The organism is Pseudomonas sp. CFII64 (genome assembly GCF_000416235.1).
GTDB lineage: Bacteria > Pseudomonadota > Gammaproteobacteria > Pseudomonadales > Pseudomonadaceae > Aquipseudomonas.
Window position 1 is genome coordinate 1 of sequence record NZ_ATLO01000043.1, and the last position, 57,671, is coordinate 57,671.

The 57,671-nt window shown below is 59.6% G+C and carries 45 protein-coding genes and 1 pseudogene (1 of these 46 running past the window's edge); 20 read left to right on the forward strand and 26 right to left on the reverse strand.

The genetic code is table 11. From position 1 onward, the window contains the following. Nucleotides 1–33: 33 nt before the first annotated feature. From urtD to CFII64_RS20175, 10 genes are all read right to left on the reverse strand, one after another. Nucleotides 34–894 carry an urea ABC transporter ATP-binding protein UrtD gene (gene urtD, locus CFII64_RS20130; protein ID WP_020292677.1) on the reverse strand — a complete coding sequence of 287 codons (861 nt, stop codon included), beginning with the start codon at nucleotides 892–894 and terminating at the stop codon, nucleotides 34–36. Further along, the gene (urtC, locus tag CFII64_RS20135) at nucleotides 891–1,970 is read right to left on the reverse strand and encodes an urea ABC transporter permease subunit UrtC (RefSeq protein WP_020292678.1); all 1,080 of its coding nucleotides are present in this window, start codon (nucleotides 1,968–1,970) and stop codon (nucleotides 891–893) included. Before urtC ends, urtD begins: the two co-directional genes overlap by 4 nt. Then, the gene (urtB, locus tag CFII64_RS20140) at nucleotides 1,970–3,550 is read right to left on the reverse strand and encodes an urea ABC transporter permease subunit UrtB (protein ID WP_020292679.1); all 1,581 of its coding nucleotides are present in this window, start codon (nucleotides 3,548–3,550) and stop codon (nucleotides 1,970–1,972) included. The genes urtC and urtB overlap by 1 nt, the downstream gene beginning before the upstream one ends. Nucleotides 3,551–3,748: 198 nt before the next feature. Continuing rightward, nucleotides 3,749–5,014 (reverse strand): urea ABC transporter substrate-binding protein, encoded by a 1,266-nt coding sequence (gene urtA / locus CFII64_RS20145; RefSeq protein WP_020292680.1) that lies wholly within the window; start codon nucleotides 5,012–5,014, stop codon nucleotides 3,749–3,751. A gap of 324 nt (nucleotides 5,015–5,338) precedes the next feature. Next, entirely contained in the window at nucleotides 5,339–6,739 is a 1,401-nt protein-coding gene (locus CFII64_RS20150) for a PepSY domain-containing protein (RefSeq protein WP_020292681.1), read from the reverse strand. A gap of 96 nt (nucleotides 6,740–6,835) precedes the next feature. Continuing rightward, entirely contained in the window at nucleotides 6,836–7,234 is a 399-nt protein-coding gene (locus CFII64_RS20155) for a DUF2946 domain-containing protein (protein WP_044901587.1), read from the reverse strand. A gap of 48 nt (nucleotides 7,235–7,282) precedes the next feature. Then, the gene (locus CFII64_RS20160; RefSeq protein WP_020292683.1) at nucleotides 7,283–7,771 is read right to left on the reverse strand and encodes a copper chaperone PCu(A)C; all 489 of its coding nucleotides are present in this window, start codon (nucleotides 7,769–7,771) and stop codon (nucleotides 7,283–7,285) included. A 155-nt stretch (nucleotides 7,772–7,926) separates the two neighbouring features. After that, nucleotides 7,927–8,685 carry a cobalt-precorrin-6A reductase gene (locus tag CFII64_RS20165; protein ID WP_020292684.1) on the reverse strand — a complete coding sequence of 253 codons (759 nt, stop codon included), beginning with the start codon at nucleotides 8,683–8,685 and terminating at the stop codon, nucleotides 7,927–7,929. Beyond that, nucleotides 8,685–9,779 (reverse strand): cobalt-precorrin-5B (C(1))-methyltransferase, encoded by a 1,095-nt coding sequence (locus CFII64_RS20170; RefSeq protein ID WP_020292685.1) that lies wholly within the window; start codon nucleotides 9,777–9,779, stop codon nucleotides 8,685–8,687. Before CFII64_RS20170 ends, CFII64_RS20165 begins: the two co-directional genes overlap by 1 nt. Further along, nucleotides 9,779–10,981, reverse strand: a complete 1,203-nt coding sequence (locus tag CFII64_RS20175; protein ID WP_020292686.1) for a bifunctional cobalt-precorrin-7 (C(5))-methyltransferase/cobalt-precorrin-6B (C(15))-methyltransferase — start codon at nucleotides 10,979–10,981, stop codon at nucleotides 9,779–9,781. The genes CFII64_RS20170 and CFII64_RS20175 overlap by 1 nt, the downstream gene beginning before the upstream one ends. A gap of 130 nt (nucleotides 10,982–11,111) precedes the next feature. Between CFII64_RS20175 and cobG the strand changes: the two genes are divergently transcribed. From cobG to CFII64_RS20210, 7 genes are all read left to right on the forward strand, one after another. Beyond that, a complete protein-coding gene (cobG, locus tag CFII64_RS20180; RefSeq protein ID WP_084488290.1) occupies nucleotides 11,112–12,464 on the forward strand; it encodes a precorrin-3B synthase in 1,353 nt (450 codons plus the stop codon). Continuing rightward, nucleotides 12,457–13,083 (forward strand): precorrin-8X methylmutase, encoded by a 627-nt coding sequence (locus tag CFII64_RS20185; RefSeq protein ID WP_020292688.1) that lies wholly within the window; start codon nucleotides 12,457–12,459, stop codon nucleotides 13,081–13,083. Before cobG ends, CFII64_RS20185 begins: the two co-directional genes overlap by 8 nt. After that, a complete protein-coding gene (locus tag CFII64_RS20190) occupies nucleotides 13,080–13,814 on the forward strand; it encodes a precorrin-2 C(20)-methyltransferase (RefSeq protein ID WP_371106458.1) in 735 nt (244 codons plus the stop codon). The genes CFII64_RS20185 and CFII64_RS20190 overlap by 4 nt, the downstream gene beginning before the upstream one ends. Next, nucleotides 13,814–15,526 (forward strand): precorrin-3B C(17)-methyltransferase, encoded by a 1,713-nt coding sequence (cobJ, locus tag CFII64_RS20195; protein WP_020292690.1) that lies wholly within the window; start codon nucleotides 13,814–13,816, stop codon nucleotides 15,524–15,526. The genes CFII64_RS20190 and cobJ overlap by 1 nt, the downstream gene beginning before the upstream one ends. Before the next feature lie 387 nt (nucleotides 15,527–15,913). Further along, nucleotides 15,914–16,714, forward strand: a complete 801-nt coding sequence (locus CFII64_RS20200) for a hypothetical protein (protein WP_020292691.1) — start codon at nucleotides 15,914–15,916, stop codon at nucleotides 16,712–16,714. 65 nt (nucleotides 16,715–16,779) lie between these two features. Continuing rightward, nucleotides 16,780–17,487, forward strand: a complete 708-nt coding sequence (locus CFII64_RS20205; protein ID WP_020292692.1) for a hypothetical protein — start codon at nucleotides 16,780–16,782, stop codon at nucleotides 17,485–17,487. Then, complete coding sequence (locus tag CFII64_RS20210; protein WP_020292693.1) at nucleotides 17,480–18,121, forward strand: hypothetical protein; 642 nt, start codon at nucleotides 17,480–17,482, stop codon at nucleotides 18,119–18,121. Before CFII64_RS20205 ends, CFII64_RS20210 begins: the two co-directional genes overlap by 8 nt. A gap of 46 nt (nucleotides 18,122–18,167) precedes the next feature. Here the strand turns inward: CFII64_RS20210 and CFII64_RS20215 are convergent, their stop codons facing one another. The 13 genes from CFII64_RS20215 to CFII64_RS20275 all read right to left on the reverse strand — a co-directional run bounded on the left by CFII64_RS20215 (nucleotide 18,168) and on the right by CFII64_RS20275 (nucleotide 35,001). Next, the gene (locus tag CFII64_RS20215) at nucleotides 18,168–18,764 is read right to left on the reverse strand and encodes a MarC family protein (RefSeq protein WP_020292694.1); all 597 of its coding nucleotides are present in this window, start codon (nucleotides 18,762–18,764) and stop codon (nucleotides 18,168–18,170) included. A 74-nt stretch (nucleotides 18,765–18,838) separates the two neighbouring features. Beyond that, on the reverse strand, nucleotides 18,839–21,628 hold the full coding sequence (locus CFII64_RS20220; protein WP_020292695.1) for a hybrid sensor histidine kinase/response regulator: 2,790 nt from the start codon (nucleotides 21,626–21,628) through the stop codon (nucleotides 18,839–18,841). A gap of 143 nt (nucleotides 21,629–21,771) precedes the next feature. After that, complete coding sequence (purD, locus tag CFII64_RS20225) at nucleotides 21,772–23,067, reverse strand: phosphoribosylamine--glycine ligase (RefSeq protein ID WP_020292696.1); 1,296 nt, start codon at nucleotides 23,065–23,067, stop codon at nucleotides 21,772–21,774. Nucleotides 23,068–23,200: 133 nt separating this feature from the next. Then, nucleotides 23,201–24,808, reverse strand: a complete 1,608-nt coding sequence (gene purH, locus CFII64_RS20230) for a bifunctional phosphoribosylaminoimidazolecarboxamide formyltransferase/IMP cyclohydrolase (protein ID WP_020292697.1) — start codon at nucleotides 24,806–24,808, stop codon at nucleotides 23,201–23,203. A gap of 80 nt (nucleotides 24,809–24,888) precedes the next feature. Continuing rightward, nucleotides 24,889–25,209 (reverse strand): DNA-binding transcriptional regulator Fis, encoded by a 321-nt coding sequence (gene fis / locus CFII64_RS20235; RefSeq protein ID WP_020292698.1) that lies wholly within the window; start codon nucleotides 25,207–25,209, stop codon nucleotides 24,889–24,891. Next, on the reverse strand, nucleotides 25,206–26,219 hold the full coding sequence (gene dusB, locus CFII64_RS20240) for a tRNA dihydrouridine synthase DusB (RefSeq protein ID WP_020292699.1): 1,014 nt from the start codon (nucleotides 26,217–26,219) through the stop codon (nucleotides 25,206–25,208). Before dusB ends, fis begins: the two co-directional genes overlap by 4 nt. A 318-nt stretch (nucleotides 26,220–26,537) precedes the next feature. After that, complete coding sequence (locus CFII64_RS20245) at nucleotides 26,538–27,911, reverse strand: DUF3426 domain-containing protein (protein WP_020292700.1); 1,374 nt, start codon at nucleotides 27,909–27,911, stop codon at nucleotides 26,538–26,540. 24 nt (nucleotides 27,912–27,935) lie between these two features. Beyond that, complete coding sequence (gene prmA, locus CFII64_RS20250) at nucleotides 27,936–28,814, reverse strand: 50S ribosomal protein L11 methyltransferase (protein ID WP_020292701.1); 879 nt, start codon at nucleotides 28,812–28,814, stop codon at nucleotides 27,936–27,938. A 128-nt stretch (nucleotides 28,815–28,942) separates the two neighbouring features. After that, nucleotides 28,943–30,286: an acetyl-CoA carboxylase biotin carboxylase subunit gene (gene accC, locus CFII64_RS20255; RefSeq protein ID WP_020292702.1), complete on the reverse strand. Its 1,344-nt coding sequence runs from the start codon at nucleotides 30,284–30,286 to the stop codon at nucleotides 28,943–28,945. Between the two features lie 17 nt (nucleotides 30,287–30,303). Next, nucleotides 30,304–30,756 carry an acetyl-CoA carboxylase biotin carboxyl carrier protein gene (accB, locus tag CFII64_RS20260; RefSeq protein ID WP_020292703.1) on the reverse strand — a complete coding sequence of 151 codons (453 nt, stop codon included), beginning with the start codon at nucleotides 30,754–30,756 and terminating at the stop codon, nucleotides 30,304–30,306. Nucleotides 30,757–30,837: 81 nt separating this feature from the next. Beyond that, the gene (aroQ, locus tag CFII64_RS20265; protein ID WP_020292704.1) at nucleotides 30,838–31,290 is read right to left on the reverse strand and encodes a type II 3-dehydroquinate dehydratase; all 453 of its coding nucleotides are present in this window, start codon (nucleotides 31,288–31,290) and stop codon (nucleotides 30,838–30,840) included. Between the two features lie 129 nt (nucleotides 31,291–31,419). Then, on the reverse strand, nucleotides 31,420–33,204 hold the full coding sequence (locus CFII64_RS20270) for a protein-disulfide reductase DsbD (protein ID WP_020292705.1): 1,785 nt from the start codon (nucleotides 33,202–33,204) through the stop codon (nucleotides 31,420–31,422). A 147-nt stretch (nucleotides 33,205–33,351) separates the two neighbouring features. Next, nucleotides 33,352–35,001, reverse strand: coding sequence for a PleD family two-component system response regulator (locus tag CFII64_RS20275; RefSeq protein ID WP_044901584.1), 1,650 nt, complete (start codon nucleotides 34,999–35,001; stop codon nucleotides 33,352–33,354). Between the two features lie 307 nt (nucleotides 35,002–35,308). On the opposite strand from CFII64_RS20275, the gene CFII64_RS20280 reads away from it, so the two are divergent. The 5 genes from CFII64_RS20280 to CFII64_RS20300 all read left to right on the forward strand — a co-directional run bounded on the left by CFII64_RS20280 (nucleotide 35,309) and on the right by CFII64_RS20300 (nucleotide 38,743). Next, entirely contained in the window at nucleotides 35,309–35,815 is a 507-nt protein-coding gene (locus CFII64_RS20280; protein WP_020292708.1) for an Hcp family type VI secretion system effector, read from the forward strand. Continuing rightward, a complete protein-coding gene (locus CFII64_RS30315; protein ID WP_256208136.1) occupies nucleotides 35,812–37,053 on the forward strand; it encodes a peptidoglycan recognition family protein in 1,242 nt (413 codons plus the stop codon). Before CFII64_RS20280 ends, CFII64_RS30315 begins: the two co-directional genes overlap by 4 nt. Nucleotides 37,054–37,452: 399 nt before the next feature. Continuing rightward, the gene (locus CFII64_RS20290; protein WP_044901585.1) at nucleotides 37,453–37,812 is read left to right on the forward strand and encodes a hypothetical protein; all 360 of its coding nucleotides are present in this window, start codon (nucleotides 37,453–37,455) and stop codon (nucleotides 37,810–37,812) included. 224 nt (nucleotides 37,813–38,036) lie between these two features. Continuing rightward, the gene (locus tag CFII64_RS20295) at nucleotides 38,037–38,318 is read left to right on the forward strand and encodes a hypothetical protein (protein ID WP_020292711.1); all 282 of its coding nucleotides are present in this window, start codon (nucleotides 38,037–38,039) and stop codon (nucleotides 38,316–38,318) included. Nucleotides 38,319–38,416: 98 nt separating this feature from the next. Next, on the forward strand, nucleotides 38,417–38,743 hold the full coding sequence (locus CFII64_RS20300; RefSeq protein ID WP_020292712.1) for a hypothetical protein: 327 nt from the start codon (nucleotides 38,417–38,419) through the stop codon (nucleotides 38,741–38,743). Between the two features lie 539 nt (nucleotides 38,744–39,282). Here CFII64_RS20300 and CFII64_RS20310 read toward each other — a convergent pair. Further along, on the reverse strand, nucleotides 39,283–39,819 hold the full coding sequence (locus CFII64_RS20310; RefSeq protein ID WP_020292714.1) for a Bro-N domain-containing protein: 537 nt from the start codon (nucleotides 39,817–39,819) through the stop codon (nucleotides 39,283–39,285). A gap of 426 nt (nucleotides 39,820–40,245) precedes the next feature. Between CFII64_RS20310 and CFII64_RS20315 the strand changes: the two genes are divergently transcribed. The 5 genes from CFII64_RS20315 (at nucleotide 40,246) to CFII64_RS20335 (ending at nucleotide 46,117) form a co-directional block, all read left to right on the forward strand. Beyond that, the gene (locus tag CFII64_RS20315; protein WP_020292715.1) at nucleotides 40,246–41,325 is read left to right on the forward strand and encodes a DUF2333 family protein; all 1,080 of its coding nucleotides are present in this window, start codon (nucleotides 40,246–40,248) and stop codon (nucleotides 41,323–41,325) included. Between the two features lie 3 nt (nucleotides 41,326–41,328). Further along, nucleotides 41,329–41,874 carry an NUDIX hydrolase gene (locus CFII64_RS20320; RefSeq protein WP_020292716.1) on the forward strand — a complete coding sequence of 182 codons (546 nt, stop codon included), beginning with the start codon at nucleotides 41,329–41,331 and terminating at the stop codon, nucleotides 41,872–41,874. A 175-nt stretch (nucleotides 41,875–42,049) separates the two neighbouring features. Beyond that, the gene (locus tag CFII64_RS20325; RefSeq protein ID WP_020292717.1) at nucleotides 42,050–42,421 is read left to right on the forward strand and encodes a translation initiation factor Sui1; all 372 of its coding nucleotides are present in this window, start codon (nucleotides 42,050–42,052) and stop codon (nucleotides 42,419–42,421) included. Between the two features lie 138 nt (nucleotides 42,422–42,559). Continuing rightward, nucleotides 42,560–44,473, forward strand: coding sequence for an arginine decarboxylase (speA, locus tag CFII64_RS20330; RefSeq protein WP_020292718.1), 1,914 nt, complete (start codon nucleotides 42,560–42,562; stop codon nucleotides 44,471–44,473). Between the two features lie 252 nt (nucleotides 44,474–44,725). After that, entirely contained in the window at nucleotides 44,726–46,117 is a 1,392-nt protein-coding gene (locus CFII64_RS20335; protein ID WP_020292719.1) for a contractile injection system protein, VgrG/Pvc8 family, read from the forward strand. A gap of 212 nt (nucleotides 46,118–46,329) precedes the next feature. On the opposite strand, the gene CFII64_RS20340 is transcribed toward CFII64_RS20335, so the two are convergent. Beyond that, nucleotides 46,330–47,679 (reverse strand): MATE family efflux transporter, encoded by a 1,350-nt coding sequence (locus CFII64_RS20340; protein ID WP_020292720.1) that lies wholly within the window; start codon nucleotides 47,677–47,679, stop codon nucleotides 46,330–46,332. Between the two features lie 342 nt (nucleotides 47,680–48,021). Here CFII64_RS20340 and CFII64_RS20345 point away from each other — a divergent pair. After that, a pseudogene (locus CFII64_RS20345) lies at nucleotides 48,022–52,952 on the forward strand (alpha-2-macroglobulin). 139 nt (nucleotides 52,953–53,091) lie between these two features. Here the strand turns inward: CFII64_RS20345 and CFII64_RS20350 are convergent. Further along, a complete protein-coding gene (locus tag CFII64_RS20350; RefSeq protein WP_020292721.1) occupies nucleotides 53,092–53,385 on the reverse strand; it encodes a hypothetical protein in 294 nt (97 codons plus the stop codon). Between the two features lie 95 nt (nucleotides 53,386–53,480). On the opposite strand from CFII64_RS20350, the gene pbpC reads away from it, so the two are divergent. After that, nucleotides 53,481–55,847, forward strand: coding sequence for a peptidoglycan glycosyltransferase PbpC (gene pbpC, locus CFII64_RS20355; RefSeq protein WP_371106459.1), 2,367 nt, complete (start codon nucleotides 53,481–53,483; stop codon nucleotides 55,845–55,847). A 259-nt stretch (nucleotides 55,848–56,106) separates the two neighbouring features. After that, a protein-coding gene (locus tag CFII64_RS20360) for a collagen-like triple helix repeat-containing protein (RefSeq protein WP_020292723.1) crosses the window boundary here: on the forward strand, nucleotides 56,107–57,671 show its 5' portion. 208 nt of this gene lie beyond the right edge of the window; only the first 1,565 of its 1,773 coding nucleotides appear in the window; it begins with the start codon at nucleotides 56,107–56,109; its stop codon lies off the right edge, out of view.

The following is a 57,671-nucleotide window of genomic DNA, read 5'->3' on the forward strand; positions in this document are numbered from 1 at the left end:
CGGCTTGGGCGAGTCCATCCAATTACGGGATACTCATCTTCCCAAATAAACTTCAATCACCCGCTCATCCGCCTGCACATCGTTCAGCGAGCCTTCGGCCAGGACGCTGCCCTGATGCAAAACGGTGACGTGATCGGCGATCGAGCCGACGAAGCCCATGTCGTGTTCCACCACCATCAATGAATGCTTGCCCGCCAGACTCTTGAACAGCTCGGCGGTGAATTCGGTTTCGGCGTCGGTCATGCCCGCCACCGGTTCGTCCAGCAGCAGCAATTGCGGGTCCTGGACCAACAGCATGCCGATCTCCAGAAACTGCTTCTGGCCGTGGGACAACAAACCGGCCGGACGCTGCATGGAGCTGGTCAGGCGAATGGTTTCCAGCACTTCGTCGATGCGGTCGCGCTGCTCGCCATTGAGTTTCGCCCGCAGGCTGGCCCACACCGACTTGTCGGTCTTCTGCGCCAGTTCGAGGTTTTCGAACACACTTAAGGCTTCGAATACCGTGGGTTTCTGGAATTTGCGGCCAATCCCGGCCTGGGCGATCTGCACTTCGCTCATCTGCGTCAGGTCCAGGGTTTCACCGAACCACGCCTTGCCATGGCTCGGGCGGGTCTTGCCGGTGATCACGTCCATCAGCGTGGTCTTGCCCGCGCCATTGGGGCCGATGATGCAGCGCAGCTCGCCGACGCTGATGTACAGATTCAGGTCATTGAGCGCCTTGAAACCGTCGAAGCTGACGCTGATGTCTTCCAGGGTCAGGATCGTGCCGTGCCGGGTGTTCAGGCCTTCGCCAGCCGCTTGCCCGAGGCCGATGGCGTCGCGGCTGGTGCCGATGTCGGAATTGGGGTTGAGGATCGGTTCGAGCATGAATGCGGGCGTCGGTGTGGTTTTCATTGCTCGCTCCTTTTCTTGAGCAGGCCGATCACGCCTTTGGGCAAGTACAGCGTGACGATGATGAACAGCGCGCCGAGGAAGAACAGCCAGTATTCCGGGAAGGCCACGGTGAACCAGCTCTTCATGCCATTGACCAGACCTGCGCCCAGCAGCGGGCCGATTAATGTGCCGCGTCCGCCCAACGCCACCCAGACGGCAGCCTCGATGGAGTTGGTCGGCGACATTTCGCTGGGGTTGATGATGCCCACTTGTGGCACATACAACGCGCCAGCCAGGCCGCACAACACGGCGCTCAAGACCCATACGAACAGCTTGAAGCCACGCGGGTCGTAGCCGCAGAACATCAGGCGGTTTTCCGCGTCACGCAGCGCGGTCAAGACTCGACCGAACTTGCTTTGCGCCAGACGCCAGCCGACATACAGGCTCGCCACCAGCAACAGCACTGTGGCCAGGAACAACGTCGCCCGCGTGCCCTGGGAGCTGATGCTGAAGCCCAGGATGCTGCGGAAGTTGGTGAAGCCGTTGTTGCCGCCGAAGCCGGTTTCGTTGCGAAAGAACAGCAGCATGCCGGCGAAAGTCAGCGCCTGGGTCATGATCGAGAAATACACGCCCTTGATCCGCGAACGGAAGGCGAAGAAGCCGAACACCAGCGCCAGCAAGCCGGGCGCCAGGACCACCAGACACATGGCCCAGAGGAAATTGTCGGTGCCGGTCCAGTACCACGGCAGCTCGGTCCACGACAAAAAGGTCATGAACGCGGGCAAACCATCGCCCGCCGCTTCACGCATCAGGTACATGCCCATGGCGTAACCGCCGAGGGCGAAGAACAGGCCGTGGCCCAATGACAACAGCCCGGCATAACCCCAGACCAGATCCAGCGCCAGGGCGACGATGGCGTAGCAAAGAATCTTGCCCACCAGCGTCAGCGTGTAGGCCGATACCTGCAAACCGTTGTCGGCGGGCAGCAGCGAAAGCAGCGGCAGCGCCAGCAGCACGGCCAGCACCAACACGCCCACGGCGACCGTACTTTTCGTGCCGATTTTTTGTGCAGCAGTGACCATCAGTGGTTGATTCATCAGTCGATCACCCGTCCTTTGAGCGCGAAGAGGCCTTGCGGACGTTTCTGGATAAACAGAATGATCAGCGCCAGGATCAGGATCTTGCCCAGCACGGCGCCGATTTGCGGTTCGAGAATCTTGTTGGCGATGCCCAGCCCGAAGGCCGCCATCACGCTGCCGGCCAGTTGCCCGACACCGCCGAGCACCACCACCAGGAATGAATCGATGATGTAGCTCTGGCCCAGGTCCGGGCCGACGTTGCCGATCTGACTCAAGGCCACGCCGCCCAGCCCGGCAATGCCGGAGCCAAGCCCGAAAGCCATCATGTCGATGCGCCCGGTAGGCACGCCGCAGCAGGCGGCCATGTTGCGGTTCTGGGTCACGGCCCGCACGTTCAGGCCCAGCCGCGTCTTGTTCAGCAGCAGCCAGGTCAGCACCACCACGAACAGCGCGAAAGCGATGATCACGATGCGGTTGTACGGCAACACCAGATTGGGCAGCACTTGAATGCCGCCGGACAACCATTCCGGGTTGGCGACTTCAACGTTCTGCGCGCCGAATGCCAGGCGCACCGCCTGAATCAGCATCAGGCTGATGCCCCAGGTGGCGAGCAGGGTTTCCAGCGGCCGGCCATAAAGATGGCGAATGACTGTGCGCTCCAGCGCCATGCCGATCACTGCTGTGACAAAAAACGCCACGGGCAACGCGATCAACGGGTAGTACTCGATGGCGCCGGGCGCGTATCGCTGGAACATCAACTGCACGACATACGTGGAATACGCACCGAGCATCAGCATTTCGCCGTGGGCCATATTGATCACGCCGAGCAGACCGAAGGTGATCGCCAGGCCCAGCGCCGCCAGCAGCAGAATCGAACCCAGCGACATGCCGCTGAAGGCCTGACCGAGAATCTCGCCGATCAGCAGTTTGCGGTTCACTTGCGCCAGACTGGTTTGCGCCGCCATGCTCACGCTGGCGTCGGTTTCGACGCCGGGTGTCAGCAGTGTTTCAAGGCGCGTGCGCGCCAATGGATCGCCGGTTTCACCCAGCAGGCGCACGGCCGCCAGACGCACGGTCGGGCTGGAATCCACCAGTTGCAGATTGGCCAGCGCCAGCGTCAGCGCGCTGTGTACGGCGTCGTCCTGTTCGGCGGCGACTTGCTGGCTGATAAAGGCCAGTTGCGCCGGACGCGCGCTTTTTTGCAGTTGCAGTGCAGCGGCCAGGCGCAGTTTTGCATCGGCGGCCAGCAGTTGGTGACTGGCCAGCGCGGTATCGACCAGGCCGCGCAGGCGATTGTTCAGGCGCAATTTGCGCGGTTCATCAGGGGTTGCCGCATCGGCGGCGGGCGTATCGACGGCCACGTATTTGTCGCCGGTTTCAATGTAGGCACGCTTGCTGCTGTCGGCCGCGACACGGCCTTCCTGCAAGGCGCTGATCAGCTCGATGCGTTCCGGCACAGGCTTGGCGGCCCAGGCTTCGAGCAGCTCGGCTTGTTGCGTGGAACCGGCCGCGACGAAATCACCGGCATCGCTGGCGTGCGCGGCCATCGGCAGCAGCAGGGCCAGGGTGAACATCAAGCGGTAGAAAGCGTTGGGCATGTCAGGTGTCCTGAAAAGCGTCCGCATGAATTGCGCGGAAACTGTAGGCGGGACCGGAGCGGTGATCCGTAGGAGCGGCTTTAGCCGCGAGAGCCGCGAGAGTGCTCCCGGCTAAAGCCGGTCCTACGGATCGCCAACAAGGCTACGCGCCCCGGGCGTTCCTACAGGGGATGTCAGGCCTAAGGCCCGACGCTTTACTTAATTGCTCTTCACCGCATGATCCGGCTTCTTGTCGTTGCCAGGGATGTACGGGCTCCATGGCTGGGCGCGGATCGGTTCCTTGGTCTGCCAGACGACGTTGAACTGACCGTCATCCTGGATTTCGCCGATCATCACTGGCTTGTGCAGGTGGTGGTTGGTCTTGTCCATGGTCAGGGTGTAGCCCGACGGCGCGGCATAAGTCTGGCCGGCCATGGCTTCGCGGACTTTATCCACATCGGTGGACTTGGCCTTCTCGACCGCTTGCGCCCACATGTGGATGCCGACGTAAGTGGCTTCCATCGGGTCGTTGGTCACAGCCTTGTCGGCGCCCGGCAGGTTTTTCTTCTTGGCGTAGGCTTTCCAGTCAGCGACGAACTTCTTGTTGACCGGGTTCTCAACGGACTGGAAGTAGTTCCAGGCGGCGAGGTTGCCGACCAATGGCTTGGTGTCGATGCCACGCAGTTCTTCTTCGCCCACCGAGAACGCCACGACCGGTACGTCAGTGGCTTTCAGGCCCTGGTTGGCCAGCTCTTTATAGAAAGGCACGTTGGAGTCGCCGTTGACCGTGGAGATCACCGCCGTCTTGCCGCCCGCCGAGAACTTCTTGATGTTGGCCACAATGGTTTGATAGTCAGCATGGCCGAACGGGGTGTAGACCTCTTCGATGTCCTTGTCCGCTACGCCTTTGGAGTGCAGGAAGGAACGCAGAATCTTGTTGGTGGTGCGCGGGTAAACGTAGTCGGTGCCCAGCAGGAAGAAACGCTTGGCGGCGCCGCCGTCATCGCTCATCAGGTATTCAACCGCAGGAATTGCCTGCTGGTTAGGCGCCGCACCGGTGTAGAACACGTTTGGCGACATTTCTTCGCCTTCGTATTGCACCGGGTAAAACAGCAGGCCGTTGAGTTCTTCGAACACCGGCAACACCGATTTGCGCGACACCGAAGTCCAGCAGCCGAACACGACGGCGACTTTGTCCTGGGTCAGCAACTGACGACCTTTTTCCGCGAACAGCGGCCAGTTGGACGCCGGATCGACGACCACTGCCTCGAGCATTTTGCCGTTGACGCCGCCCTTGGCGTTGATTTCGTCGATGGTCATCAACGCCATGTCTTTCAGTGAAGTCTCGGAGATCGCCATCGTCCCGGACAGCGAGTGCAGGATGCCGACCTTGATCGTCTCGGCGGCCTGAACGGTCCATGTCATGCCCATGGCGGCGATTGATGCGGACAGGGTGAAAGCTTTGATCAAACTGCGACGCTTCATTGGGCTAGCTCCATTCACTTGGTTTTTTTAGGTGGGCGAGTCAGTTGCCTGAAAGCTTCTAAGCAAAGGCTATGCCCAGCCCGCCAAGTGGAGCCAATTAGCGACCCAGAGCGGTGGGTGAACGAGTGCAGCGCACCGCGATGGCGCTTTTAAAAAGCCGTGGTGCGCCCGACGACCGGAATTGGTGCGTCGGCCGGCTGCCGATCGGTAGGAGGGGACTTGTCCCCGAATGCGATTGGCCGGGCAACAAGGAAACTCAGCTGTTTACGTTGCCTGTGCTGACCGCTTCGGGGACAAGTCCCCTCCTACAGGATTTGCACCGGCTCAGGCCGGCACGGATTCCTTGCCAAACCGCGCCAACACCAGCCGATCCAGCAGATAGACCACCACCAGCGAAACGCCCACCAGCGGGAAGGCCACGGCCAGGACGAACATGATGACCATGGCCGACTTCCAGCGCGGCAAGTCGTGGCGCAGCGGCGGGACGCCCAATTTGCCCTGGGGACGACGTTTCCACCAGATCACCAGACCGCTGACCGACCCCAGCAAAATCATCAGGCACACCAGCAGGATCAACATCTGGTTGATCCAGCCGAAAAACTTGCCTTCATGCAGCATCACGCCCAGCTCGGTGGCTTTGGAGACAGTGCTGTAATCGGCCCAGCGCACGTCGGCGAGCACCTTGCCGCTGTATTGATCGATATGCAGCGTCGCGTCATTGCGCGGGTCGTCGGCGAATACCGAAACGGTGAACACGCCATCGGCGGTTTTCGGTTGCGTGATGCTGTAACCCGGCTCGATGCCGCGCTCGGTGGCGATATCCACCACCTGCTGCAGCGACACATTCGGCGCGGCGGGCCCGGCGGACATGCCCGCGTGGTTCATGTGTTCGGCATGCTCGCCGGTCGGCATGGGCATCGACTGGGGCATCGGCGTGTTTTCCAGTGCCCAGGGCACGGTCTGTCCGCTGGCGGTATTGAGTTCGCCCGCCTGTTTGTCGGACTTGGGCACGTCATTCCACATCGCCGCCGGAAAGGTGTTCCACAAATCGGCGTACTGCTTGCCCCACATGCCGGTCCAGGTCATGCCGCTGATCAGCATGAACAGCAAAAACGCCGAGCCCCAGAAACCCGTCACGGCGTGCAGGTCACGCCACATCACTCGACCGCGCTTGCTCAGGCGCGGCCACAGCACGCCAGCCCCGGAACTGCCGCGCGGCCACCACAGATAAAGCCCGGACACCACCAGCATGATCCCCCAGCCAGCCGCCAGTTCGACCAGCCGGTCGCCAATCGTGCCGATCATCAGTTCGCCATGCAGCGCGCGGGCGATGGCTTGCAGGTTGTCCTTGGCATCCTGAGTGCCAAGGATTTCGCCGCCGTAGGGGTTGATGAACACGTTCACTTCACGACCTGCCTGCTGAACGACAAATTGCGCACTGCCCTGGGCACTCAACGGCGGCAGGTATTTGCTGATTTTCGCCTGTGGGAAATCGCTCAGGACGCGCTGCTGCAACTGGTCGGCGCTGAGTTGATGATGGCTCGGCGTGACGTTCAGCAAGTCGCTGTACATCAGGTTGTCCAGCTGCGGCTTGAACAGGTAGATGATGCCGGTCAGCGACAGCAGGATCATGAACGGCGCGACGAACAAACCGGCATAGAAATGCCAGCGCCAGGCGAGGTTATAAAAAGACACATTCGGTTTGGAGGCAGTCTGTATGGACATTTTGCAGCGCTCTTGTCAGGCACAACACACGACCCAACCCGCCCAGAACCAGCATGAGTGTTCATGCGCCTGAGCGGGTGCGTAATCGAATAGGATTTATCGCGTGACGAAGAGCGGCGGGGCGCGGCTGCGGGCGTTGGGGAAGATGCTGCGCTGGGCGTGGCCCGATTGAATGGACGCGTGGTAAAAGTCAGCCGGATTGGGCGGCGCCAGGGCCGTGACTGCGAGCGCGCTGGTGATCGCCGGGCAGCTGAACAACAAGGTGCAGTAGCCGCATTTGGCCCACAGCACATGATCGACACTGGCTTGTTCAGCTGTGGGATCGGCTTGATGGTGAGCCCCGTGCTCGGCCGGCATGTCCATGGACGCCGGCATCGACATGCTCATGCCCGCGTGCTGATCCATCGGCACCGCTTGGGAAACCAGCGGGCCGATGAAGATCATCAGCATGGCAAACAGACTCAGCCAGGCGCCCCGGGATTTCCGAGGCTGCAAGGTGACGCTGTTGCGAAGCGGGCACGGGTGGCTCAAATCAGATAGGCATCAATGGTTATGCGTTGCAGGTGTTGGCGCTTGTTTGAGCACCGCGACTTCGACAGTCACGTCGCCGGATTTTTCGAAGTGTAGTGTCAGCGGAAAGTGCGCGCCGTCGGTGAGCTTCGATTTGTCCTTCAGGTCCAGCAGCATGACGTGATAACCCATGGGCGCGAAAGTCGCATCGCCACCGGCGGGAATCTCGACGAGCTGGACTTGCTGCATTTTCATCAGGCCGTTGGCATGCACGTGCTCGTGAAGCTGCGCGGTGGCGGCAATCGGCGTGTCGACGCTGAGCAAACGATCAGGCTGCTGGCCGCCATTGTGGATGACGAAATAAGCGGCCACGGTTGGCGCATTGGGCGGCAGTTCCATGGACCACGGCTGGGAAATTCTCAACTCGCCTGCCTTGCTTTCATCGGCATTGGCGAAGCTGGCGGGCAGCAGGCTCAGCAGTGCTGCCAGGCAAGCGATCCAGATCGTCCGTGGTTGAGACATGGTGGGTTCCGTTCCTGTAGGGAGTGAGTGCGGCTATTTAGCCTCATTGGCCTGCAGATGTAAAAAGCCCAAAGCGCGGCGCGCTGTCGCATGGCACGGTCTTGCCGTAGGACCGGCTTCAGCCGGGAGCGCATTCCTCGCGGCTGAAGCCGCTCCTACGGGCGGGTCGAAATGCTGGCGGTTTGCCCCTCATCAAGAGCGTTCAGCAACGCCTCCACCGACCCAAACTCCCGATCCACCTCCGGCAACTGTGGCCGCTTCAATATCACTACCGGCACCTTCAACTCCCGCGCCACTTCAAGCTTGGCTTCGGTGGCGCTGCCGCCACTGTTCTTGCTGATCAGCACGTCGATACTGCGTTGCATGAAAAGAGCACGCTCGTCATCCAGCAGAAACGGCCCGCGCGCGCCGAGCACTTCGCAGCGCGGGTGGTCAGGCAAGTCGCGCAAGGTGTTTTCCAGCGCGCGCAGGGTCCAGAACTGGTGTGCCGGGATTTCATCCAGATGCTGCAACGGCTCGCGACCCAGGGTAAATAAAGGTCGATGAAAGGGTGCCAGCGCCCGAATCAATCCGGCCCAGTCGCTGACTTCGCGCCAGTCATCGTCCGGCCCGGCTTGCCACGCAGGTCGGCGCAGGGCCCAACAAGGGATGCCGCTCAGTTGTGCGGCCTTGGCGGCGTTATGACTGATTTGCGCGGCGTAGGGGTGGGTCGCATCCAGCAACAGATCAATGCTCTGGTCGGCTATGAAGCGCGCCAGACCTTCAGCCCCGCCATAACCGCCGACGCGCACCTCGCAGGTCAGGTCGGTCGGCACTCGGCCGACACCCGCCAGGCTGTAAATGTGTTGCGGCCCCAGCGTGCGGGCAATCGTCATGGCATCGGCAACGCCGCCAAGCAATAACAAACGTTGCATTAGATAACTCCCGCCTGACCGACGATGCCGCCCTGGCGGTCGATGGCAAAAACTTCGACCTGAACCTGCGCAGGCACCACGCTGCGGGCGAAATCCAGCGCGTGCTGACAGACCACATCGCCCAACCTGATGCCGAGCGCGGCGCTGATGGCCAGCGCCTGTTGGCTGGTATTGCACTCGCGGATCGCCTGTTGCAGCGCATCATCGGCCCCGGCATCGGCGGCCCAGCGCGCCAGTTGTGGCAGGTCGATGCTGGAGTGGCGGCTGTGCAAATCCATATGCCCGGCGGCGAGTTTGCTGATCTTGCCGAAGCCGCCGCAGATGCTCAGTTTGTTCACGGGCACCTTGCGCAGGTGCTTGAGCACCGCGCCGATGAAATCGCCCATCTCGATCAAGGCGATGTCCGGCATCTGATAGTAGCGGCGCATGGTGTCTTCGCTGGCGTTGCCGGTGCAGGCCGCGATATGCAGATAGCCGTTGGTCTTGGCGACGTCGATGCCCTGATGGATCGAGGCGATGTAGGCCGCGCAGGAAAACGGCCGGACGATGCCGCTGGTGCCCAGAATCGACAGCCCGCCAAGAATGCCCAGCCGCGGATTCATGGTTTTGAGCGCCAGTGCTTCGCCGCCTTCGACACTGACGGTGATTTCAAAGCCGCCGCCGTAATTCATTTCGTTGGCCAGCATTTGCAGGTGCTCGATCATCATCCGTCGCGGCACTGGATTGATCGCCGGTTCGCCGACTTTCAGCACCAGGCCGGGACGCGTTACCGTGCCGACGCCTGGGCCGGCGATAAACGTCACGGTGGGAATCTCCAGCAGGCGCACGCGGGAGTACACCAATGCGCCATGCGTCACGTCCGGGTCGTCACCTGCGTCCTTGATGGTGCCGGCTTCGGCGCCGTCAGCGCACAGGCGACAGAACTCCAGACGCATCTGCACCTGCTTGCCTTTGGGCAGGACAATGTGCACGGCGTCGTTTGCCTGACCAGCAAGCAACAGGCGCGCCGCCGCGAGACTGGTGGCCGTGGCGCAACTGCCAGTCGTCAAACCGCTGCGCAGCGGGGCAGGTTGTTCGGCGGTCTCGTCGCGCATCAGGGTTTGACCACATCCAGCAGGGTGATCGGCAGCGCCTGGCGCCAGGTATCGAAATCACCCAAGGGTTTGGCGTGAGCAATGTGAATGCGGGTCAGCTCGCCGCCATGCAGCTCGCGCCAGGCCATCAACGTGGCTTCGCTTTGCAGAGTGACTGCATTGGCCACCAGCCGCCCGCCGGAACGCAGCTGCTGCCAGCACGTGTCGAGTACGCCGGGACGCGTGACGCCGCCGCCGATGAAGATCGCATCGGGACGCTCCAGCCCAGCCAGAACAGCCGGCGCCGCGCCGCGCACCAATTGCAGGCCCGGCACGCCCAGCGCATCGCGGTTGAATTCAATCAATTGCTGCCGACCTTCATCCGCTTCAATCGCCAGGGTGCGGCAGCTCGGATGCGCGCGCATCCACTCGATGCCGATGGAACCGCAACCGGCGCCGACATCCCACAGCAACTCACCGGGCACCGGCGCCAGCCGCGCCAAAGTAATCGCCCGCACGTCGCGCTTGGTCAGCTGGCCATCATGTTCGAAAGCAGCATCCGGCAAACCGGCCAGCGGCGAAAGGCGCAAGGCGTGCGCATCGGCGCGACAGTCGATGGCCACCACGTTGAGCGCAGCGATTTCCGGGTTGGCCCATTCGCTGGCCAGTCCGTCGATGCATCGCTCGGCGGTTCCGCCCAGATGTTCCAGCACCGTCATGCGGCTGGGGCCAAAGCCGCGCTCGCGGAGCAAACCGGCAATGGCGGCGGGGCTGCTGCCATCATTGCTGAGGACCAGCAAGCGTACGCCGTTATGAAATTGCGCATTGAGTGCGGCCAATGGACGCGCCACCACCGACAGCGTGACAACTTCCTGCAACGGCCAGCCCAGGCGCGCGGCGGCCAGGGAATACGAAGAGGGCGCGGGCAGGATCAGCATTTCGTTGATATCGACTACCCGCGCCAGACTCGCGCCGACGCCGAACAGCATCGGATCGCCGCTGGCCAGCACGCAAACCTCGGCGCCGCGCTGCTCCAGCACCGGACTCAGGGAAAACGGACTCGGCCAGGCACGACGTTCGGCTTGTATGCACGGCGGCAGCAAATCCAGCTGACGCGGGCCGCCAAACACCTGATGCGCGCGCAGCAGAGCGTGCCGCGCATTCTTGCCCAGGCCCTTGTAGCCGTCTTCACCGATTCCCACGACTGTCAGCCAAGGCGACATTTAATTCCCTCAATCCGAGTCTTCCGACAGAGCGGCTTTTCATGCCTGCGGACAAAGCAGGCATAATACCGCGCCCAAGCGGCACAAGTGGCCTATTCACGTGCAGTCCAGTTCCAGCCATGGTGATCCATTGACCGAGCCGACCTCCGTCCTTCCGCCTTCGATACCTCTACGCCCCTCGGCCTGTCCGGGGTTGCTGCGTATCGTCCCGGCGCTGGATGGCGGTATCTGCCGCATCAAGCTGGCGGGCGGTTCGATCACTGCGCCGCAAGCGCTGGCCGTTGCCCAGGCTGCGCAGCTGTACGCCCACGGGGTGATCGAAGCGACCAATCGCGGCAATCTGCAAATTCGCGGCATCGGCGAGCAGCAGGACGCGTTGATCCAGGCATTGCTGGGTGCTGGCCTCGGGCCGCGCAACCTGGACAGCGACGACGTGCGCAACCTCATGCTCAGCCCCAGCGCCGGGCTTGATCCGCATATGCTCTTGGATACGCGGCCGTTGGCGGCACACATTCTCGGAGCACTTGAAGGCAATCCGCGCTTTCACGACCTGTCACCCAAGTTCGCCATATCGCTGGACGGTGGCGAAGGCCTGGTAATGCTCGAACATCCCCACGACCTGTGGCTTAGCGCGTTGCAGCTTGAAGGTGAAAACTTGCTGGCCTTCGGCTTCGCCGGTTGTCCCGGGCAGGATTCGCCATTGGCTGCCGTTCCCGTTGAGCATGGGCTGGAACTGGTGCTGGCCGTGCTGGAGCTGTTTCTGGATACTGCGCGGCCCGAGCAAGTGCGAATGCGCCAGTTGCTGGCGCAAATACCGGCAGCACAGCTGCTGGAACAACTGGCAACGCGTTTGAGCGTTGAGTTGCGCACTGATCAAAAAGTAACCGATTGGCGCCGAGCGCCAGTGGCCGCCGATCAGCACATTGGCATTTATCCACAGCATGAAACCGGCAAAGTAGCGGTCGGTGGCGTGGCGCCGTTGGGGCGACTGAATCCTGAGATGCTCAGCGCCATAGCGCAACTGGCTGCCGAAGCGGGCGATGGCAGCCTGCGCCTGACGCCCTGGCAAAGCGTGTTATTGCCCAATGTTCCGACAGAACAGGCGCAATACGTGCTGGCTGGGCTGCAAGCAGCGGGGCTGCTGTGTTCTGCCGAGCAGGCTTTGGCGCACATGATCGCCTGTACCGGCGCCACCGATTGCAGCAAAGGCCTGGCCGATACCAAGGGCGATGCCCGAATTCTGGCCGCGCAATTGCAAAAAAATGGCCTCAGCCGAGCCGTGCATCTGACGGCGTGCCAGCGTTCCTGCGCGGCGGCCCATCGCGCGCAGGTGACCTTGCTGGCGGTGTCTGCTGGCCATTACGACCTTTATTTTCGCGATGCAGCTCAACCCGGTTTCGGCGTTCTGCAAGCGCGTGACCTCACTATTGAAGCAGCCGGCGCGTTGTTGATCGCCGACTCACGGAGCAGCACCCATGATTGATTACATCCGCGACGGGCAGGAGATTTATCGCAATTCCTTCTCGATCATCCGTGCGGAAGCGCGCCTGGACACGATCCCGGCGGATCTGGAAAAACTTGCCGTGCGGGTGATTCATGCCTGCGGCATGGTCGAGGTCATCGAAGACCTGCGCTTTTCGCCGGGAGCGGGCAAGGCCGGACGCGATGCATTGGCGGCGGGCGCGCCGATCCTGTGCGACGCGCGCATGGTCTCTGAGGGCATCACCCGCACTCGCTTGCCAGCCAACAATCAGATCATCTGCACGCTGCACGACGAAGGCGTGCGGGAGATGGCGCTGGAGAAGGGCAACACCCGCTCTGCGGTGGCGCTGGAACTGTGGCGTCCGCATCTGGCCGGCAGCGTCGTGGTGATCGGCAACGCGCCGACCGCGCTGTTTTATCTGCTGGAAATGCTCGACGCGGGCGCACCGAAACCGGCATTGATCCTCGGTTTCCCGGTGGGTTTTGTCGGCGCAGCGGAATCCAAGGCGATGCTCGCCGCCGACAGCCGTGGCGTGCCCTTCGTCATCATGCAGGGCCGTCGCGGCGGCAGCGCCATGGCGGTGGCTGCGGTCAACGCGCTGGCCACGGAGATCGAATGATGCAGGTACGCGGTCGATTGATTGGCCTGGGCGTCGGCCCCGGCGACCCGGAACTGATTACCGTCAAGGCGCTGCGCCTGTTGCGTGAGTCGCCGGTGATCGCCTATTTCGTCGCCAAGGGCAAGAAAGGCAACGCCTTCGGCATCATCGAAGGTCATCTGCAGGATGCCCAGACGCTGATGCCGCTGGTCTATCCGGTCACCACCGAAGCGCTACCCGCGCCGATGTCCTACGAACAGGTGATCAGCGATTTCTACGACGCCTCCAGCGCCGACGTGGCAGCGCATCTGGATGCCGGTCGTGATGTAGCCGTTATCTGCGAAGGCGACCCGTTCTTCTACGGTTCCTACATGTACCTGCACGATCGTCTGGCAGACCGCTACGAAGCGCAGGTCATTCCGGGCGTGTGCTCGATGCTCGGCGGCGCTTCGGTGCTGGGTGCGCCGCTGGTGTACCGCAATCAGAGTCTGTCGGTGTTGTCCGGCGTGCTGTCCCACGAAGAGCTCAAGCGCAAACTGGCCGACGCCGACGCCGCAGTGATCATGAAGCTGGGCCGCAACTTTCCGAAAGTCCGCCTGGTGCTGGAAGAACTCGGCCTGGCCGAGCGCGCGCTGTATGTCGAGCGCGCCACCATGGCCAATCAGAAAATCGTGCCGCTGGATCAGGTCGAACCCATGTCCTCGCCGTACTTCTCGCTGATTATTGTTCCCGGCGAAAGGTGGCAAGGCTGATGGCGCATAACACCCCGGCGATTGTCATTCTCGGCAATGGCAGCCTCGCAACTGCACGGCGCATCCAGCAGATTTACCCCGATGCAGTCATTTATGGCCTCGTGGATCGGGTTCAGGGCGCAGACCAAATCTACAGCGAATTTGGCGCCACCTTGCGTCAGATTTATCAACAAGACACGCCGATCATTGCCCTGTGTGCAGCGGGAATCGTCATCCGCACCCTCGCGCCGCTGTTGCTGGAAAAGGGCGCCGAACCGGCTGTGCTGGCGGTTGCTGAAGACGGCAGCGCCGTCGTGCCGCTGTTGGGCGGGTTGGGTGGCGTCAACGTCATGGCTCGGGAAATCGCCACTGGTTTGGGTATTACGGCGGCGATTACCACCAGCGGTGAACTGCGCTTCGGCACGTGTTTGCTCAATCCGCCCGCCGGTTATGCCTTGGGCGATCTGGAACTGGGCAAGCGTTTCGTCTCCGATTTGCTCTCCGGCGCAACCGTGCGTATCGAAGGCGCAGCGCCATGGCTGGCCAAGGCGCAACTGCCGGAAGACGATCAGGCGCAGTTGGCGATTCACGTCGGCAGCGCCGAGCGCGAGCCTTCGCAACATGAACTGCTGATCTACCCGCGCAGCGTCGCTGTGGCCTTGACTGCGACGCTTGCGGACGCGGCCACCAGGGTTCGTGCGGCGCTGCACGAGGCCGGCATCGCCGTGCAATCCCTGGCTTGCCTGCTGGCGCCCGACGCGCAGATGGCCGACCCGCTGCTGCATCAGGTCGCCGCTGAACTGGCGGTGCCCATCCGTTTTGTCGCGTCAGCCACCCCGCGCGAAATGGCAGCGCAGGCCGTGCCGCAATTATTGCCGCCGATCAGCGTCAGTGAAGAGCTGGCCATCGTCGTCGCCCCGCAGCCTTTGGATGTGGAACAGATCGGTCGTGGACGCGGCAGGCTGGCGGTCATCGGCCTCGGTCCCGGTGCTGCTGATTTGATGGTGCCTGCGGTGAAGACTGAACTGGCCCGCGCCAATGACGTGCTCGGCTATGAAACCTACGTGCGTATGGCCGGGCCGTTCCGCGCCGATCAAGTGCTGCACTGCACTGACAACCGCGAAGAAATGCAGCGCGCCCGACATGCGTTCGAACTGGCTGCATCGGGGCGCAGCGTGGTGGTGGTGTCTTCGGGCGACCCCGGCGTGTTTGCCATGGCCTCGGCGGTGCTGGAAGCCTTGCACGAATCAAACAATCCCGAATGGCATACGGTTGATCTGCAAATCCTGCCGGGGGTTTCCGCCTCGCTGGCGACCGCCGCGCAAGCAGGAGCGCCGTTGGGTCATGATTTCTGCGTGATGTCGCTTTCCGACAACCTCAAGCCTTGGGATGTCATCGAAAAACGTCTGGAACTGGCCTCCCAAGCCGATCTGGCCCTGGCGTTCTACAACCCGATTTCCCGTTCGCGCCCTTGGCAATTGGGCCGCGCGCTGGAAATCGTCCGCCAGCACCGCACGCCTGAAACGCCGATAACCTTGGGTCGCGACATCGGCCGTCCGGGCCAGACCTTGCGCATCATTACCCTGGGCGACCTGACCCCGGAACAGGTCGACATGCGCACCATGGTGTTGATTGGCTCTTCGACCACCTGCGTGTTTCCGCGTGCCGATGGCGGCACTTGGGTGTATACGCCGCGTTGGTATGGGGAAAAGCCGGGTAGCAGTCCCGATTAACATGGCTCCTGTACAGCTCTTGTTCATTCGCCGGGATCAAAGGCTTGGGAATGAGCAAGAGCTTGTAAGACACTTCATATTAAAGTTTCGGAAATTTCAGCTCGGTATTTGGGAATGGCGGGCACCGCTTGTGCGTTTACAAACTTTATGCCGGTGATCATTTCTTGTTTGCAGGAAAGTTGTTGGTTTTCCGGGTGAAGGAAAACAATATGACACAGGCGCTTTGGGCGTTTGTTGATGTGATGGCATATTAGTTAACGGTTAGTTGGTTTCTTGCGGCGTGAAACAATTGAACGGGAGCAATGGCTTGTTGCGGGTGTCGTTTAAGACTAGCTTTAGGGCGTGGCCGGATGAGCCACTCACTAAAACTTATGCAAGGAATGCATGATGAGCCTTAACGAACAATACGCTTTCCCTACCGCTGAAGAATCCGACGCCTATTTCAAAGAATTGCAAGCTCTTGAACCTATCCAGCACACGTTCGCCCGGCGTGCATTAGTACTCACCGAAGCGCCGGAAGTAAAAATCGACACAGACAGTATTGCAGAAGTGAACAAGGATACGCCTGCTATCATTGCTTTTGCCGATGGCGTCAGCGTCGAAAATCGCGAAGCCGTTATGCTGGGGGTCGAGTTGGCGGAAGTCGTTGCGAATCAAAAAGCAGACATCAATAAAGACCCGGTCTTGTGGCTGGAGACATATGCTAAAGCATTTAGATTTGCTGGATGGCTTACTACAGGTGGGCATCAATACGGTGAATACACGTCGACGAACGTGAACCTGACCATGGATTCTATGGTGCTGGAGCTGATCAGCGCTGTAGCCGGAACTAACGCGCAAATCGTCATTAAGTTATTGAACCTCGTGATGGATAAGATCCAAAAAGATGAACGGATGATGACGCTGTTTGATCGTAATCGTAAGTCAGGCACTTCCTCGAGCTTTCGTATTATGCCTTGCCTGGAGTCGAGTAAAGGCATTCCGGTTACTTATTTGCTGGCTGTCCATTGTGAGTCTTCTACTGATTCAGGCGGTGCGCTTTTCTGGAAATGGTCCGTTTCTAAGATGAATGTCAAATACTTGGCTAAAGGTGTAACTTTCAGTCAGGGTACCCATGACCGTAACAAACAACAAATTCTTGGTCATCTCGGTAAGAGTGCAGACGATTTCTTTGAAAGTCTGAAGTGACAATCTAAATACACGGGCCGCCAGCGGCGGCTCGTGTATTAAACAGACGTTCGCGAGGATTAGATATGCAGAGCACGAATATAAAAACATTGGTAGGCGGCGCGCTGCTGTCCAGTAATGCCGACATTCCCCACGAAGTCATGAAGGATGTACTGGACTCACTGCTTTTCTTTCGACTCTATGCGGATAAGCAGTCAAGTAAGTTCGACTCGTCAGCTGCCTGGTTCAAGCGGTATGACGATGCGATGATTCATTTGAAGTGGAATAGCTCCGTTTATGATAGCGCGACGATTACGCCACAAAGCGAAGTCAACCTCACCCTCGAAGCGTTGATTGAAGAAGGGATGCCGGTCCAGTTGCCTGCCCAAACGATGGAACAATTCAGAGCGTTGATGACTTGTGTAGGCAGACTCACCCAGGAGGACGAGGCATCGCTATTATTCCGTCAGCAAGCAATCAGCACTTCAGTAGATGTTCCGGAACGCTCAGATCTTATGCTGCAGATGGGCGTTCTTGAACCTGGAATAAAGCTGTCTTCATTGTTTGTGACCTTCAGTACCACGGCCGAAATCGAACATGATCTGTGGAACCAGACATTTTCAGCCGCCACGATTGTCGGCAATATTCAGATCCGTTTCCATGAGCGTGAATGGCATCCAAAGAACTCCAGGATTGTCCGTGGAAAGTCAGTTCAGGATTTTTTGGCTGCAAAAAGAGACGGGCTGATACTGCCACTGTCTTGCGAGCCATGTGAGGAATCGGGCGATGACTGATGCGCAATCGGGCGTCTTGTTGTGCGGTCAGAGTCTGGTTTCCTTTTCATCCGGCATGTCTGAGCAGGAGCGTAACGATATTCTTGACTGCCTGAACTATTCGGAGCTTAGGGCCGACGGAAAGAGCGACCGTCGCCAGGCTTGGCGCAAGTGGATCAATCACTATCAGGCCGGGTTATTCAAGAGCGGCTTCGAGCTAAGTGGGGCCCTGAGTTCCAACATCGTTGCCATAACCGAACGCCGGGAACTGCTTGATGTTGCTCGCGATGCAATTCAGGGGTCTGGCCATAGAGAGTTATCTGAACTCGCCCACTCAGCATTGAATACGTTTTTGCGGAGCCAGCAGGTAGAGGCTTTTTTTCAGAATGGGTTCAGCGTCAGCCAAAACGAGAGTTTTCAAGTAGTCCCCTGCTGCAGGGTGGCGACCGGGGCTATTGACGTGATGGTGTGTGGCATTCATATGCAGAGGGATACAACCGACGGTTCCTGGCTGGACCGTCCTGAATCCTTCATGAAAATAAGAATGGACGGCGGCGCTTACCGTTATTCCGCTCAGGCTTACGAGCCATACCGTGCAAAGGTGACCAAGGGGCTGGAAAGATTCTCCAGGATCTATTTCGATAGCCTGTCGTAGGCTCAATTGTTCAACGAGTGCGCAGCCAGACTCAGGGGCTCAACCTTCACGGCACCAGATAACCCCGAACCCCGGTAAAGATAATCTGCGCGGCCAACGCGCAGACAAACAAACCCATGAGGCGGCTGACAATCTGCAAACCCTGGTCGCCCAGTACCCGTTCGATGTGGTTGGACAGGTAAAGCACCACGCCAACAGTCAGGCTGGCCAGGGCAATGCTGAGGATCGCGGTGAGTTTGTCATCCCAGTGGGGCTGGCTGACGCCCATGACCAGCAGCGCGCCGATGGTGCCGGGGCCAACGGTCAGTGGAATGGTCAGCGGCACGATGGTCATGTCCTGCTGGACATTGTCGGTCTGCACGGCCGACTTGCCTTGAGCCATGCCCAACGCGGAGATAAACAGCACGCTGCCAGCGCCAATGCGGAAGGCGTCGACGGTGATGCCGAACACACTGAAGATCACCCGTCCGAACAGATACAGCAGCACACTGGAAACCAGCGTCGCCAACGCCACTTTCCAGGCCAGACGGCGTTGCTCCTTGCGTGAATGACCGCGGGTCAGGCTGATGAAGCAGGACAGGACGAAGAACGGGCTATAAAGCACCAGCATCTTCAGGTAAACGCTGAACAACACGTGGAGCATGGCTTGGGCTCGCGGCAGCAGAATAAGGACGAGGGGAGTCTATCAGGCGGCAAGCGTTGCCTTGATGTGGATTGTCAGTTTTGCTGATAAAGGTCGCTGTCGGATGTCAGTGCGTGGGTCTTGGCGCGTTGGGCAACCCAGAACTCCACCAGTTCGCGCAGTTGGGACAGCTCGACGGGTTTCGACATGTGGCCGTCCATGCCAGCCTGGCGCGCGCGGTCCTTGTGTTCAGTCAGGATGTGCGCGGTCAGCGCAACCACCGGGGTCCGCACACGCTGATTGCCCACTTCCCAGGCACGCAATTGTTCGGTGGCGGAGAAACCATCGAGGATCGGCATTTCACAGTCCATCAGGACCAGATCGTAACGCTGGGCTTTCATCGCCCGCAGCGCTTCTTCGCCGTTGCTGGCGGTATCGGGATGCAGGTTGAGCTTGCCGAGCATGCCGCGAATGACTTTGGTCGAAATACTGTTGTCTTCGGCCACCAGAATGCGGAAGTCACTGGGTACGTTGATCGGCGTGTTCAGCACCGGCGCAATGGGCAGCGGGCCTGCGCCTTTGTTGCGCTGGGTGAGTTCATCCGCCAGCGTGGTCTTCAAGGTGTAGCCGGCCACGGGTTTGGCGAGGATGCGCTTGACCCCGGCGTTGCGCGCGACAATCTTGCTTGGCGCGTTGCTGATGCCGGTCAGCATGATCAGCAGGATGTCGTGGTTCAGGCTCGGGTCTTCCTTGATCTTGGCCGCCAGCTGCATGCCGGTCATGCCGGGCATGTTCTGGTCGAGCAGGACCACATCGAAATAGTCGCGCAAGTGCGCCTTGGTGCGCAGCAGCGCCAGCGCTTCCTTGCCCGAGGGTACCGCGCTGACGTTCAAGCCCCACGCGGTGCATTGCTGGACCAACACCTTGCGGCAGGTGTCGTTGTCGTCGACCACCAGTACCCGTGCGTCCTTGAGCGGGCTGTCCATGTCCAGCGGCGGTTGCTCCAGACGATCAGCGTCCAGTGGCAGGCTCAGCCACAACGTGCTGCCCTGGCTGCTTCCGGTCTGGATACCGAATTCACCGTCCATCAGCAGGATCAACTGCCGGGCAATCACCAGCCCCAGGTGACCGCCAAGCTTGCTCGCAGCGAGGAAATTCTTGCTGTGCAGTTCCGCATGCAGCAGGGCGTCGCGCTCGCTCGGCGCCAGCGGTTCGCCGCTGTCTTGCACGGCGATGCGCAGGCGTGGCTTGCCGGCCCGGGAGTCGAGCGCCACCACCACGAGGATTTCGCCCTCGTCGGTTTTCTTCAGGGCGTTTTCCAGCAGGCTCAACACGGTCTGACGCAAGCGGGTCGGGTCGCCGCTGATGACTCTGGGCACTTGCGGCTGGATCAGGCTGATCAGTTCGACATTTTGCTGTTCGGCCTTGGCCCGGAAGATATTCATGCAGTCTTCGATCAACGCACTGAGATCGAACTGCACGTCGTCGAGCTCGATCTGGCCGGATTCCAGCTTGGTGATGTCCAGAATCTCGTTGATCAGCGTAAGGAGTTCGTTGCCCGCGCTGTGCACGGTCTGCACGTAATCGCGCTGCTTGACCGACAGCGGCGTGCCCAGCAGTAATTCGGTCATGCCCAGCACGCCGTTCATGGGGGTGCGGATTTCGTGACTGATCTTGGCCAGGAATTCCGCCTTGGCGTTGATTTCAGCGGTGCTGGCGGCCTGGTCGCGACTGATGCTGAATTTGTCTTCGGTGATGCTGCGATGACGCTCGCTGAGCGCGATGCTCATGAGTAGCCCGCTGACGCAGAACACGCCGAGCAGCGTGAAAATCAGCCACTGCGGGGAAATCATCGTCAGCCACAGCAACGCGGGCAGAATGATCAGGCAACCAATATTGAACGTGATCATTGAGAACACGAACAGCCGCGCTGGCGAATATCCTTTTTGCCAGTTATACGCGGAAACAAACAGGATGCTCAGCGTCGCCAGACTGACCAGCCCGAAGGTCAGCAGGTTGAGCGGCAAGGTGTCGACGAACAGGATCAGCAAGGCGCCCAGCGCAATGACCAGCAGGCTGCCCAGCAACCAGCGGTCCAGCTTCACGACCTTGCGGTGGTAGAAGAAACAATAGGTGTACATCAGCCCGGTAATGGCCGCGAGTAACAGGGTCAGGTGCGCGCTGGGTGTCTGGGGGATATGCCAGGTATTGAGCCAGGGCGTCAGCAGGTTGAGCAGCAGAATCGCGCTCAGTGCCAGCAGCGCCTCGCAGGCTGCCAGCCAGAGATTACTGGGGGATCGTGTGTGGGCGTAGCGGGTCAGGTTTTGCAGAATCAGCATCGCCAGGGAACCGAGCAGAAGTCCGAGTACAAAGGGTTCGCGTTCGTCGGCGGCACTTTCGATGGCGGGTTGCAGCGTGATGTTGGGGCGCAGTTGCTGGGTTGAAACCAGGCGCAGATAGAGATCCAGGGGCACGTCGCTCTGAGGCAACGGCAACATGAAGTCTCGGGAATGCAGCAGTTGGTCCTGGCGCGGGATGTTATTGCCGGTGCGCGAATGGTCGACCATCTGCTCGCCGTTCAGGACATACATGTCCAGGCTGGCCAGGTCCGGTGCGAAGATGCGCAGCAGTTGTTCGTGCTTGTTGGGTTGCAGGCGGTAGTGCAGCCATAGCGCACTGTTTCGGTCCGCTGCGGTGATGTGCGCAAGATCGATGGGACTGAACGCGTTTTCGAAGCGTGCCGAGCGGATATCGCTCAATTGCAGATCCGCCGGGCTGTCGAGCAAGGTTGACCAGCCTGCACTCTGCTCGGCTTGCGCTGTGAGCATGAAGAGCAGGGTCAGTACCCCGACGGTTAATCTTTTGGCAATCCTGAGCCAGCGCACGGCGAAATCCCTTCGTAGATGAATGCCAGATAACCCTGCGCGGTGCTGAAATAACCAGAAGAACTCGAACCTTCGGACGAATTGCGGGGCGAGTCATCTGTCTCGCCCCGCAGGATTGCGCCCGGTTCTGGTTGCCTGACGGCTTATTCCAGCTCTTCACCGCGCTCGCGTGCAATGGCGCGATAGCCAATGTCACTGCGATAGAAACAACCTTCCCAATCAATCTTTGCTGCCAGCGCATACGCCTGTTGTTGCGCATCGCCCACGCTGTCGCCCATGGCTGTCGCACACAGAACGCGGCCGCCACTGGTTACCACCTGACCATCCTGCAACGCGGTCCCGGCATGAAACACTTTGCCCGACAGTTGCGCTGCGTCGTCCAGACCCTTGATCGCTGCGCCCTTGGCGTAATCGCCAGGGTAACCGCCAGCGGCCAGAACAATGCCCAGGCTTGGACGAGGGTCCCACTGCGCTTCGACTTTATCCAGTGCCTGCGCCAATGCCGCCTCGACCAGCAACACGAGGCTGGACTGCAAGCGCAGCATCACGGGTTGGGTTTCCGGATCGCCAAAGCGGCAGTTGAACTCGATAACCTTCGGATTGCCAGCTTTGTCGATCATCAGACCAGCATAGAGGAAGCCGGTGTAAATATTACCTTCGTCAGCCATGCCTCGGACGGTCGGCCATATGACCAGATCCATGACACGCTGATGCACCTCGGCGGTCACCACCGGGGCCGGGGAGTAAGCACCCATGCCGCCAGTATTCGGGCCGCTGTCGCCGTCGCCGACGCGCTTGTGATCCTGGCTGGTGGCCATCGGCAGGACATTCTTGCCGTCGACCATGACAATGAAGCTGGCCTCTTCACCATCGAGAAACTCTTCGATGACCACACGCGAACCTGCTTCACCAAAGGCGTTGCCAGCCAGCATGTCGCGCACCGCGTCTTCGGCTTCGACCAGGGTCATGGCGACGATAACGCCTTTGCCCGCAGCCAGGCCGTCGGCCTTGATGACGATTGGCGCGCCTTTTTCACGAAGGTAAGCCAGGGCAGGCTCGATCTCGGTGAAGTTCTGATAATCGGCAGTCGGGATCTTGTGGCGAGCCAGGAAATCCTTGGTGAACGCTTTCGAGCCTTCCAGCTGGGCAGCGCCAGCAGTCGGACCGAAGCAATCCAGGCCACGGCTGCGGAACAGATCGACAACACCGGCGACCAGCGGCACTTCCGGGCCAACGATGGTCAGCGAGACATTCTTTTCTGCGAAATCAGCCAGTTGCTCAAGGGCGAGCACGTCGATGGCAACGTTTTCGCACTTGGCTTCGATGGCGGTTCCGGCATTGCCCGGGGCAACGAAAACCTTCACGACGCGGGGGTCCTGGGCAACTTTCCAGGCCAGGGCGTGTTCACGTCCGCCACTGCCGATGATGAGTACGTTCATTTCAAAACCTCGATGACGCTAATTCTGGTAGGACCGGCTTTAGCCGGGAGGGTGCCGGGCCTCATGACATAGATACGTCACATGTACCGGCCCCTCGCGGCTGAAGCCGCTCCTACGGATATGGGGGGGCGCGTTAGTGTCTGAAATGCCGCGTCCCGGTGAATACCATCGCAATCCCTGCCTCATCGGCTGCGGCAATCACTTCGTTGTCGCGCATCGAGCCGCCTGGCTGGATCACGGCAGTGATGCCGACCTTGGCGGCGTTGTCGATACCATCGCGGAACGGGAAGAATGCGTCCGAGGCCATCACGGCGCCCTGGACTGCCAAACCGGCGTGTTCGGCCTTGATCGCGGCAATGCGTGCCGAGTTGACGCGGCTCATCTGGCCGGCGCCGACGCCGATGGTCTGGCGATTGCGGGCGTAGACAATGGCGTTGGACTTGACGTATTTCGCCACTTTCCAGGCGAAGATCAGGTCGTGGATTTCCTGCTCGGTCGGCGCGCGCTGAGTAACGATTTTCAGGTCATCGGCACCGATCATGCCGATGTCACGGCTCTGCACCAGCAGGCCGCCGTTGACACGCTTGTAGTCCCAGGCAGCGGCACGTTCGGCAGCCCACTGGCCGGTGGTCAACAGACGCACGTTGGCTTTGGTGGCCACGATGGCCTGGGCTTCGGCGCTGACGCTCGGAGCGATGATGACTTCGACGAACTGACGCTCGACGATGGCCTTGGCGGTTGCAGCGTCCAGCTCGCGGTTGAAGGCGATGATGCCGCCGAATGCCGATTCGGTATCGGTGGCGTAAGCCAGTTCGTAGGCCTGACGGATGCCGCCTTCAGCGTCCGGGCAAACCGCAACGCCGCACGGGTTGGCGTGCTTGACGATGACGCAGGCCGGCTTGACGAAGCTCTTCACACACTCCAGCGCGGCGTCGGTGTCGGCCACATTGTTGAACGACAGTTCCTTGCCTTGCAGCTGGGTGGCCGTGGCAATGCCCACTTCGGCCGGATTGGCCTCGACATAGAACGCTGCACTTTGGTGCGGGTTCTCGCCATAGCGCATTTCCTGCGCCTTGATGAACTGGCTGTTGAAGGTGCGCGGGAAGCCGCTGCGGCCTTCAGTGCTCAGGGTTTCAGCCTTCTGGTCGATGCTGCCCAGATAGTTGGCGATCATGCCGTCGTAAGCAGCGGTGTGTTCGAACGCCTTGAGCATCAGGTCGAAGCGCTGTGCGTAGGTCAGGCCGCCGGCCTTGAGGCTTTCCAGTACCTGGCTGTAGTCGCTGGCGTTAACCACGATGGCGACATCTTTATGGTTTTTCGCCGCAGAACGGACCATGGTCGGGCCGCCGATATCGATGTTTTCGATAGCGGTCGGCAGGTCGCAGCCGGGTTTTGCAATCGTTGCTTCGAATGGGTAGAGATTGACCGCAACCAGGTCGATCGGCTTGATGCCGTGCTCGTTCATGATCGCGTCGTCGATGCCGCGACGACCGAGGATGCCGCCGTGGATTTTCGGGTGCAGGGTCTTGACCCGACCGTCCATCATTTCCGCAAAGCCGGTGTAGTCGGCAACTTCTACCGCTGCGACGCCGTTGTCCTTCAACAGCTTGAAGGTGCCACCAGTGGAAAGGATCTCAACGCCAAGGGCTTCCAGTTCGCGGGCAAATTCAAGAATTCCCGTCTTGTCGGAAACACTGATCAGGGCGCGGCGGATCGGCAGGCGTGTGGTCTGGTCGGTCATCTCGATTTCCATCAAAAACAAATAGAGGTAAGCAAAAAAGGCGACAGCATGAAAGCGCGTCGCCTTTTTGTTTTGAATGCTTAAAGCAGATCGTACTGCTTGAGTTTCTTGCGCAAGGTGCCGCGGTTCAGGCCCAGCAGTTCGGACGCTTTGGTCTGGTTGCCCTTGACGTAATTCATCACGCTTTCGAGCAGCGGCGCCTCGACTTCCGACAACACCAGGTTGTAGACGTCAGTGACGGGAGCGCCTTCGAGGTGGGCGAAATAATTGTGCAGCGCCTTCTCGACACTGCCGCGCAGGGTCTGGCCCTCTTCGCTCGGCGTGTTGAGGTGCTGTTTCAAATTGACGTTGTCGCTCACGGGTGTTGTTCCACTCACTAAAGTCTCGGTCATCATCGTCATGCGGCCACCTCTTCTTCTTTCCCTGCATCCGGGCTTTCGTAGCGTTCGCTGAAAAACTCGCGGACGTTGGCGCACTGTGCTTCTGTATCCTGCAAACGATTGAAGTGGGCGCGAAACTCCCTGGCGCCCGGCAAGGTTGCGAGATACCAGCCGACATGCTTGCGGGCAATTCGCACGCCAAGCACATCGCCATAGAAAACGTGAAGCGCTGCCAAATGCTCAAGCAGAATGCGTTCCACTTCACTTAATTGCAGAGTCGGCAATGTCTCGCCGGTTCGCAGGTAGTGTTCTATTTCGCGAAAAATCCATGGACGCCCTTGAGCGGCCCGGCCTATCAACAGTCCGTCGGCGCCGGTCGCGTGCAACACGTGCCGGGCTTTCTGGGGTGAATCGATGTCGCCATTGGCAAATACCGGAATCGACATCGCCTGCTTGATTTCAGCGATGGTGTCGTATTCGGCTTCACCGGTGTAAAGGTCGGCACGGGTGCGCCCATGGACGGCCAGCGCCTGGATCCCGGCCTGTTCGGCGATTTTCGCAATCGTCAGGCCATTCTTGTTCGCCCGGTCCCAGCCGGTGCGTATCTTCAAGGTGACCGGCACATCGACTGCGGCAACCACTGCCTGCAGGATCTCGCTCACCAGTTGCTCGTCCTTCAACAGCGCAGAACCCGCCGCCTTGTTACATACTTTTTTCGCCGGACACCCCATGTTGATGTCGATGATCTGCGCGCCCAGTTCAACGTTGGCGCGGGCGGCGTCGGCAAGCATTTGCGGGTCACCACCGGCGATCTGTACCGAGCGCGGCTCGGGATCACCTTCATGGATCATGCGCAGTCGCGATTTGCGGCTGTTCCACAGGCTCATGTCACTGGTGACCATTTCCGATACCACCAGGCCCGCGCCGAGTTGGCGGCAGAGCTGACGAAAGGGCTGGTCGGTGACGCCCGCCATGGGGGCGAGAATCAAGCCATTGTGCAATGTATACGGACCGATGCGTACCGCCGACATAGGTGTGCCTGTTGTGGGGCCGAATCATCGCAGGCCGTGATGACTGCTCGATGTTCACGGTCTGCCCGGACCGGTCTTCCAAGTGCTCAAGCGCTTTTCAGACCGAATCCAGAGTAAGAAAAAGGGTTGGCATGATACCCGCTCTCGATGACTGGATAAAGGCTGAATTGGATAAAATCTGAACAGTTATTTTTTTATCGCGAAACGTTCGTGCCTCTTGTCCTGGTTCTGAAATGCCTTGGCAGCGACCGCCAATGCGTGCATCGAAATCGATACGCCAGGTCTATGAAAGTCAGCGAGCCAGCAGGCGCGCGGCTTTCATTCCGGAGAGCGGAAACTCAGACTGTAATTCACGGCTTTGGCGCCGGGATCGAGAATGTCCAACGCGATGTGGATCGGCGTCTGCGGAGGCATTTCTTCCTTGCCGGCCATCTCGCCGCTCAGGTATTCCGCCGGTTTGAAGCGACGACTGGCAATCAGTTGACCACTGGTATCGGCAAAGCGCAGCTCCAGCAGCGGGAAAGGTTGGGAAAACGACGCGCGGTTATAGATGATCGCGTCGACGACCAATGCACCTTTGAATTCCGGATGGCTGCGCACCACCAGATTGCTGCTCTTGAGCAGTTTGATATCAACCTTGGACGGAACCTTGCAGTCGATTTGCGGGCAGATCAGCTGAAACCACGGGCGGTACTGATCCTGGCGGGCCAGTTCGTCAAAGTGATACCAGATGTATTGGCCTGCCAATCCGGCCAGGGCCAATACCGCCAGCAGTGTCCAGATCAGGCGTCGCCCCCAGTGAGACTTGGGCCGCTGCCATTCCAGCTGCAAGGGTTCGTCGGTCAGGTCGACCAGCGTTTTGTCGCGCATCGCAGGTTCGCTGCGATTGCGTCGGCCGCGCACTTCGGGTTCTGGTTGCGGCTCGTGGTCTTGCTCGTCGTTGTCATCGTCGTCCAGCGCCGACCAGCGTTCGGTCTTCTCACTGCCCGGCGCCTTGCGCTGGCTTTGCAAAGGGGCCATGGGCTCCTCGTCGCCGAGTTCGTCGGGGTTCGAAGACAGCGAAGGTTCGGTTCGACCGTTGCCGGACGTCTGCTCTTGCTCGGACTCGGGTTCAAGTTCCAGTGACTGCTGAGGCTCGGCGATGACTTCGGCCTGCAGTTCCGGGAGCTGACTGACGTCGTCATTGCGCAGGCTGGTGACCCACTCGTCGGCGTTGTGGGCATTGTCGCGATGGGCGGACAGGTTGGCATCGCCATCGGCGCGGTTTCTTTCGCGACCAAAGGTTTCCGGCAGCTGGATTTCCCGCTGCTCAAGACGCGCCAGTTCTTCGTCCAGGTCCATGTCGTCCAGGTCGAGGGCGTTGGCTTTCCAGTCTCTGGGCGCCGGGACGATTTCCACCACTTCAGGTGCAGGTACAGGTTCAGGCGAAGGTTCGACAGCCACCAGTGCCGGCGGGGCTTGCACGGCCAGCGGAGCAACCATTGCTGGCGCAGGCTCAAACGTTGGCGCAGGCGCTTTGGCCGTCTCGCCAGCCGAGTCATCGCCGCGTTGCTCCAGCAACTGTTTGGCGGCATTGAAAACCTGCAGGCAGGCTCCGCAACGAACCACACCGCGCGCCACGCTCAGTTGGGCGTGGCTCACTCGGAAACTGGTCTGGCAGTGCGGGCACTGGGTGACGAAGCTGTCGGTCATGCGACTGTCCGGTTCAAGCGGCGGTTAACGGCGACGGCCAGTGATGCGTACCCAGCCATCACGGTTAGCAATCGGATCGAGATCAAACGTCGAGGCGTACGCGGCGGCCACTTCTTCGCCTTGCTCGGCCAGGATGCCGGACAGCGCCAGACGGCCACCCGGTTTGACCAGGGTTGCCAGCTGAGGTGCCAATGCGACCAGCGGCCCGGCGAGAATATTGGCGACCAGCACATCGGCCGGCTCCTGCGGCAAGTCTTCCGGCAGGTACAACGGGAAACGTTCGGCCTCGATGTGGTTACGGCCAGCGTTGTCGCGCGAGGCTTCCAGCGCCTGCACGTCGATGTCAGTGCCGACCGCCTGTTTCGCGCCCAGCAACAAGGCAGCGATGGCCAGAATGCCCGAGCCGCAACCGAAATCCAGCAGGTCGCAGTCTTGCAGATCCTGCCCGTCCAGCCATTCCAGGCACAGTGCGGTGGTCGGGTGAGTGCCTGTGCCGAACGCCAGGCCCGGGTCGAGCAGCAGGTTGACTGCATCGGGCTCCGGGGCGGCATGCCAGCTTGGCACGATCCACAGGCGCTGGCCGAAACGCATCGGCTGGAAGTTGTCCATCCAGCTGCGTTCCCAGTCCTGATCCTCGATGACTTCGCTCATGTGTTCCGGCAACTCGGCACCGGTGAGCAACTTCAGATGCGCCAGAACGTGGGCGGCATCAGTGTCGGCTTCGAACAGGGCGAGCAGGTGCGTGTGCGACCACAGCGGCGTGGTATTGAGTTCCGGCTCGAAGATCGGCTGATCTTCGGCGTCCATGAACGTCACGGACACGGCGCCGACTTCAAGAAGGGCGTCTTCGTAGGTTTCGGCTTGTTCTGGGCTGATGGCGAGGCGGACTTGCAGCCAAGGCATGGCGGGTTACCTTCGAATGAAAAATGATCTGCGGTTCAGTGCAGCAGGAAACGCGCAAGTTTACTGTGATGCGTCACAAACAACAAAGCCGCTGTGAAAGCGGCTTTGTTGATCCGGAGCAAGGAGGCTTATTGATTGGCCAGCTTGTGTTCCAGGTAGTGAATGTTGACGCCGCCTTCGCAGAAGCCTTCATCACGGGTCAGGTCGCGGTGCAGCGGGATATTGGTCTTGATTCCGTCGACCACGATTTCGTCCAGGGCGTTGCGCATGCGAGCCATGGCTTCGTCACGCGTCGCGCCCCAGGTGATCAGCTTGCCGATCAACGAGTCGTAGTTGGAAGGGACCTTGTAGCCGCTGTACAGGTGCGAGTCGACCCGCACGCCATTACCGCCCGGCGCGTGGAAGTGCTTGACCAGGCCTGGGCTCGGAATGAAGGTTTTCGGATCTTCAGCGTTGATCCGGCATTCCAGCGCGTGCCCGTGGATGACGACATCATCCTGGGTGAACGACAGTTTGTTGCCGGCGGCGATGCTGAGCATCTCCTTGACGATGTCGATACCGGTGACCATTTCCGAAACCGGGTGCTCTACCTGGACACGAGTGTTCATCTCGATGAAGTAGAAGCTGCCGTTCTCGTAAAGGAACTCGAACGTGCCAGCGCCCCGGTAACCGATGTCGATGCACGCCTTGACGCAGCTGGCGAACACAGCCTTGCGGGCCTCTTCATCGATGAACGGTGCCGGCGCTTCTTCCAGAACCTTCTGGTGGCGACGCTGCAGCGAGCAGTCACGGTCGCCCAGGTGAATCGCCTGGCCCTGACCGTCGGAAATCACCTGGACTTCCACGTGACGCGGATTGGTCAGGTACTTTTCCAGATAGACCATCGGGTTGCTGAACCAGGCAGCCGCTTCAGCGCGAGTCTGCTTGGCCGCTTCGATCAGGTCTTCTTCCTTGTGCACCACCCGCATGCCGCGACCGCCGCCGCCGCCAGCGGCCTTGATGATCACCGGATAGCCGACTTCACGGCCGATGCGCAGAGCGGTTTCTTCGTCTTCCGGCAGCGGGCCGTCGGAACCAGGAACGGTTGGCACGTTGGCGCGCTTCATGGCGTCCTTGGCAGAAACCTTGTCGCCCATCAGGCGAATGGTTTCGGCTTTCGGGCCGATGAACGCGAAACCTGATTTTTCCACTTGTTCAGCGAAATCGGCGTTTTCCGCAAGGAAGCCGTAGCCCGGGTGAATCGCCGTGGCGCCGGTGAGTTCGGCAGCCGAAATGATGGCCGGGATGTTCAGGTAAGAAAGGTTGGCGGGCGCCGGACCGATGCAGACGGTTTCGTCCGCCAGGCCCAGGTGCATTAGCTCGCGGTCTGCCGTGGAGTGTACAGCGACAGTCTTGATGCCCAGTTCTTTACAGGCACGCAGAATGCGCAAGGCAATTTCGCCGCGGTTGGCGATCAGGACTTTTTCCAGCATCGCAGGCTCTCCCCGGTTCAAACGATGGTGAACAGCGGCTGGTCATACTCAACCGGCTGACCGTTTTCTACCAGGATGGATTCGATCACACCGCTGACTTCAGCTTCGATGTGGTTCATCATTTTCATGGCTTCGACGATGCAGATGGTGTCGCCTTTCTTGACCGTCTGACCCACTTCCACGAATGCTGGCGAAGTCGGCGCAGGGGTGCGGTAGAACGTACCGACCATTGGCGACTTGACCACGGTGCCGTTGAGCTTGGGCGCTGAAGGCGCTTCTGCGGCTGCAACCGGAGCAGCAACAGGCGCTGCGGCTGGAGCAGGCATCGGAGCAGGAGCGTAATACTGCTGGGCCGGAGTCTTGCTGTGACGGCTGATCCGCACGGATTCTTCGCCTTCACGGATTTCCAGTTCGTCGATGCCAGACTCTTCCAGCAGTTCGATCAGTTTCTTGACTTTACGGATATCCATTAATCATCAACTCCCAAGGGTCGGTCAGGGGTAAAAGTTGTTAGCGGTTCGAACCGTGCAGCGCAGCCTCTGGCTGGGCGGTCATGGTTTCGAACTGATGGCCACTTGTTCCATGGCGGCCTCCAGGGCCAGCCGGTAACCGCTGGCGCCAAGGCCGCAGATCACGCCTACAGCAACATCTGAAAAATAGGAGTGATGGCGGAAAGCTTCGCGTTTGTGCACGTTTGACAGATGCACTTCGATGAATGGGATGCTCACACCCAGCAGCGCGTCACGTATTGCCACGCTGGTGTGGGTAAACGCCGCCGGATTGATCAGGATGAAATCCACGCCTTCATCGCGTGCAGCATGGATGCGGTCGATCAATTCATACTCGGCGTTGCTTTGCAGGTACATCAGATGGTGGCCGGCGTCGCGGGCCTGCTGCTCCAGATTCTGATTGATCCGGGCCAAGGTGACAGCGCCGTAGATCCCCGGTTCGCGGGTTCCGAGCAAGTTCAGATTGGGGCCATGCAGTACCAGAAAAGTCGCCATCGGATGTTCCTTGTTATGGTTGCGAGCATCAAAGCCCGGCGACTATGCCGCAAACGTCCGTGGACTGTCCAGTTAACTGCAATAGCCAGCACGATGACCGACATTCGCGAAAAGTTTGTGACTCATCCGCTAATTTTGGTCATTTGCTCTAATTAACCGCTCAGCAAGGCCGTTTGCGTCAATTTCGCCGACAACCCGCACATCGGCGCGTTCCTCGCCATTTTTGCCGAAGATCAGCAGCGCGGGAGGACCGAACAGCTTGTAGCGATCAAGCAGCGCGCGTTGTTCGGCATTGCTGTCAGTCATGTCGAAGCGGATCAGTCGATAGCCCTTGAGCTCGCTGACGACACTCGGATCCGGCAAGACGTCGTGCTCGATCACCTTGCAACTGATGCACCAGTCGGCGTACCAGTCCAGCAGCAACGGCTGGCCGGCGTCTTTTGCGGCGCTCAAGGCGCGATCCAGTTCGGCTGATGTGGTAATCGTTTGCCATTGCGTGCCAGTCGTTACGCCGCTGGCGTTGCTCAGCGTAGCTGGCGTGCGGCCCAGCGGGCGGGTCGGATCGGTTTGCCCGCTCCACGCACCGAACCAGCAGGCCAGAGCATAGACCAGTAAAAACAGGCCGAGCAGTTGGCCCAGGCGCTGGCGGGTGGTTTTCTCGGTGAACTGCAGTGTGCCCAAAAACAGCGCGACTCCGGCGGCGAGCAGACCCGTCAGCAACAGGGTGATCTCGCCAGGCAGGACGCGGCTCAGCAACGCAATTGCCAATCCCAGCAGCAAGACACCAATGGCGTTCTTGACCAGCACCAGCCACGGCCCGCTTTTCGGCAGCCAGGTCGCGCCGCCGGTGGCGATCAGCAGCAGCGGCGCGCCCATGCCCAGACCCAGGGCAAACAACTTCAGGGCACCGCCGAGCGCATCGCCGCTGGCACTGATATACAGCAGCGCCCCGGCCAGCGGCGCCGACACGCAAGGCGAGACCAGCAAGCTGGACACCACGCCCAACACCGCTGCGCCCCATAGCGAACCGCCTTCGGTGCGGCCCGCGATGCGATCCAGGCGAGTGCTGATTGCCTGCGGCAAGCGCAGCTCGAAGAAGCCGAACATGGCAATCGCAAACACCACGAAGAACAACGAAAACGGCACCAATACCCACGCCGATTGCAGTCGCGCCTGAAGATTGAGCCCGGCGCCAAACACGCCCATCAACGCGCCGAGCGCGGCAAAACACAGCGCCATGGGCAGCACGTAAGCCAGCGACAGGCTGAAACCGCGCAACCCGCCAACCTGTCCACGCAACACCACGCCGGACAAGATCGGCAGCATCGGCAGCACGCACGGCGTAAACGTCAGGCCAATACCGGCGAGGAAAAACAGCGCCAGCTCTTTCCAGCTCCACGCGGTTTTGGCTGGATTTGCGGGCGTAACGTCAGCAGGACTGGCGGCAACATCGCCAATGCTCAGCCGCTCGGTTTCCGGGGGATAACACAAACCCTTGTCGGCGCAGCCTTGGTAGGTAACCAGCAGGGTGAAAGGCCGGTTGTCGCCGGGTTTGCGTGGCAGGTCAACGTCGAGAATGCCGTGATAGACCTCGACGTCGCCGAAATACTCGTCATGCTTCTGCTCGCCAGCCGGCAGTTGCGCAGCGCCCAGGCCAATATCGGCCGGCTCGGTGCGGAACTGGAAGCGGTGGCGATACAGGTAATAGCCTTCGGTGGCGACAAACCGCAGCTTGATCGACTCGGGCGTGGTTTCAATCAGGTTCAGCTGAAATGCCTGACGGACCGGCAGGAAATCCTTGCTGTTATCCAGCGTCGTACCACCCAGAACCGGGTTCGGGCGACTGTCCAGCAACCCGGCGCCGCTAGCGGGCAGGGCGAGGATCAACAGCAGCAGGCATAACAGGCGGCGCATGGCGGTCTCGGGTCGCAAAAGTCCGCGCATGATAGCGGAGTGGGACACTGAACTGTAGGAGCCAACTTGCTGGTGAGACGTCTCGTCACACATCGCTTCGCCAACACGTTGGCTCCTACGACGGAAGATCGACTTTCACTCCAGGGATCAAGCCTGCTCGTTGGAACTCACCAGAAACGGCTCGTCATGCTCGGAATTGACATGATTGCGTCCTGCATCCTTGGCGCGGTACAGCGCTTCGTCGGCGCGGGAGGCGAGCATCAGGCTGTCGTCCGCATCGCGCAATGCCACGACACCCGCGCTGAAGGTGCAGAACAGGTCCGCCGGTTGCGCCGGGTAATGGATCTCCGCAAAGCGGCGGCGGATTTCGTCGAGCACTTTGTGCGCGTTCTGGATGCTGGTGTCGGGCATCACAATGGCAAACTCTTCGCCACCATAACGGCCTATATAGTCGGTCTTGCGCAGGCGTTGCTTGAGAAACAGCGCCAGACTCTTGATCACCCGGTCGCCCATGGGATGGCCGTGGCTGTCGTTGACCTTCTTGAAATGATCAATGTCGAGCATGGCAAAGCACAGCTGCTGGTTTTCCCGGCGCGCGCGGAAGCTGCAATCTTCAAGCAATTGCAGAATGTGCGTGTGGTTGTACAGGCCGGTCAGGCTGTCGCGAACCATGCGCGCCTTGAGATTGCGCGCCCTGGCGGCACGGTTGCGCACCGTGGTGATGAGGTGACGCGGTTTGATCGGCTTGGTCAAAAAATCGTCGCCGCCTTCGCTCATCGCGTCGAGCTGCTTGTCCAGATCATCCTCGGCCGAGAGATAAATGATCGGCACGCTGACATAGCGGTCGTTGTGGCGAATGACCTTGGCCAACTCCACGCCGGTGCAACCGGGCATGTACATGTCGAGAATGATCAGGTCCGGCTGGAAATCTGCCAGTTCCGCCATCGCCTGGATCGGGTCCAGCAGCGTGCGGGTGACGATCCCGGCGCTGTTGAGCAAGCGCTCGGTGTGCGTGGCCTGGGCGCGCGAGTCGTCGATGATCAGCACTTTATAAGGTTCGTACTGCGCGACGCAGGTCAGGATTTCGATCTTCTCCAGCAGGCTTGAGGCTTCAAGCGTGCCCGTCAGAAACTCCTCGCCCCCGGCGCGCACAGCGGCAAGGCGCGTCGGCGTATCCGTTTCCTGATGGCTGAAGAACAACAGCGGCAATTTTTGTTCAAGCCCTTCCTGAACCTGCGCAGCCAGTTTCAAGCCCTCGCCGTGACCGCCGAAATCCACATCGATGACGATGGCCGCCGGATGGCGTTGAGCCATGGCTTCATGGAAGGCGCTCAAGTCAGCCAGTGATTGCGCGAACAATCCGAAAAATTCGAGCTGCCTGGCCAGGCGCTCGGCTCGCTCGGAGTCCTGCAACGCAATGTAGATCGGCTTGCGCAAAGGTGGCAGCGACGTCTGCTCGAAACGGTCGCCATGGCGCAGCCCGGTACGCGACAAACGCTGCATGACACGATTGAGCTCGGTAATCAGATCGCTGCTCAACCGCCCCCGATTGGCCTCAACCGCATCCAGCGTCAGACTGATCGCCCGCGCCAGTTCCACATGTTCGACCTGCTCGAAGCGCTCGGCAAAGCGCATCAACCGCTCGTTGGCAACCTTGAGCTCGGCCAGGTCATCGGTCGACCATTCACTTTGTTGCAGCCGTTGCCAAGCCTCAAGGATCTGGCGCGCCTGATGGATGACTCGTTGAGCGAAGTGATGCTTGAGCCGGTCTCGGCTTGGATCTTCTAACTCGGTCATGGGCTGGCTACGTAGTGAATGTTCACTGAGGACGAATGCTGGCGCTATGCTAGCACCTTCATCCCGCACAAGCGTGCCATAAGTCAATTAATTGGCAAGAATTTGTGGACTTGCAGCGCGACCTCTTCCTTTATGCGCGATACGTGCCACGACCGAGGTTTCGTAAAATCGCGTGGGCGTCCGCGCAGACGTACGCAGGATTTGACGCTGCGGGTGTGTCAGGCATTTCTGATTTTTTGGGCGGGTGATCTGGGGTGGGGGATGGGCTGGTAGGGTGCGGAATACTGACTTTAAAGGAGTGTTTGCGATGCCTACCCCCGCCTATATGACTATTGAAGGAACACAGCAAGGTCTTCTAACCAAAGGAGCGCTGAGCGAAGCGTCGGTAGGCAACACATGGCAGCGGGGCCATGAGGATCAGATTCTGGTCCAGCAGATTAGCCACGCAATCACTGTACCCGGCGGCGTGCAAACCGGACAAAGAATGCACAAACCGGTAATCATCACCAAAACCCTCGATAAATCATCTCCTCTTATCAATACCGCCTTGAGTAACGGAGAATCGCTGAAAAACTGTCGTATTGAATTCTTTCGATACTCGGGCCGCGGAGGGCAGGAGCTTTTCTACACAATTGAATTGAAAAACGCCCTCATTATCGGTGTCGACTTACTCCTTCCTCATTGCCAGGATCTCAGCACTGCTCATTTTACCCAGCTTGAACGAGTGCACTTTGCCTACGAAACCATCACTTGGCGGCATGAAATTGCTGGAGCGTCAGGTTATGACGAATGGAGCGGAGACAGTCAGCTTTGAAATTGATAAGCGCTCTGTATCCGCTACCGCAAGAACTCAGCAATGCTTACCCACCCGATGAGGCAGCAGGCTTATTGGGTCAAGCTTTTGAGCGTCGCGAAAGCATCGACGGCTTGAGTCAGTTGCGCCGTGGTGAACTGATCAACTTCGACGGCGAAGTACTGGAACGTGTTGAAAGCGGCGAATGGCTGCTGGTCAAAGACAATGCCTATGCCTTCGATTGGGGGCAGTTCGATAAGCCCGTGCGTAAGCGAATGTTTGATCAGCGTGTGCAGGAGTTGTTGCGGGCGCCGCCGGTTCAGGCATCGGTGAAAATCAGATATGGTCAGAGTTTTCGGGTTTTAAACAGTGAAACAAGAATGCCACTCCCTCTCAGACCCTATGTTGCTGTAGTTGATGGAGAGGAAGTTAAGGGTAAGTCGGATTTTGATGGGGTCGTGCATGTGTTTGCGTTGTCTGAGCGCTCAAGAATCTCTATACGTGTCGAATATGAGGCTCCCGTAGGAAATATCGATAGGTTTGTGAGCGAAGAAGAGCGGGAACGCTTAATTACCTTGGCAGGTGCTCGCAATTTAGATCTAAAGTTGCCTCCAATTGAAATTCCAGTGGATGATCGTGCGATGACGCGTGAAGCCATCTTGCGGACATTGAAGCGCTCGGAATTTTTATCCACGGAGCGTTCGGCTTGGGGGGCGCTTAAGAATACCCCGGCGATGGCGATGGATTGGGACTATTCGATGGTCGCCCTGCATCACGCGGGGCGCACGTTTGGTTGTGGGGATTTCGGGGCTTTACAGATGGGGCGGATTTTGAGTAGCCATTTGGTCAAGTTTGGAGAGGTTGGCTACCACTTTGGTATAGATTGCACGGGGCATATTTTTGAAGGTCGCGATTTAAGATTGAAAGGAAGCAGTGTTCTTCACTATAACTCAAACGTTATAGGTATCGTCTTGTTGGAGGATCTAACCACTCCCAATGAGGTCGGTGATCTGGTCGATGAAGCGAAAGATTTTATGGCGGTATGGGGTTATAAAACCCAGAGCGAAGCTCCCAGTCGGCAGGTGGAAGCGCTTAACGCGTTGCTGGATGTTATTCAATCATTTTTCACCATTGAGGTTTTAGGTGGTCACCGGGAATTTCCAAAGCAAATTGATGAAGGGAAGGTTTGTCCGGGCAATGGAGGTTTAGAGCTGGCTCGAAAAATAAGAACGGAGAGAGCGCTTCGAGCTCCTGATTAAGGATAAGAACGGCCCTCATAGTATGATTGGCACTTGTTCTTGTTCTGAATGTAGGTTGCTACAGCGCCGCATGAGAATTATCCTGATGCTACAGTGCTTCTGTTAAGATGTTTCTTACGCTCAGGGTTAGGTTCACGAATATTTTCACCGTGCCGCGAGGGGAGACCTACAGTCTGCAAATGATGATATGCAAACCATGATCGATTTCTATAAATGTCGGCTTGAGATAAATATGAAGTTAGATCGATCCTGCGATTTTGAATTTTTTAGTAATCGTCAAATTTCTGGAGGCTTACAGTGGGTTTGTTTCGGTGGTTGAGCGGCAGTTTTAGGCGATGCTGTCTAGTGTGGGCGGTCTTTGATGGTCTATTCATTATTTTTTATTGTCTGGTAAGTGTGATGAGTGATCATGTTCCATATTTTTATGAGTTTCAGCTGTTGCAAATGTTTTGGGGGCAGCCGTATTCACAAAGTGACTGGCAGTTTCTAGCTGTTCCTATTGCTACTGCTTTATGGATTTTTAACGTATCTGTCATTTTATCGTTTGTTCTTTTTTTGAGTGGGTCGAGACGGGTTCGGTATCTGATTTTTGCGCAGGTGCCCTTTAGATTGGTTGGGATGATAGTGCTAGGTACTGCGGTGGTTGCCAGCAAAACCATAACGGGTAAGGTGGTGCTGATTTTAGTAATGGTGTTTTTTGTGGTGGCTGAGATGATGAGGTTGATTTCTCTGATGTCAACTCATAAGTCACAAGTTTGAACCTTTTACGGTCGTCGTTTTGCCAAGTGGGCGGCAGCTTATGAACTGCGTCCGCATGCCATTCGTTCATGTTTGTAGAGCGAGGTTTTCGGCGGCTTGGCATGGTTTGTTTCGTGTGGTGTATGGCTGTGGTTATTGTGGTGCATTGTGCTGAATGAGGTAGTGTTCACCTTGATGGATTTTGTCGAGGTCAGGAGAGTCATAGGGCCCAGGGTTGCAAAAAAATGAAAATAATAGTTGTTTGTTTAGTGGGGCTGTTTTTGGTGCTGACTGTTGGATATTATGATGTTTCTCAAGAAGATGCGCCGGATACTACCCTTTTTTTCTGGAAAAAGGCGCCTACTTTTCAAGTCAAGTTCATCAATATCGCTACCGAACATTGGGGGGCGGATTGGGCGCTAACGGATGAGAATAGACAATCAGTTGTTGACTACTGCAAATATAGATTGGGGGTTGAAACGAGACTGGATCATCCTGATGACGTGAAAAAATGCACGAAGAGTTAAACAAAATTGCGATAACTTGCGTGCGGTCTTGATGCGATTTTCATGGCTTTTAAGTTCTGGGTTTGAGAGCGTGTTACGTTTTGGCGTGGTGATACTTGATGACTGCTAAATATGAATTCAAGGCATTAAGGGGAGATTTAAAATATCTTATTCCATCGGTGTTCGCTTTCCTGCTTCTGGCATTGAATGTTGGCTATTATGTTGAGGCTGAAGAAAATTCAAATGACCGAAGGTATTTCTTAAAGCAGGATTTCACCTTTCAGATGGAGTTTAGAAGCTTGTACAGCCATTGGACGTGGAGTTACGACGCCCTGACGATAGAGCAAAAACAAGAGCTGATGGATTACTGCAAATATCGCTGGGGCATTGTCACTGATCTGGATCATGCCGATGAGTTGAAAGCCTGTAGTGCGCGCAAGATGTGAATATCGTGCGTTGAGTTCTAGATTATTAAAAGCTATTAGCTTGCTCTGTTTTCCTTGTCATTTGCAGAATAAAATAGTCGTGGAGTGAATCATGCATTTTTGGCTAAGTCAGCGAGGCGCCTTTCTGTTGTTTGGGATTTATGATCTTCTCTGTATCGTCTGGTACTGGTTTTTAAGCCTGATGTTGAATCACATCCCCTACTGGAGTGACTTTGAAATGATTGTGTCGTGGTTTACTGATCCGTCAAGCTCGGGTTACTGGTTGTTGATAGTGTGGTTCGGGGCCTGTTATCTATCCAATGTGTCCATTCTCGCATCATGTCTATTGTTCTTTCTCAATAAGCCTGTGGTTAAATATGTTGTTTATTTTCAGCTGCCCCTCAGGTGGTTTCTTCTGATTATATTGTTAATGTTCATTGGTGCCGGTGCAGAACAAGCTGCTTGGCTGAAAAAAATAATTTTATGGTCGATTTTTTTGTTTTTCTTCTCAGTTGAAGTGTGCAGGACGCGGTATATGTGGCTAATGAAACCGTGGATCATCAGAAAGGCACTCGCTCCTTACTGTTGATGCCCAATACCATTCTGGCTTTTTTCCACCAGCTGCCCGGCTTGACCTGCAACTCATCCCGCCCCGGCAACAAACTCGGCATATCCCGCAACCGAATCCACGGTTCGTTCTGCCAGTGCAGCACGCTCAGTTCTGCGCCTTGCCATTCCAAGCGTGCGGGTGTCGGGGTGTTGTGGGTGTGGCGGGAAGGGGCTTCGTTGAGGATGGGCATCACTTCATAGGTCAGCCATTGGCGCAGTTGGCTGTTGGCGGGGTGATGGTGGTAGATGAGCAGGGCATACACGGCGGATTCGCTGATCATCTGGACTTCCTTTACTTCCCCGTAACAGATCAGGCGTACAGTGCGTCGTTGATCGCTATCGAGTTTTCGGATGATGCGGTTTTCGAAGAACATGCCCACCAGACGTCCGAGATCCCTGGCGCAGAACCATGCCTGGCCCTCGATGATCAGAGCGTGGAGGTGCAGTTGGTGGCGGGTGAAAACGAGGGGTTCGTAGGTGGCGTCCATGCGGGCTGCTCTCTCTGTTGAGTAAGACGTCGGGAGCTAAGAACACCAAGTACAGTGCCGGCCTATTCCCCCGAAGGGTCTTGTATTAGCCGACTCCCGACATAGCAGACGAGCAGGATCGCAGTGCTCCTGCAATAAAGAGGACCTTATCGCAGGAGCAGAAAAACCGCATCTGTCGTGGCGGGCGTACGGTACTTGATGAGTTCTTAGGCTCAGGCTGCCAATGATAATAAACAGCAGATTTGGGTCAATGCCCAATGCTGTAGGGCTTTTCTGGTTTTGTTGTGCTCGTTCTGGAAAAGAGCCGCCCCGCTCCCGCGTGCTCTCCGGAAACAACAAAACCTCCCACCCCACATACCCGCAAAAGGCACCTTGCTGTAAGGTTGCGGTCAGAGCACTGAACTCCGTGATTGAAAGGATATGGCCATGCTGGATTGGAAGAACCGCGCAGGCAGCGCGAGTGACCGCGTCGATGAACCTGCGTCCGTGAAGCGTCGTGGCTATCTGGGCGGGCTGTTTTACAGCCGTGCGCTGGGCGCGCTGGTGGGGATTTATCTGATCGCCACGTTGCTGATCGGCTGGTACTGGAGCCAGGAGCCCGCGTTGTTCCCGGTCCAGCAAAACGCTCAGGCTGCGGCCCAGCGTGAAGGCAAGCAGATGGTGATCGGTTACACCACTGTCGAAACCCTGAAAACCGTGACGCAGACGCTGCTCGATAAACGCGGTGGCTATCTGTCCAACGACCGTCTGCCGCCGGGCCTCTGGCTGGATAACATTCCAAGCTGGGAATACGGCGTGCTGGTCCAGGTGCGTGACCTGAGCCGCGCCATGCGCAAAGACTTCGCCCGTTCGCAGTCGCAATCGGCTGAAGATGGCGATCTGGCCAAGGCCGAGCCGCTGTTCAACTTCGACAATCGCAGTTGGGTGCTGCCTTCCAGCGAGTCGCAATACCGTGATGGCATCGCGGCCTTGAATCGCTATCAGGCGCGTCTGTCCGATCCTACGCAAAAAAATGCACTGTTTTATGCTCGCGCAGACAACCTGAACAACTGGCTGGGCGATGTCGGTACGCGTCTGGGTTCGTTGTCCCAGCGTTTGTCGGCCAGCGTTGGTCGCGTCAAGCTCAACAGCACGTTGAAGACTGAAGCGATGGTGGATGTGAAGCCGGGCGAAGTGCCGCAGGTCGATGAAGAGATCGTCGAGACACCATGGTTGCAGATCGACAACGTGTTCTACGAAGCGCGCGGTCAGGCCTGGGCGTTGTCGCATCTGTTGCGCGCCATTGAAGTGGACTTCGCTGATGTACTGGCGAAGAAGAACGCGACTGTCGGCGTGCGCCAGATCATTCGTGAGCTGGAAGCTTCCCAGGAGCCGCTGTGGAGCCCGATGGTGCTCAACGGCAGCGCGTTTGGCGTTCTGGCCAACCACTCGCTGGTCATGGCCAACTACATCTCCCGCGCCAACGCGGCTGTGATTGACCTTCGTCAACTGCTGTCGCAAGGCTGATCGATGTCGTTTTCATCCACTGAGGCGGCGCATCGCGCGGCGTCCGATGGCGAGCAGATCGCCTGGGTCGACGAGCAGGACAACCTGCTCGGCTCCATCCAGCGCGCCGAGCTTCGCGAGCGCGGCCTGATTGGTCGGGGCACTTATATCCTGGTGTTCAATTCGGCGGGCGATCTGTGCGTGCATCAGCGCACCTTGAGCAAGGCGATTTATCCCGGTTATTGGGACGTGGCCGCCGGCGGCATGGTGCAGGCCGACGAAAGTTACGCCGAATCTGCCGCCCGTGAGCTGGCCGAAGAACTGGGCGTGAGCGGGGTATCGCTACGCGACCATGAACGGTTTTTCTTCGATCAGCCGGGCAATCGCCTCTGGTGCGCGGTGTTTTCCGCGATCTGGGACGGCCCGTTGACCTTGCAGCCGGAAGAGGTGCTCCAGGCGCGCTTTATCCCGGTCGCCGAGGTGCTGCGCGAAACCGCGCAAAAGCCTTATTGCCCGGACTCGCTGGCGGCGCTGAAACGCTATCTGGGTAACGTCGCAAATGTTGAGTAAATTGGCGCACATTGGCCCTTAGCAACCGGGCTTTTTGCCGTTACACTGCGCGACCTTTTCAAGCTTGGCCGACATTCGGCCTCGCTGCGCTGCCCCTGCATGAGTGGGGCTTCGCGGTCGACACTGCGCCATGCTCATGTCGACTGACCTTCAGTCCTCAACAAGAGGATTTGTGGTGGCAAAAAAAGCCGCTTCCTTCGCCGCCCTGGGTGGCCTGGTATTTTCCACCGACGCAGGACGGCATTGTCCCGACTGTCGTCAGCCCGTCGATGCCTGCATCTGCAAAAAGACTGTCATCCCCGAAGGTGACGGGATCGCTCGTGTGCGCCGCGAAAGCAAAGGCCGTGGCGGCAAGACGGTGACGACCATCACCGGCGTGCCTCTGGCCGAAGATGCCCTCAAGGATCTGGCCAAGACCCTCAAACAGCGTTGCGGAACCGGCGGTTCGCTCAAGGACGGTGTGATCGAGATCCAGGGCGATCATGTCGAGTTGCTGTTGGCCGAACTGGTCAAACAGGGCTTCAAGGCCAAGAAATCCGGCGGTTGACCGACGTTTCTAAACTCTGACCCGTGCTGCCGGTCTACTGCCGGTAACGAGTTGGCGCCAAACCGTCATTTCCACTCTTTACACTGCGCCCAGCCCGATTTCCGGCTGGCGCTATCTGACTTTTTATAGGGGACTTCGATGTCCGTACGACGCACACGCAAAGACGATGGCAGCCAATGGACCGTTGCGGACAGCCGCAGTGTTTATGGCATCCGTCATTGGGGGGCCGGTTATTTCGCGATCAACGAAGCCGGTCGCGTTGAAGTTCGCCCCAATGGGCCGAAAAGTTCGCCCATCGATTTGTACGAGCAGGTCGACAATCTGCGTAAAAGCGGTCTGTCCCTGCCATTGCTGGTGCGTTTCCCCGACATTCTGCAGGACCGTGTTCGCCAGCTGACCGGCGCGTTCGACGAAAACATCGCGCGTCTGGAATACCAGAGCAAATACACCGCGCTGTACCCGATCAAGGTTAACCAGCAGGAAGCGGTGGTCGAGAACATCATCGCCACGCAGAACGTTTCCATCGGTCTGGAAGCCGGCTCCAAGCCTGAGCTGATGGCCGTGCTGGCTCTGGCGCCGAAAGGTGGGACCATCGTCTGCAACGGTTACAAGGACCGTGAGTTCATTCGTCTGGCGCTGATGGGCCAGAAGCTTGGGCACAACGTGTTCATCGTGATCGAGAAAGAATCCGAAGTTGAGCTGGTGATTGAAGAGGCCGCCGAGCTCAAGGTCGCGCCACAAGTCGGCTTGCGTGTGCGGCTGTCGTCCCTGGCGTCCAGCAAATGGGCTGATACCGGCGGCGAGAAATCCAAGTTCGGTTTGTCGGCCGCGCAACTGCTGTCGGTGGTCGAACGCTTCCGCAAGGCCGGTCTGGATCAGGGCATTCGTCTGCTGCACTTCCACATGGGTTCGCAGATCGCCAACCTGGCTGACTATCAGCACGGCTTCAAGGAAGCGATTCGCTACTACGGCGAGCTGCGCAACCTCGGCCTGCCGGTGGATCACATCGACGTCGGCGGCGGTCTGGGCGTGGATTACGACGGCACCCACTCGCGCAACGCCAGCTCCATCAACTACGACATGGACGATTACGCCGGTGTCGTGGTCGGCATGCTCAAGGAATTCTGCGACGCGCAGGGCCTGCCGCATCCGAACATTTTCTCCGAAAGCGGTCGCTCGCTGACCGCTCACCACGCAATTCTGGTGGTGCAGGTCACCGACGTCGAGAAGCACAACGACGAAGTGCCGAAGATCGAAGACAAGGAGAGCCTGCCGGAAACCGTGCAGTGGCTGGTGGACCTGTTGGGCCCGACCGACATCGAAATGGTCACCGAAACCTACTGGCGCGCCACGCACTACATGAGCGACATCGCCACCCAGTACGCCGATGGCAAGATCGGTCTGGCCCAGAAAGCCCTGGCCGAGCAGTGCTACTTTGCGGTTTGCCGTCGTCTGCACAATTCGCTCAAAGCCCGCCAGCGCTCGCATCGTCAGGTGCTGGACGAACTCAACGACAAGCTTGCCGACAAGTACATCTGCAACTTCTCGGTGTTTCAGAGCCTGCCGGACACCTGGGCTATCGGCCAGGTGCTGCCGATTCTGCCGCTGCACCGCCTGAACGAAGAGCCGCTGCGTCGCGCCGTGCTGCAAGACCTGACCTGCGACTCCGACGGCAAGATCAAGCAGTACGTGGACGAGCAAAGCATCGAAACCAGCCTGCCGGTCCACGCCTTGAACGAAGGCGAAGACTACTTGCTGGGTATCTTCCTGGTGGGCGCGTATCAGGAAATTCTCGGTGACATGCACAACCTGTTCGGTGATACCGACTCGGTGAACATCTACCAGAACCCGGATGGCAGCGTTTACCACGCGGGCATCGAAACCCACGACACCATCGAAGACATGCTGCGTTATGTGCACTTGTCGCCGGAAGAACTGATGACCCATTACCGGGACAAGGTCGCCAGCGCCAAGATCAGCCCGCGCGAGCGCACTCAATACCTGGACGCATTGCGTCTTGGTTTGACGCGGTCTTCTTACCTGTCGTCTTGATGTAGGCGTCCTGCTCGATTCCCTGTAGGAGGGAATTTATTCCCGAAAGCGGTGGTGCAGACGACACTTATTTGTCGACTGAACCATCGCCTTCCCCGATGACTCCGGTCCCACGGCGCCATGCCGTATCCCATCGTGTAATCCCCATCCCTTTTCCGCTGTAGGCAACTTCCTAATCTGCGTTTGGCTCTCTCCCCCGCGTATGTTCTCGGCCAGAATTCCCGGCCGCGACCACGTAAGAGAAGCCGACCCATGCATGACGAACCTCACTTTCGCCTGGACATCGCCAATCTGCTGGACGGCTTGCAAGTGTTGTCGTTTGCCGGGACGGAAGCGATTAGCCAGTTATTCGCGTTTGAGCTGGAAGTGCTGATCGATGACCCTGAGCTGGATTTGCACAGCCTGATGTATCGGGCGGTATTTCTACATTTCATGGGGCGCACGCGTGGGGTGCATGGGCAGATCCACGGTGCCGAGCGCAGCCACTTCAAGCCCGGTCCCGCCTGCTACCGACTGAGCGTCGGGCCGCGCCTGGCCTGTCTGGGACAGCGTTATACCCCGCGCATCTTTCAGGACATGACGACGCCGCAGATCATCCGCCGGGTGTTGCTGGAGCATGGCATTCGCGATGACAGCTATCGCTTTGATCTAAAGGCCGAATCTCCGCTCAGAGGCTACTGCGCGCAATATCGCGAAACCGATCTGCAGCTGGTTCAGCGGCTGTGCAGCGAGGAGGGCATCCACTACCATTTCCAGCATTCGCCCCAGGGCCACGAAATCATTTTCGGTGATGGCTTGCGAGGCTTTCGGCCGACGCCGACGGCGCGTTATTCGGGCATGCCCATGCAGGATGGCGTCAGCCGTTTCTCCGTGGACACTGCAAGCGCTGATCGATCGCAACAGGTGGTGGCGGGTGAAAGCACGTTGCCGTTTGTCGCGGCCGGGCATCTGTTGCCGCTCAAGGGGCATCCCGATGCGGCATTCAATCATCTGTGGCTGGTCACCGCGGTGCAGCATCGCGGCTTCGATCCTCGGCAGTTGGGCGCGCGGCGCAGCAACGACGCGGCGCTCTATATCAACCACTTTCAGGCAACGCCCTGGGAAATCGTTTTCAAGCCGGAGCCCATGGCCCGCCCGTCAATGCCTGATATCCAGCGGGCATGCGTCGTTGGCACGACGCACGAGGCAGTTGCTCACGATTCGGCGGGACGCGTAAAAGTCCGACTCGATTGGGTCGATCAGGGCAACGGCGCTTTGTACGGTGAGTGCTGGCTGCCGGTTGCGTCCCATCTGGTGGAGACATTGCGCGGCGGTATGCAGGTGGTGGTCAGCTGTGTGGATCAAGACCCGGACCGTCCGCTGATAACGGCACGTCTTCCTCAGTCCGGAGATACGTCAGTTGATGCGGCTCCCCGCGCGCCGCAGATCAAGTGCATCGAGGCCAATCTGCCAGTGCTGCCGTTTATCGGTGACGAGCGGTGCATCCAGGTAGATGACGGGCCGCGCATCCGTTATGAGCACGGCAGCACTTGGTCAGTCTGCGTCGGCGACAGCAGTATCACGCTGGATGCCGATGGTTTGAAGCTCGTCAGCCCGCGGATTCTGTTTTCGGCGCTGAACGAGTCGCCAGATGATTCTCTGTAGGAGCCAACTTGTGGCGAGACGCCCGACTGTTTTCACAGGATCCGTAGGACCGACGTTAGCCGGGAGGGCGCCAGGTCTGACGACGCAACTGCTGCGAATCTACCGGCCTCCTCCCGGCTAAAGCCGGTCCTGCGAGGGCAAATCAACTTCAATCAAGATGGTATCCACACATCCACACATCCACCGGCAGAAAATCTGCCGCACGGCACCGTTCAATGAGCCGGACCACTGAACCATTCGCCCGTTTTGCTCAGGCGCCATGCGGTGACGCTCAAGGTCGCCCCGCGAATCAGCATGAACAGCAGCAATGTCAGCCACAGGCCGTGGTTGCCGAAGTTTTGCGCGGCGTAGGCGATGGGCGCAATGATGACCACGCTCAGCAGCATGGCGTTGCGCATTTCCCGAGCGCGTGTGGCGCCGATGAACAAGCCGTCAAGCAGATAGCTTGCGACCGCCAGCAGTGGCAGTGCGGCCAGGTACGGCAAGTAGATGAAAGCGGTGTCGCGGACTTCGGGAATATCGGTCTGCATCTGAATGAACAGATGTCCGGCAACCGCGAACAGCAGGGCGAAAGCGACGCTGGCGATCAATGACCAGCCGCCGGCAACGGTCAGCGAGCGGCGCAACGCCGAGCGGTCCCGAGCGCCGATCGCGTGACCGCATAACGCCTCGACGGCATGCGCCAGACCATCCAGCGCATGGGCCGTCAGGAGCAGGCCATTAAGCAGCAAGGCATTGGCGGCCACTGTCGCATCGCCCAACCGCGCGCCTTGCACGGTAATCAGAAAGAACACCGACTGCAGGGCCAGGCTGCGAATGAAAATGTCGCGGTTGACGGCCAGCAACGGCCGCCAGTTCTGCCACAGTTTCAGCGCGCTCCAGGCGAGCTGTCCCGGCCAGTCGCGCAGGGTCCTCTGCGTCAGGGCCAGCCCCAGCAACGCGCCCGTCCATTCCGCCACAACCGAGGCGCGCGCGGAACCGACCACGCCCCAGTCCAGGCCGATGACGAACCAGAGATTCAGCGCAATGTTGACCAGATTGGTGGTCAACAGGATCGCCAGCGGTGCCTTGGCGTTCTGGGTGCCAAGGAACCAGCCGACCAGCGCGTAACCGGCCAGCGAGGCGGGAAGCCCGAACAGCCGGGTGTGAAAGAACGCTTCGGTCAGCTGCTGCAAATCCGCCGACGGTTGCATCAGGGTCAGGGCCAGATGACTGAACGGCAGGCCGATCACACCCAGTAACAGCGCAAGGCCCATCGCCAGTAACAGACCCTGCACCAGAATCTGCCGCAACGCCGCGCCGTCGCCGCGCCCGGCCGCTTGCGAAGCAAAGCCGGTGGTGCCCATGCGCAGGAAACCCATGGTCCAGGCCAGAAACGTGTACAACGTCGCGCCCACGGCCACGGCACCCAATTGATGGGCATGGGGAAGATGGCCGATCACGGCGCTGTCGACCAGCGCCACCAATGGCACGGAAATATTGGAAAGAATCATCGGCGCCGCCAGCGCCCAGACCCGTTGATGGGTGGTGCGATGGCGCCAGTCGTTGAGCAAAGTGGACATTGAGGCTCCCGGGCAAGGCGGGCATTGTAGAGGGCAACCAAGGTCTGCAACACCGTTGGAGATTTTATGGTCGGAATGCCTGGCCGCATGGGAGCGCGGCTTTGTGGGAGAGGACTTGTCCTCGATAGCTAGCCCAGACAACGGTAAGCCGCCTGACCCATATGCAGTGCTGAAACTACCAATCGAGGACAAGTCCTCTCCCACAGGTCGCATCCCAACAGTTGGCCTGAGTGGCGCTGAGAACAATGTCTCAATCCCGATGTCTATTTTCGCGCCGCGTCATATTGGATGCGCGGCTGCTATATAGTCTGTCCCTCTCAATCGTTGCCATATGAGTGCCCCATGCTTAACAAAGGATTGTTTCTGGCCTGCGCGCTTGCGCTGCTGAGTGCCTGTGATTCCTCCACTTCCGACAAACCGGCTGCGGTCTCCGCGCCCGCCGCGCAATCAGCGGCCGTGGAGTCGAACAAGCCCAAGCCGGCGGTGGACATTCCTGCGTTGAGCAAGCGGTATGCGGGGCGTGAGTTGACCGTGGTTGATGTCTCGGAAATCCAGGTCGACGGCGCCAGCACGCTGTCGGTGAGCTTTTCCGTACCGCTGGACCCGGAGCAGAAGTTTGCTGAAAAACTGCACTTGGTGGACAGCAAGAACGGCAAGGTCGATGGCGCATGGGAGCTTTCGGACAACTTGATGGAACTGCGGCTGCGGCATCTTGAACCTCAGCGCAAATTGGTGCTGACGGTTGACCCCGGCCTGCTGGGCGTCAACAAGGCCAAGCTGGCCGCCGAGTTCGTCAGCCGTCTGGAAACCAAGGACTTGCAGGCAACCGTCGGCTTCGCCAGTCGCGGCAGCCTGTTGCCGACTCGCTTGGCCGAAGGTCTGCCGGTCATCGCGCTGAACGTCGACAAAGTCAACGTCGAGTTCTTCCGGGTCAAATCCGACGCGTTGCCTTCTTTTCTGAGCAACTGGGGCGGCTCCTCCAGCTTGCAGAGCTACGAATCCGAAGACTTGCTGGCCCAGGCTGATCTGGTGTACGGCGGCCGCTTCGACCTGAACCCGGCGCGCAACACGCGGGAAACCGTGTTGCTGCCCATTGCGGGCATCAAGGCGTTGCAGCAGCCGGGTGTGTATCTCGCGGTGATGAAAGCGGCGGGCAGCTACAGTTACTCCAACTCCGCCACAGTGTTTACCCTGAGCGACATCGGTTTGTCGGTGCATCGCTACGCCAATCGTCTGGACGCTTTCACCCAGGCGCTGGAAGGCGGCAAGGCCCTGAGCGGCATCGAGCTGGAACTCTACGACAGCGACGGCAAGGTGATCGGGCAGGCCAAGACCGACTCGGCGGGCCACGCCTGGTGCTGGCGCATAAAGACGAACAGACCAGCATGCTGCGTCTGGACAGCTCGGCGCTGGATCTGGCCGAATTCGACATCACCGGGCCCGGTGCGCATCCGCTGCAATTCTTTATCTTCGGCCCGCGCGATCTGTATCGTCCCGGCGAAACCGTGCTGCTCAACGGTCTGCTGCGCGATAACGACGGCAAGGACGTGAAACCGCAGCCGGTCACCGTTGAAGTGCGTCGCCCGGACGAGCAGGTCAGTCGCAAATTTGTCTGGGAAGCCGACAAGACCGGGCTTTATCAATATCAGCTGCAGTTGTCAGATGAAGCGCCGACCGGGCGCTGGCAACTGGTGTTTGACCTGGGCGATGGCAAGCCGCAGCTCTATGAATTCCAGGTTGAAGACTTTTTACCGGAACGCATGGCGCTGGAAATCAAGGCCAGCGACACGCCGATTGCTCCGGCAGACAACGCGACCTTCGCTATCACCGGTCGCTACCTGTATGGCGCGCCGGCGTCCGGCAATAACCTGACCGGCCTGCTGTATGTGCGTGCGCTGCGTGACGCGGTGCCTGCATTGCCGGGTTATCAATTTGGCTCGATCACTGAAGAAGAGCTCAAGCAAGACCTGGAAATCGAAGCCAGCACCCTCGACGAACAAGGCAAGCTGAGCATCGATGTGGAAAGCCAGTGGTCCAAGGCCAAGTCGCCGTTGCAGCTGATTCTGCAAGCCAGCCTGCAAGAGTCGGGCGGGCGGCCGATTACCCGGCGTCTGGTGCAACCGGTCTGGCCGGCAGAGCAACTGCCAGGCGTGCGTCCATTGTTTGGCACCGACAAGAGCGCTGGCGACAGTGAAGACGATTACACCAACGGCCTGGCCCAGACTGATGGCGACGGCCCGGCGGAATTCGAAGTGCTGGTCGCCGACAGTGCAGGCAACAAGCTGGCCGCCGAAAACGTCAAGGTGCGGCTGGTTCGCGAGCGTCGCGACTATTACTGGAACTACTCGGACAACGATGGCTGGAGCTATCACTACAACGAGAAGTACCTGAACCTCAACGAAGAAACCGTCAGCATCAAGCAAGGCTCGACCGCCAAGGTCACGTTCCCTGTGGAATGGGGTCCATACCGCGTCGAAGTCGAAGACCCGCAAACCGGTCTGGTCAGCAGCATGCGGTTCTGGGCCGGTTATCAGTGGCAGGACAACGCCGAAGGCGGCGCGGTGCGGCCCGATCAGGTCAAGCTGGCGCTGGACAAACCGGCTTATGCCGATGGCGATAGCGTCAAAGTCACAGTAACGCCGCCGTCAGCGGGCAAGGGTTATCTGCTGGTGGAATCCAGCGAAGGTCCATTGTGGTGGCAGGAAATCGATGTCCCGGCTGAAGGCAAGGCGTTCGATATCCCGCTGGACAAAAAATGGGCGCGTCATGATTTGTACGTCAGTGCACTGGTGATTCGTCCCGGCGAGCGCAAGGCCAACGTCACGCCCAAACGTGCCGTCGGTGTATTGCACCTGCCGCTGGATCGCAGCCAACGCAAGCTGGCGCTGAGCATCACGGCGCCCGAAAAAATGCGTCCCAAGCAGCCGCTGAAACTCAAGGTACTGGCCAAAAACGCTGATGGCAGCGTGCCCAAGGAAGTCCATGTGCTGGTGTCGGCGGTCGACGTCGGCATTCTCAATATCACCAGCTACGCGACGCCGGATCCGTTCGCCAGCCTGTTCGGCCGCAAGTCCTACGGCGCCGATCAGCTGGACGTCTACGGGCAGCTGATCGAAGCCGGACGCAATCGTCTGGCTTCCCTGGCGTTCGGTGGCGACGCCGCGCTGGCCAAAGGCGGCAAGCGGCCGGAAACCAGCGTGACGATTGTTGCCCTGCAAAGCGCGCCAGTAACGCTCAACGAGCAGGGCGAAGGCGAAGTCAGCGTGGATATTCCGGACTTCAACGGCGAACTGCGCGTCATGGCGCAGGCCTGGACCGGTGACCGTTACGGCATGGCCGAGGCGAAAACCGTGGTCGCCGCGCCGATCATTGCCGAGCTGTCGGCCCCGCGTTTCCTGGCGGGCGGCGATCAGACCACTGTGGCCATGGACGTCTCCAACCTGTCCGGCAAGGCGCAAAAACTCAACGTGCTGCTCAGCGCCGAGGGCCAGTTGAGTCTGGCCAATGGCGAGATCACTCAGAGCGTGCAATTGGCTCAAGGCCAGCGCAAGACGCTGCGCATTCCGGTCAAGGCGCTGGGCGGTTTCGGCCAGGGCAAGATCAAGGTGCTGGTGCAAGGTCTGGATCTGCCGGGCGAAAGCCTGCCGCCATTCACTCGCGAGTGGACCATCGGTGTGCGGCCGGCGTATCCGGCGATGCTCAAGCATTACCGCGCCGCTATTACCGATCAGCCATGGAACCTGCCGGAAGGCGCGCTGGAAGCTTTCGAGCCCGCCGGGCGTGAAGCGCTGCTGGCGGTGTCGAGTCGTCCGCCGCTGAATCTCGGCGAGCAGATTCGTGCGCTCAAGGCTTATCCGTATGGCTGCCTTGAACAGACCGCCAGCGGCTTGTACCCGTCGTTGTATGCCGACGCGGCAACGCTCACGCGGTTGGGACTCAAGGGCGAGCCGGACGCAGCACGCAAGCGCAGCGTCGAAATCGGCATCGAACGTCTGCTGGGCATGCAGCGCTACAACGGCAGCTTTGGCCTGTGGAATTCGGACGGCGAAGAAGAATACTGGTTGACGGCTTACGTGACCGACTTCCTGTCCCGCGCTCGGGATCAGGGTTTCGCCGTGCCGCCGGACGCGTTGAAAAAAGCCAACGAACGTTTGCTGCGTTATTTGCAGGAGCGTAACCAGATCGAGGTGAGTTACAGCGAAAACGCCGAACACACGCGCTTTGCGGTGCAGGCCTACGCCGGTCTGGTGTTGTCCCGCAGCCAGCAGGCACCGCTGGGTGCGCTGCGCAGCCTGTTTGATCGGCGTGACGATGCGCGTTCCGGTCTGCCGCTGGTGCAGTTGTCCATCGCCCTGGAAAAAATGGGCGACAAACCGCGTGCCGATCAAGCCATGCAGGCCGGACTGGCGGCGGGTCGCAAAGCCAACGAATGGCTCGCCGATTACGGCAGCCCGCTGCGCGATCAGGCGCTGATTCTGGCGCTACTGGAAGAAAACAATCTGGCGGCCGACAAGCGTGATCAGCGTCTGTTTGCCCTGGCGGACGAAGTGGCGGCCAACCGTTATCTGTCGACGCAGGAGCGCAACTCGCTGTTCCTCGCGGGCCGTGGCTTGCTGGGCAAACCGGAGAAAAACTGGAAGGCGATCCTCCGCAGCGGCAGCGAAACCAGTGAAATCAACAGCGCCAATCCGGGCCTCAAGCTCGAAGGTGCGTTGCTGGCTTCGCCGCTGTCCGTGCAGAACGCGGGCAGCGAGACGCTGTATCAGCATCTGACCATCTCCGGTTATCCGGCTCAGCCGCCGGTGGCCGGAGGTGAAAACCTGAGCATTCGTCGCGAATATCTCAGCTTGAATGGTGAAGAGGCGAATCTGGCGGCTCTGAAAAGCGGGCAGCTGTTGCTGGTGCACATCGAAGTGAAAGCCAGGCAGCGAGTGCCGGATGCATTGGTAGTCGACCTGTTGCCTGCGGGCCTGGAGCTGGAAAACCAGAATCTGGCGCAAGCGGCGGCCAGCCTCGATGACGCCAGCGAGTCGGTCAAGCAATGGAAGGAGTCGATGGAAAACGCAGGGATCAAGCACCAGGAATACCGCGCCGATCGTTATGTCGCGGCCCTGGATCTCAGCGGCGGCAACACCGTCCACTTGCTGTATCTGGCCCGTGCGGTGACGCCGGGCATCTATCGCGTGCCGCCGCCACAGGTGGAGTCGATGTATCGGCCGAACTGGCAGGCGTTGGGTGAAGCGCCGGCGCAGTTGGTGGTGAAGGGGAAATAAGGAGCGGGTGGAACTGACTTGTGGGGTCGGCTTGTAGGGCCGCTTGTGGGACTGGTTGGAAGGACCGGCTTTAGCCGGGAGGGGCGGCATCGGTGAATGTACCTGCCTCTTCCCGGCTGAAGCCGGTCCTACAGTGCGCTTAATGAATAATCCAGCTCAACAGCCACAGTCCCAGCACCAGCCAGATGATGCCCGCGATAATCGAGGCGCGCATGAAGGCGCGGACGGCCGAGTAGAGCAACATCAGCCCGACAATCAACGCCAGAATGCTGATCAGCGAAGTGTCCATGCCCAGCGTGCGTGACAAGCCGTCGACGAAGTTGCCGCCGGCGTGAGTGAACAGATTGAATATCCATTCCAGCCCATCGACGATGAAGCGAATTACCGCGCCGAGCGCCTGGCCAAGCCATTCGAAAAAGCTTTCTACCTGCATATGTACGTCCTGATGAGATTCATGGAAAAACGCAACTGTTCGCTTTGGCTGTCCGTTGGCGCAACGAGTTCCGTGGATCATAAAGGCTCTTGGCCTTGAAGCTGCGAATACTTGCGAAACTCAGGCGCCCCGGCCCTGCAGGTCGAGTCGTGCGTTGGCTGCTTGGCTTACTGTTGCTGGTGGTTGCCCTGCTCTGGCTCGCCGACCGCATCTGGCCGCTGCCCTTGCCCAAGGATGATCTCGCCCGTGTCGTGCTGGCTGAAGATGGCACGCCTTTGTGGCGTTTCGCCGATGCCAATGGGGTGTGGCGTTATCCGGTGGCGACGACGCAGGTGTCGCCGTATTACATCGAAGCGCTGCTGACCTACGAAGATCGCTGGTTCTACAGTCATCCCGGCGTCAATCCGCTCGCGTTGGGCAGAGCGGCCTGGCAAAACCTGCAAGGCGCGCGCGTAGTGTCGGGTGGCAGCACGTTGTCGATGCAAGTGGCGCGACTGCTTGATCCCCATTCGCGAACCCTGCCCGGCAAAGTGCGCCAGCTGTGGCGCACGATGCAGCTGGAATGGCAGTTGTCCAAGGACGAGATTCTCGGCATTTATCTGAATCGCGCACCTTTCGGCGGCACTTTGCAGGGGGTTGCGGCGGCCAGTTGGGCGTATCTGGGTAAATCCCCGCTGCAACTGACTCGTGCGGAAGCGGCGTTGCTGGCCGTGCTGCCCCAGGCGCCGAGCCGCTTGCGTCCGGATCGCCATCCGCAGCGCGCCCAGGCGGCGCGGGACAAAGTGCTCAAGCGTCTGGCGGAGTTTCAGGTCTGGCCGCAATTGGCGGTCAACGAAGCCCTGGAAGAGCCGCTGCTGTTGGCGCCGCGTCAGGAGCCGACGCTTGCGCCGTTGTTGGCGCGACGCCTGAATCGGCCGCACAGCCCGCCGTTGATTCGCACCACCCTCGACGCCGCGCTGCAGCGTCGCCTCGAAGATCTGCTGCTGGGCTGGCGCGCGCGTCTGCCGGAGCGCACCTCGGCGGCGATTCTGGTGGTCGAGGCGCAGAGCATGGCGGTGCGCGCTTACGTCGGCTCCGTGGACATCAATGACACCAAGCGATTTGGTCATGTGGACATGGTCAGCGCGCTGCGTTCGCCCGGCTCGACGCTCAAGCCGTTTTTGTACGGCAAGGCCATGGATGCGGGGCTGATTCATTCCGAATCGCTGCTGCAGGATGTCCCGCGCCGTTATGGCGATTACCGGCCGGGCAATTTTTCTGCGGGCTTCAGTGGGCCAGTGGCCGCCAGTTCCGCGTTGTCCATGTCGCTGAACCTGCCTGCGGTGCAATTGCTCGAAGCCTACGGGCCGAAACGCTTTGCCGCCGAAATGCGCAACGGCGGCGTGCCGTTGACCTTGCCGCCGTTGGCCGAGCCGAATCTTGCCTTGATTCTCGGCGGGGTCGGCAGTCGCCTGGAAGAGTTGGTCGGTGGCTACAGCGCCTTTGCTCGCGGCGGAAAAAGCGCCGACATCCGCCTGCAACCCGACGACCGTTTACGTGAGCGAAGCATGATGTCGCCGGGTGCGGCGTGGATCGTGCGCAAGATTCTCAGTGGTCAGTCGCGTCCCGACCTGGACCTGCATGCCGAGCTGGTGCAACGCCCTCAGCTGGCGTGGAAAACCGGCACCAGTTATGGCTTCCGTGATGCGTGGGCGATAGGTGTCGGGCCGCGGTTTCTGGTTGGTGTGTGGATCGGTCGCCCGGATGGTACGCCGGTGCCGGGACAGTTCGGCCTCGCGTCGGCCGCGCCGTTGATGTTGCAGGTTCACGATGTGCTGACCAATCGCGACAGTCAGCGCGGCATCGTCGCACCGGTCCAGCCAGTGCCGCTGAATGTCGGTGTCGCAGCGATCTGCTGGCCGCTGGGGCAGCCCATGGACAAGAACGATCCCAACTGCCGTCGCCAGCGCTTTGCCTGGACGCTGGACGGCACGACGCCGCCCACCTTGCAGGCCACCGATCAGCCGCTGGGCCTGGGTTTGCAGGAAAAAATCCGCGTCAATGCCAAGGGGCTGCGGGTCGGTTCCGGTTGCCCTGACGCGCAGGTCGAGGACATCGCGCTCTGGCCCGCGCCGCTGGAACCCTGGTTGCCCCGCTCTGAGCGCCGCGAAGCACGCTTGCCTGCCGCCGATCCCGATTGCCCGCCTCAAGGCCTGAGCCTGGCTGCGCCCTTGACCATTGTCGGTGTGCGCGACGGCGATCATTTGCGCCTGCCGGCGGGCAGTCATCAGGCGCTGCGCCTCAAGCTTTCTGCGCTGGGTGGCAGCGGTCGTCGCTGGTGGTTTATCGATGGCGCGCCCACCGCCGATACCGCCAATCAGGACAGCTTCGGCCCGACCCTGACGCGCCTGGGTCGCTATGAACTCAGCGTGCTCGACGAAAGCGGCCAGACCGCCAGAGTGATATTCGATCTGGTGGATTGAGGTTTATCCGTCGCGACTTGTCTCGTAAATTCCGACTATAACTTTTGTATGTCGGCGACTCGTGCGTTGTGTTTATACGAGCAACCTGTTGATTAAATTGAATTTATTTTCAGGGCTCGAGCTATGTATATATCCGACTAATACCAAGTCATGAATTGAGCAAGTCCGCGTAAAAGATTGTTATTGGGCCATGGGCAGGTTTCTTCTCGCTGCCAGCGAGAGGCTCAAACAAACAATCAAGCGGTGGAAGGATTCGCTCATGAACACTCACTCGTTGTTGAAGGCAAGTACCGCGCTGACACTCATTCTGGCGGTCGGATTAACCGGTTGCAGTAGCGGCGGGGGCGGCTCGAAAAGCCACGTAGACAGTTCTTCGCCAACGACTGAGGCCGCAGCCGGCGGTGCTACTTCGGGCACCTCCGGTACAGGAGATACCAGCGGCGCAGGGACTTCCGGCAATACCGATGGCTCCGGTGGTGGCGCTTCGGGCGGCACAGGCTCGATGACCGATGGCAGCGGCGTCGGTGGAGGCGGCAGTGGTAGCGGCACTGGCGGCGTGGCGGGCGGCGGCACCGGAACAGGAGGCACGGGTGGTGGCGGGACTGGCGGAGGTACTGGCGGCACTGGCGGAACGGGCGGCGGCACCACGCCGACACCGGTCTTTCGCAGTCTGGCCGTCAGCCAGACCAGCGCCGCCGCCGGCAATATGCTCAGCCAGCTGGGCGATGCAGTCATCGGTGTAGGCGATGTGGTGGCGATGATTCCCGTGGCCGGCAATGCCGATCTCACCGGTGGCGCAGGCGGGCTGATCTCCTCCGTCGGGGTCGCGACCAACAGCCTCGGCACCGGGCTGACTACCGGCCTGGGTACCTTGGGCACTGACAGCAATGCTCTGGGCGTGACGCTGTCCAGTGTCGGCGCGGCAACCGGCGACCTGGGCGCAGGCGTGTCATCGCTGGGCAGCGGCGTGTCGAAATTTGCCGCTTCTTCACAGGTCGAACAAGTCCCGCTGGTTGGCACCGTCGTGGGTAAAACAGGCGAGTTGGTGGACGGCGTAGGCCAAAAGGTCACCATGCTCGGCGACACCTTGAGCGCCGCAACCACCAGCGGTCCATTGGGCTCGACCACTCGTGCGTTGGGCGACAAGCTGGTGCCGGTAGTCGCGATGGTCGAGTCCACGACCATCAAAGTGGCTGGCGCAACCGGCCTGGCAACTCCCGTCAACGGCTTGTTGCAGGGCGTGAAGGGCACGCTGAACGGCGTCACCAGCGGCATGGCGGGCTCGGATAATCCAGTCGCCTCAGGGCTGGCCGGGACCATCGGCGGACTGGGTAACGTCGCTGGCGCTGCGGGCGGTCTGGTAACCGTCAACCCGACCACAGGCGGCGGTACAGTCGGTGGCGGCATCGGCGGGATGGTCGGCGGCAGTCTCGGTGGTATCACCGGCAATCTGGGTGGCAACCTCGGCGGCAGCATCGGCGTACCGGGCGTCGGCGGCGCCGGTCTGGTGGAAAGCGTCGGCGGCCTGGTGGCTGGCGTGGGCACCGGCCTCAATGCGGGCAGCAGCAATGGTCTGCTTAGCGCAGCGGGCGTCAGTGGTGGTGCGGTCGGCGCGACGGTGGCTTCGTTGGGCACAGTGGTGGGCGGCAACGGCATCGCCAACAACGCTATCGCGGCTCCGGTGGCGGCGTTGACCAGCAACATCAGTGCGGCCGTCACCCCGGTGGTCAGCGGTGTTGCAAGCATCACGCAACAGGTCGGCGGCGCAACCGGGCTGGGTGCTCCGGTCAACGGCCTGGTCACTCAGGTGGGCAGCGCCGTCAG

Bases quoted from the DNA above. Each gene is read 5' to 3' on its own strand.
- urtD (WP_020292677.1), bottom strand. From the start codon at position 894: ATGAAAACCACACCGACGCCCGCATTCATGCTCGAACCGATCCTCAAC.
- urtC (WP_020292678.1), bottom strand. From the start codon at position 1,970: ATGAATCAACCACTGATGGTCACTGCTGCACAAAAAATCGGCACGAAA.
- urtB (WP_020292679.1), bottom strand. From the start codon at position 3,550: ATGCCCAACGCTTTCTACCGCTTGATGTTCACCCTGGCCCTGCTGCTG.
- urtA (WP_020292680.1), bottom strand. From the start codon at position 5,014: ATGAAGCGTCGCAGTTTGATCAAAGCTTTCACCCTGTCCGCATCAATC.
- CFII64_RS20150 (WP_020292681.1), bottom strand. From the start codon at position 6,739: ATGTCCATACAGACTGCCTCCAAACCGAATGTGTCTTTTTATAACCTC.
- CFII64_RS20160 (WP_020292683.1), bottom strand. From the start codon at position 7,771: ATGTCTCAACCACGGACGATCTGGATCGCTTGCCTGGCAGCACTGCTG.
- CFII64_RS20165 (WP_020292684.1), bottom strand. From the start codon at position 8,685: ATGCAACGTTTGTTATTGCTTGGCGGCGTTGCCGATGCCATGACGATT.
- CFII64_RS20170 (WP_020292685.1), bottom strand. From the start codon at position 9,779: ATGCGCGACGAGACCGCCGAACAACCTGCCCCGCTGCGCAGCGGTTTG.
- CFII64_RS20175 (WP_020292686.1), bottom strand. From the start codon at position 10,981: ATGTCGCCTTGGCTGACAGTCGTGGGAATCGGTGAAGACGGCTACAAG.
- CFII64_RS20185 (WP_020292688.1), top strand. From the start codon at position 12,457: ATGATTGATTACATCCGCGACGGGCAGGAGATTTATCGCAATTCCTTC.
- CFII64_RS20190 (WP_371106458.1), top strand. From the start codon at position 13,080: ATGATGCAGGTACGCGGTCGATTGATTGGCCTGGGCGTCGGCCCCGGC.
- cobJ (WP_020292690.1), top strand. From the start codon at position 13,814: ATGGCGCATAACACCCCGGCGATTGTCATTCTCGGCAATGGCAGCCTC.
- CFII64_RS20200 (WP_020292691.1), top strand. From the start codon at position 15,914: ATGAGCCTTAACGAACAATACGCTTTCCCTACCGCTGAAGAATCCGAC.
- CFII64_RS20205 (WP_020292692.1), top strand. From the start codon at position 16,780: ATGCAGAGCACGAATATAAAAACATTGGTAGGCGGCGCGCTGCTGTCC.
- CFII64_RS20210 (WP_020292693.1), top strand. From the start codon at position 17,480: ATGACTGATGCGCAATCGGGCGTCTTGTTGTGCGGTCAGAGTCTGGTT.
- CFII64_RS20215 (WP_020292694.1), bottom strand. From the start codon at position 18,764: ATGCTCCACGTGTTGTTCAGCGTTTACCTGAAGATGCTGGTGCTTTAT.
- purD (WP_020292696.1), bottom strand. From the start codon at position 23,067: ATGAACGTACTCATCATCGGCAGTGGCGGACGTGAACACGCCCTGGCC.
- purH (WP_020292697.1), bottom strand. From the start codon at position 24,808: ATGACCGACCAGACCACACGCCTGCCGATCCGCCGCGCCCTGATCAGT.
- fis (WP_020292698.1), bottom strand. From the start codon at position 25,209: ATGACGATGATGACCGAGACTTTAGTGAGTGGAACAACACCCGTGAGC.
- dusB (WP_020292699.1), bottom strand. From the start codon at position 26,219: ATGTCGGCGGTACGCATCGGTCCGTATACATTGCACAATGGCTTGATT.
- CFII64_RS20245 (WP_020292700.1), bottom strand. From the start codon at position 27,911: ATGACCGACAGCTTCGTCACCCAGTGCCCGCACTGCCAGACCAGTTTC.
- prmA (WP_020292701.1), bottom strand. From the start codon at position 28,814: ATGCCTTGGCTGCAAGTCCGCCTCGCCATCAGCCCAGAACAAGCCGAA.
- accC (WP_020292702.1), bottom strand. From the start codon at position 30,286: ATGCTGGAAAAAGTCCTGATCGCCAACCGCGGCGAAATTGCCTTGCGC.
- accB (WP_020292703.1), bottom strand. From the start codon at position 30,756: ATGGATATCCGTAAAGTCAAGAAACTGATCGAACTGCTGGAAGAGTCT.
- aroQ (WP_020292704.1), bottom strand. From the start codon at position 31,290: ATGGCGACTTTTCTGGTACTGCATGGCCCCAATCTGAACTTGCTCGGA.
- CFII64_RS20270 (WP_020292705.1), bottom strand. From the start codon at position 33,204: ATGCGCCGCCTGTTATGCCTGCTGCTGTTGATCCTCGCCCTGCCCGCT.
- CFII64_RS20275 (WP_044901584.1), bottom strand. From the start codon at position 35,001: ATGACCGAGTTAGAAGATCCAAGCCGAGACCGGCTCAAGCATCACTTC.
- CFII64_RS20280 (WP_020292708.1), top strand. From the start codon at position 35,309: ATGCCTACCCCCGCCTATATGACTATTGAAGGAACACAGCAAGGTCTT.
- CFII64_RS20290 (WP_044901585.1), top strand. From the start codon at position 37,453: ATGAGTGATCATGTTCCATATTTTTATGAGTTTCAGCTGTTGCAAATG.
- CFII64_RS20295 (WP_020292711.1), top strand. From the start codon at position 38,037: ATGAAAATAATAGTTGTTTGTTTAGTGGGGCTGTTTTTGGTGCTGACT.
- CFII64_RS20300 (WP_020292712.1), top strand. From the start codon at position 38,417: ATGACTGCTAAATATGAATTCAAGGCATTAAGGGGAGATTTAAAATAT.
- CFII64_RS20310 (WP_020292714.1), bottom strand. From the start codon at position 39,819: ATGGACGCCACCTACGAACCCCTCGTTTTCACCCGCCACCAACTGCAC.
- CFII64_RS20315 (WP_020292715.1), top strand. From the start codon at position 40,246: ATGCTGGATTGGAAGAACCGCGCAGGCAGCGCGAGTGACCGCGTCGAT.
- CFII64_RS20320 (WP_020292716.1), top strand. From the start codon at position 41,329: ATGTCGTTTTCATCCACTGAGGCGGCGCATCGCGCGGCGTCCGATGGC.
- speA (WP_020292718.1), top strand. From the start codon at position 42,560: ATGTCCGTACGACGCACACGCAAAGACGATGGCAGCCAATGGACCGTT.
- CFII64_RS20335 (WP_020292719.1), top strand. From the start codon at position 44,726: ATGCATGACGAACCTCACTTTCGCCTGGACATCGCCAATCTGCTGGAC.
- CFII64_RS20340 (WP_020292720.1), bottom strand. From the start codon at position 47,679: ATGTCCACTTTGCTCAACGACTGGCGCCATCGCACCACCCATCAACGG.
- CFII64_RS20350 (WP_020292721.1), bottom strand. From the start codon at position 53,385: ATGCAGGTAGAAAGCTTTTTCGAATGGCTTGGCCAGGCGCTCGGCGCG.